Below are 56,410 nucleotides of genomic sequence, written 5' to 3' on the forward strand. Positions count from 1 at the left end.
CAGCGCGCCCTGATCCAGAAGCTGGAAGAGGCGCACAACCAGTTGCTGCAGTCCGAGAAGCTCGCCTCGATCGGCCAGTTGGCGGCCGGCGTGGCCCACGAAATCAACAACCCGATCGGCTTCGTCAATTCCAACCTGGGCACGCTGAAATCCTATGTCGGCCAGTTGCTGGTCGCGATCGACGAGATGACGGCCGGCATCGAGCCGCTGCTCGCCGATCAGCCGCTGGTCCGTAGCCGGTTTGCAGAGATCGCTCGCAAAGCCGATCTCGAATTCCTGCGCGAAGATATCTGCAACCTGATTGCCGAGTCGATCGACGGCACGGCGCGGGTGCGCCGGATCGTCCAGGACCTGCGCGACTTTTCGCGAACCGGTGAAATAGCCATGGAATGGGTCGATCTCCATGCCGGCCTGGAGAGCACGCTCAATGTCGTGGCCAACGAAATCAAGTACAAGGCCGAGGTCGTCCGCGAATATGGCACCCTGCCGTTGGTCGAGTGCCGGCCGTCGCAGATCAACCAGGTTTTCATGAACCTGCTGGTCAATGCCGCTCAGGCCATTACGGGCAATGGCCGGATTACGCTGAAATCCGGCTGTGTCGGCGATCAGGTATGGGTTGCGGTCAGCGATACCGGCGCCGGTATCCCGTCGGAACTGATGGTCCGCATTTTCGATCCCTTTTTTACCACCAAGCCGGTCGGCAAGGGCACCGGGCTCGGTTTGTCGGTTTCCTACGGCATTGCCGAAAAGCACGGCGGGCGGATCGAAGTCGCCAGCCAGCTCGGGCAGGGCAGCACCTTCACCCTCTGGCTGCCGATTCGCCAGGCCACGAGTGTAACGGCGGCCTGACGGGGCGCCGATTGCCGGCAGGCGCTGGCAGGATGACGATCGTTAGCGCTTAGTTTAAAAAGGTCCGCACCAGACCGTAGGCGGTCGCAATGCCGATGGCGACCATGGCCGCCAGCATCCAGCGCAGGCGCACCCGCATGGCCTCCGCCTGTGCAATGAGCAGCGCATTCTGCTCGGCGAGCGCCTTGATCAGCTCGGAGGATGCCAGCAGCTGATTGTGCAGATCGGCCATCGCCGCCTCGATTGCCCCGATCTGCGCATGTAACGACGCAAGCGTTTGGGTTTCGGGCGAGTGGCCCGGGTTTCCAGGCGAAGTTTCGATGTCCTGCGCTGACGACTTGCGGCCGATTGTGTTCCAGAGCTTCTTCGCCCCATCGGCCACTTTGGGGGCATTGCTGATGACATCGGACCAGGGAACACTCTGTAATACCGTAAGCCAGGGGATGGACATGGGGAGCCTTTCTGAATGGTTTTGAAGTCTGCTTCAGCCGTGCCCTTGGTTTACTGGCCGCGCAAGAACAGCTTGTCCAACTGGTCCATCGTCAGCTCGGTCCACGTCGGCCGGCCGTGGTTGCATTGGCCGGCGCGTTCGGTGTCTTCCATCTGGCGCAGCAGGGCGTTCATTTCCGGGACGGTGAGCAGGCGGCGGGCGCGCACCGCACCGTGGCAGGCCATGGTGGCGAGCAGTTCGTTGCGCCGCGCCGTGGCGAGCTGGGTAATGCCGTGTTCGCGCAGCTCGGCGATCAGCGAGCGGGCCAGCGCCGCAGGGTCGCCCGACTGCAGAAGCGCGGGCACGCTGCGCACGCCGAGCTGGTTGGGGCCGAGCGGGGCGATCGAGAAGCCGAGATCGGCCAGGGCGGCGCTGTGCTCCTCGACGGCGGCAATGTCGAGCGCTTCGGCCGAGAAGACGGCCGGGATCAACAGCGCCTGGGTGGCGATCTGGCGGTTGTCGAAGGCGGTCTTCAGCTTTTCGTAGAGGATGCGCTCGTGCGCCGCGTGCATGTCGATCAGTACCAGGCCGCGCGCGTTCTGGGCCAGGATGTAGATGCCGTGCAGCTGGGCCAGGGCGTAGCCGAGCGGCGGGCTATTTTGCTCAGCGGGGGCGGCGGGCTGGAATTGCGGGGCGACTTCGCTGTGCGGGGCGGGCGATTGGCCGATGTCCTGGGCTGCGCGGGCGAAAGCCAGGTAGGCCGCGGCGGCCGGTTCGCCGACGCCGAGTGAGCCCTGATGGCGCAACGGCGGGGCATAACTGGCCGGCGAACGGAAATCGGCAGCCACGGCGCTCGTTTCGCCTGCGGCCGACGTCCCCGGCGCGGGCTGGGCGGCAGCCGGCAGCGGCGCGCCGGCGCTGCTCTCGACCGGCGCCGCCAGCGTGCGCTGGATGGCGTGGAAGACAAACTGATGCATGGCCCGCGAATCACGGAAGCGGACTTCGGTCTTCGCCGGATGGACATTCACATCGACCAGCGCCGGATCGATAGTGACGAACAGGCAGACGGCCGGCTGCCGGCTGCCGTGCAAGACGTCGCGGTAGGCTTCGCGCAGGGCGTGGGCGATCACCTTGTCGCGCACGAAACGGCCGTTGACGAAGACGTACTGGCCGTCCTTGGCGTCGGTGGCGCGGGTCGGGTCGATCGCGAAGCCGGCGATGGCGAGCGGGCCGGCGGCGGCCTCGAGGGTGCGGGCGGCGCCCAGGAAATCGTCGCCGAGGATGTCGGCGATGCGCCGGGCGCTGTCGGCCGGGCGAGCTGGAACAAGTTGCGGCCGTTGTGGGTCAAGCTGAAGGCGACGTCGGGCCGGGTCAGCGCCAGGCGCTTGACGGCATCGGCGCAGTGCGCGAACTCGGTGCCCTCGGCCTTGAGGAACTTGCGGCGGGCCGGGGTGTTGTAATAGAGGTCGCGCATCTCGACCACGGTGCCGGCCATCAGGGCCGCCGGTTCGGGCTCGGCGTTCGCTTCGGCCTTGAGTTTCCAGGCGTGGCTGGCGCCGCGTTCGCGGCTGCTGATCGCCAAGCGGGCGACCGAGGCCACAGAAGCCAGCGCTTCGCCGCGAAAACCGAGCGAGGCGACGCGTTCGAGATCGTCGAGCGAGACGATCTTCGAGGTCGCGTGGCGGGTCAGGGCCAGCGCCAGTTGCTCCTTGGCGATGCCGCAGCCGTCGTCGGTGACGCGGATCAGCTTGACCCCGCCTTCTTCGAGATGGACCTGGATCGCCTTGCTGCCGGCGTCGAGGCTATTTTCGAGCAGTTCCTTGAGAACGGAGGCGGGTCTTTCGACCACTTCACCTGCGGCAATCTGGCTGATCAGCAGGTCGGGAAGGCGGGCAATCGTCGGCATGGCCGGATTATAGCTTGCGGTAGAATCTCGGCTTTCCCAACCCCGGCGCGAGCGCATGGAAATCCTTTCCCAGTTCATCGATATCGTCCTTCACCTCGACAAGCATCTGGCGGTGCTGGTCCAGCAATACGGGCTGTGGATCTACGGCATCCTGTTCGTGATCATCTTTTCCGAAACCGGCTTCGTCGTCACGCCTTTCCTGCCCGGCGACTCGCTGCTTTTCGTGGCCGGGGCGCTGGCCGCGATCGGTGAGGGCGGCATGGACATCTTCGTACTGATCGGTGTGCTGTCGGCGGCGGCCATCCTCGGCAACATGCTTAATTACCAGATCGGCCGCTTCCTCGGCCCCAAGGTCTTCCACTGGGAAAATTCGCGCTTCTTCAACCGCAATGCGCTGATCAAGACGCATGCCTTCTACGAGAAGCATGGCGGCAAGACGCTGGTGATTTCGCGCTTCCTGCCGCTGTTCCGGACCTTTGCCCCGTTCGTGGCGGGGATCGGTGAAATGTCCTACGCCAAATTCACGCTCTTCAACCTGATCGGCGCCGTCGGCTGGGTCGTTTCGCTGTGCCTGGCCGGTTTCTGGCTGGGCAACATCCCTTGGGTCAAGGCCAATCTGTCGTTGATCATCATCGGCATCATCATTTCCTCGCTGATCCCGATCGGAATCGGCTATGTGAAGAGCAAGGCAGCCTGATGCGCTGGCTGGCCGTCCTGCTGGCTTTGACGCTGACGGCCTGCACCACCAAGATGGGCAAGGATGGACGGACCGAATCGGCGGTCGATGCCAAATATCTGTTGAAAACCGAGGTCGACCGCATCGCTGATACCAATCGCGCCGAGGTCATGAGCGGCCTGATGCTGATTGCCGACAAGCTATACCGGCGCAACCCCAAGGAATGGAAGAAGGCCGGGGTGACCAGCCGCGAGGCGGCACTCGAGCGGCTGAAGAACCGCTTCTACCGCAGCCTGCCGGAACTCGGCGGCCTGCGCGAAGGGCAGGCCGCGGCGCTGGCCTTCAGCGAAACCTATACCGGCGATCGCGTCGCGGCCCTGATGCTGGGCCTGCTGACCATGGCCGATGCGGCGTTTGAATACAAGGAAGAGTTCTACATTCTCGATGGCCTCAATGAAAACAAGCTCTACAACTGCGCCCGCAACATGGAGGTCGCGGTCTGGAAACTGGGCAACGACCGTAACGCGGCAGGCGAACTGTTCCTGCTCGCCAACGAGCTCGATCCGGCCAACCGCAACCTCTCCTTCGAACGCGAATTTGGCCGCCTGATGGGCCTGCTCGATTTCATGGCCAAGATCGTCGCCGATCGTAACGGCCGCACTTTTTCCCGGCTGAGCCAGTCCGTGGTCAGCACCATTTTTTTACCGGTGAGTTTTTTGAAATGAAGAATATCGTCATCCTGATTTCCGGCCGCGGCAGCAACATGGAGGCCCTGATCGCCGCCCGCGATGCCGGCGATCTGCCCGTCAACATCGCTGCCGTGATCAGCAACCGGCCGGATGCCGCTGGCCTGGAGACGGCCGCCCGCGCCGGCATCGTCACCCATTTCGTCAACCACAAGGCCTTTGCCGGGCGTGAGTCCTTCGACGCCGCGCTGGCCGAGTGCATCGACCAGTTCGCGCCCGACCTGGTGGTGCTCGCCGGTTTCATGCGCATCCTGAGCGACGGTTTCGTGCGCCATTACGAAGGCCGGCTGGTCAATATCCACCCCTCGCTGCTGCCCTCATTCCCCGGCCTGCACACCCATCAGCGGGCGCTCGACGAGGGGGTGCGCATCCACGGCTGCACCGTGCATTTCGTGACGCCGACCCTGGACCACGGCCCGGTCATCATCCAGGCCGCCGTGCCGGTCCTCGACGGCGACAGCGAAGCGACGCTGGCTGCCCGCGTGCTGTGTGAGGAGCACAAGGTCTATCCGCAGGCCGTGCGCTGGTTCGCCGAGGGGCGCCTGCGCCTCGAGGGCGGCCGGGTTCGCCTCGACGCCGGGATGGCCGAAGGCGCCGTGCTGATTTCGCCCGAGGTGCGCTGAGCCGCGATGCCGATCGTCCTGCTCGTCGCCCTGGTCGGTTCGCTGGCCATCCACGGCGTCGCGCTGTTCGGAACGGATGTCGAATTGTTCGGCGGTGGCCCGGAGCCGCTGCCCCTGCAAGCGGAAATCCAGCCGCCGCCACCGCCGCCGGTGCCCGAGGCGGTGCGCCCGGCCGGAAAGCCGCCGGCCCGGCCGGCCAAGCCCGGCCCGCTGGCCACCGCCAAGCCCTCGCCGGCGACCGTGGCGGAGCCGGTCGAAGTGCCGGTGGCCGACGTGCCGGAAGCCGCCCCGGAAACCGTAGCGCCTCCGACGCTTGCCGTTTCCGAGCCGGCCAAGCCGGTGCTGCCGGCCAGCGGCGTGATCCGCTTCGCGATCTACAAGGAATCGCTGGGCTTGCAGGTCGGGCGCGCCGAGCATCGCTGGGAATTCACCGAGGACGGCCGTTACCGGCTGAGCGGGGTGACCGAGACCAGCGGTCTGGCGGCCCTGCTGCGGCCGGCGCGCCTGGAACAGGAAAGCAGTGGCCGGCTGGTCGCCGGCGGCCTGCAGCCGGAGCGTTTCCGCAGCCTGAAGAACGGCAAGGATGCCAACGAAAACGCCGATTTCGACTGGGCGAGCCGCGAAGTGCGCCTCTCCCGCGACGGCAGCCTGCGGCCGATCGCGCCCGGTGCCCAGGACATCCTGTCGCTGACTTACCAGTTGGCTTATCTCGGCAAGCTGGCCGAGGGCAGCAGCCTGGGCGTCGTTACCGGCAAGAAATACGAGCGTTACGAGCTTGATTCGCTGGGCGAGGAAGAGATCGAAGTGCCGGCCGGCCGTTTTCGTACCCTGCACCTGCGGGCGATGACCGATAACGTCACCGAAATCTGGATCGCGCTCGATCGGGCGCGCTTGCCGGTTAAAATCCGCTTCACCGATAAAAAGGGCGAAAGCTTCGAGCAGGTCGCCACCGAATTAGGAATGCCATGAAAGCCCGCTTCACACCCGCCCTGTTTGCCCATGCCGAGGCCGTTCTCGGCCAGTTGCTGCGTTTCGACCACCCGGCCGACGCCGTCGTCTCGCGCTATTTCCGCGAACACCGCGAACTGGGCCATGCCGACCGCGCCTTCGTTGCCGAAACCGTGTTCGCCGTGTTGCGTCGCGGGCGCAGCCTGGAGGCGCGTTGCGCCGGCAAGCTCAGCGATCGCAGCCGGCTGCTCGCCGCTCTCGCCGTGACCCGTGGCTGGAGCCAGCGCGAACTGGCGCCGGTCTTGAAGGCCAGCGACGAAGAATGGCTGGCCGCGGCCAAGGCGATGCCGGAGAGCGAATTCGCCCCGGCCGTGCGCAACGACCTGCCGGACTGGCTCTACACCCGGCTCGAAGCCCAGTTCGGGGCGGAGGAAACCGAGAAGCTGGCGCACGCCCTGAACCTGCCGGCGCCGCTCGACCTGCGGGTCAATACGCTGAAGACGACGCGCGAGGAAGTGCTCGCCCGCCTCGCCGCCGACGACATCGCCGCCGTGCCCGGCCCGCTGTCGCCGACCGCCATCCGCCTGCGGGACAAGCCGGCCCTGGCCAAGCATCCGCTGTTCCTGGAAGGCGCCTTCGAGGTCCAGGACGAAGGCAGCCAGTTGCTCGGCTACCTGCTCGAGCCGAAACGCGGCGAAATGGTCGTCGATTTCTGCGCCGGAGCCGGGGGCAAGACCTTGTTGCTCGGCGCCCTGATGAAGAACACCGGTCGCCTCTACGCCTACGACGTCTCCGACAAGCGCCTCGCCAAGCTGAAGCCGCGCCTGGCCCGCTCCGGCCTCTCCAACGTGCATCCGGCCCGCATCGAGCACGAGCGCGACACCAAGATCAAGCGCCTGGCCGGCAAGGCCGACCGCGTGCTGGTCGACGCGCCCTGTTCCGGCCTTGGCACGCTGCGCCGCAACCCCGACCTCAAATGGCGGCAGAGCGAAGATTCGGTGGCCGAGCTGACCGTCAAGCAGGCGGCCATCCTCGACGCCGCCGCCAAGATGGTGCGCCCGGGCGGCCGCCTGGTGTACGCCACCTGCAGTCTGCTGACCGCGGAGAACGACGCGATCATCGAGGCCTTCCTGGCCAGCCATCCCGACTTCAAGCTGACCCCGGCGGCTGGTATCCTGGCCAAGCACGGCATACAACTTGAAGGCGATACCCTGCGCCTGCTGCCGCACCAGCACAATACCGACGGCTTCTTCGCTGCCGTCCTGGACCGCCAGGCATGAGCCAGAAGAACCCGGCGCTACAACTGTTCAACGATCTCTGGGCGGACTTCAGCGACCCCGATTTCATCTGGCAGGTGGTGGCGCTGGTGGCCTGCCTCGGCCTGGCTTTCGTGATCGCCGGCTGGTGGCAGAAACGCCACGCCGAGGGCGCCGGCCGCTTGAGCGATGCCGGTTCCCGGCTGGCTTTTCCGCTGACCGGGATGGTACTAGTCGGCATCACCCGGCTGGCGCTGAAACCCTTCTTCCATGTCAATCTGCTCAAGCTGGCTTTGCCGCTGCTCGGTTCGATGGCTCTCGTGCGCGGCGTTGTCTTCGTGCTGCGCCAGGCCTTTCCGCGCGCCACCTGGCTAACCACCTGGGAGCGCATCATCGCGACCCTGGTCTGGGGCTGGCTGGCGCTCTACATCACCGATCTCGCGCCGTATTTCATCGATTCGCTGGAGCAGGTCGAATTCGCCATCGGCAAGCAGCGGGTTGACCTGTGGCAGATCGTCCACGGGCTGCTCACCGTCTTCCTGACCGTCGTCCTCGCCCTGTGGATTGCCGGTCTGTTCGAGTCGCGGCTGATGCGGATCGATACCCTGGACTCCAGCCTGCGCATCGTCGGCATCCGCGTCGCCAAGGCGCTATTGACGGTGGTCGCGATCGTCGCCAGCCTGGCGCTGGTCGGCATCGACATGACGGCACTCTCGGTGTTTACTGGCGCCCTCGGCGTCGGTCTCGGTTTCGGCCTGCAGAAGATCGCCAGCAATTACGTCTCGGGCTTCATCATCCTGCTCGACCGCTCGATCCGCATCGGCAACATCATCCAGGTCGGCGCCGACGCCGGGCAGGTCACCCAGATCACGACGCGCTATACCGTGCTCAAGCACCCGGGTGGCACCGAATTCATCGTCCCCAATGAAACGCTGATCGGCACTACGGTCCAGAACCAGACTTATTCGGACTCCAGCCTGCGCCTGGCGACCACGGTCGGCGTCGCCTACGACTGCGATCTCGAACTGGCCATGCGCCTGATGGCCGAGGCCGCGGCGGCCCAACCGCGGGTCCAGGCCGAGCCGGCGCCGAAAGCCTTCCTGACCCAGTTTGCCGACAGCGCCATCCATCTTGAAGTGGGCTTCTGGATCGCCGATCCGGAAGAGGGCAAGGGCAATGTCGTCTCCGACATCAACCTCGCCATCTGGCGCAGCTTCCGCGAACACGGGGTCGAGATTCCCTACCCGCAGCGCGCCGTGCGCATCGTCCACGAAAAATCGGCGGATTGACCGGGTTTTCCGGGTTTCCGCCGATCGCTCGGGGTTGATTCGTTCAGGTCAGCGGCAGCAGGCTGCGCTCGAAAGCCCGTGCGGCGCGTTCCTTGCGCCGCCGGGAAATGGCGCGGGTGGCGTGGAGAATGCGCTGGCCGAGGCGGTCGAGCTTGAGAAATTTGCTGGCCTTGCTCTTTGTCTTTTCCATGGTTTCTCCTTCTGCGGTTGGGTCGGTGGAATGACTTTAGCGGGCGACCGGCAAGCGGTCTGTTTCACTTCCTGGCATTCTTTGTAACGCTCGCTGACGGTGCTACCTGCACCGCTCAGCAACCGATGACCTTGAATTCGACCCGCCGCTCCAGCGTTGGGCGGGGACGCAGAAGCCGGGGCCACCGATTTCGATGTCTGGCCAGTTACCGGCGCCGGTGTTGCCGTAGCAGCAGGTGCCGCCTTTGCTCGTGGCATCGCGTCTGCTGACAGGGCCGCCTGCATGCGACAATCTCCATGACATGATTCGAGCAGGCGCTGGACGATGGTTACTAATCACCCTTCAAGGAACAGACCATGCTGATACTGTTGATTGGCCTGCTGCTCTTTCTCGCCACCCATTCCATTCGAATCGTCGCCGAAGGCTGGCGCGGCAGGCAGATCGCCCGGCTTGGCGAGAAACCCTGGAAAGGCTTGTACGCGCTGCTTTCCGCACTGGGGCTGGGGCTGACTGTCTGGGGTTTCGGGCTGGCCGGCGCTGAGGCCCAGTTTCTCTGGCATCCGCCGCGGTGGACCGGCCACCTGGCGGCTTTGCTGACGCTTCCCGCCTTCGTGCTGCTGGTCGCCGCCTATGTGCCCGGCAGCCGAATCAAGGCGGTGGTGGGCCATCCGATGATCCTGGGCGTGGCGATCTGGGCCTTCGCGCATCTCATCGCCAACGGTCGCACTCATGCCATGGTGCTGTTCGGCGCCTTCTTCATCTGGGCCGTCCTCGATTTTGCCGCCGCCCGGCGGCGCGAACCGACCGCTGAAGCGAAGGCTCGTTCTGGCACCGCGGCGCGCGATGCATTGGTGGTCATCATCGGTGCAGCCGCCTGGGCATTGTTCGCTGCCTACCTGCATGGCTGGCTGATCGGCGTGAGACCGTTTGGCTGATCTGTCGCGCCAGAAAATCTCAAAACCTGACCGGAGGCCCTTTCCAGTTGCCGTCAACGGGGGCGGCACGAGCGATCGCCTCGCTCGCCGTACGCCAGCCCTCGCAGGCATTGCGGCCCGGGCGGCGGCGCCAGTGGTTGAGTAATGCCTTGCAGCGCGCGTAGAAGCGGAAGAAGCGGAGCACCTTTTCGCGCTCCGCCGCGGTCAGCGGGGCGGTGCTGCAGACCAGTTTGTCGTCGCTCATGCCGCGGTCGGTCAAGGTCACCGCGCCCCAGGCCCTGATCCGAAGTCGCGTACCGAGGGGCAAACGCGGCCCGAGCACCAGCGCATCGAGCAGATCGCCTTCAAGCCCCAGATAATTCGGCACCGAGCCGTAGTTGAACGGACACGGCAGGGGCGAGATGAAATCGATGTGCCCGGTGGAGCCGCGTTTCAGGAAACAACCGCGTGGCACCTCGATTACCACCTCGACCACGGGTGACTCGTCCGCGGCCTCGTTGGTGGGGGCGGGGTGGCAGTTCTCGTCTTTCATGGTGCAAGCCTCCCGGGCCCAACCGCGAGACCCTTGCAGTTAATCGGCGCTAAAGCGTCTTCAAATACTCCACTAGCGCGTCCTTCTCCGCCGTCGACAACCCCGTGCCAAACTCGTGCCCCTGATTGCCGCCGCCCATGGTCGACGTGTCGAGTCGGGTGCCGACGCGTTTGGCTTCCGGCGAATCGCTGACGAAGCCGACTTTCGTCTGGTCATAAACGTCGTAGCCGCGCCAGAATAGTTTGGGGCGCTTGGCGGCTGGTTCGAGCAGGTCGCGCAGGGTGGGCACCGAGCCGTTGTGCAGGTAGGGCGCCTTGAGCCAGATGCCATCGAGGAAGGGGGCGACGTAGCCGATGAGGTCTTCTTCGACCAGGCCCTTGCGTTCCAGGCCCATCTCCTTGACGACCTGATTGGCCTTGATGGCGGCGCCCTTGTTCCAGGAGTCGAGCCGGCCACGGTCGGTGCCGACATCGGCCAGGGGGAGCGGTGTGCCGGTCTTTTCGCTGGCATGGCAGGCAGCGCAGTTGGCGTCAAATACCGTCATGCCGGCGGCGGCACGGGCTGCGTTGATCGGGAAGGGGTATTTGGGCGGCGGCAATGCGGAAAGGTAGTCCTGCAGCCATTTAACCTGGTCGAGAAAGTCGGCCTTGTTGGCGGGCGGGGCGCCGAGCACGCCGAGGGCGGAATCCATGATCACCGAGTAGGGGTCGTTGCTGTCGCCGGCGTAGTTCATCCGGTGGCCCTTTTCCCAGACGTATTTCTTGAGGTTCCATACCGAGGGCATGTCGGTCGGGCCGAAGGTGTCGTCCATCGGCGCCTTGATCATGAAGTACTTGGTCAGGTTCATCGCATCGTCGCGGCCGCGGCCCCATTCCGGGAAGTCCTTGCGGTAGATCCAGGCGAACTGCGCTTCGCGTTCGAGCAGGCGCTTCTTGGTGATCGGGATGATCAGGAAACGGTAGAGCAGCTGGTCGATCCAGTCCAGATGGGTTACCCGGTTGATCTCGGCCATCAGGATGTCGGCATTGAAACGGGGGTCCTTGGCGCAGTCGATGAGGTAGCGGAAGAAGCCTTCGACATTGGTCGTGTGGGCCGAGCCGCCGACGACGAAGACCGGGTTCGAGTCGATTTTCTCGCGATAGCTGGTGGTGTGGCAGACGGCGCAGTTGTTGGCGACGCGGGCGAAGCCGATGGTTTTCTTGGTGAAGCCGATCGGCAGTTCCTGGCCCTGTTCCCACGAAACGCCGAGTGAGGCGTAGCCGCCGGGGATGACCAGGCCGTCCTGGGTCAGCTTTTCCGGAAAGATCCGGGGCAGTACATAGAAAATCCAGTAGGGCACGCCGGCGTCGGTCTCGGCGCCGATCGAGCCGTACTTGAAGCGCATTTCCGGCGTCGCGGTCACCCAGTCGGGCTGCGGATACTGGCGGAAGCCGCGGTCGTAGCCGATCATGCCGCCGATGACGGCGACGGTGGCGAGGCCGAGTGCGGCGTATTTGAGCCAGGTCTTGCAGGAGCTGGAGCAGGTCATGATGGCGTGCCTCTCAGAATGTCTTGAGGAACTCGACGAGCGCGGCCTTTTCGCCGGCGCTCAGTTCGGTGCCGTAGGCCTTGCCCTCGTGGCCGCCGTTGCCGTTGCCGGGCAGGGCGGTGTCGAGGCGGAAGAATTTCTTGCCGCCGGCTTCGCTGATGTTCGAGACGAAACCGACTTTCACCGGGTCATAGACGTCGTTGCCGCGATAGAAGGCTTTCGGGCGCCGGGCGGCCGGTTCGAGTAGGTCGCGCAGGCTGGGCACCGAGCCGTTGTGCAGGTAGGGGGCGCGCAGCCAGAGGCCGTCGAGCGGCATGTTGGCGTAGCCGTGGGTCTTCTGGAAATGCGTGAAGCGCCACGGGTAGCCGGCGTAGAGCGTGGCCTGGTTCACGGCCAGGGTGTAGGTGTAGGAATCGAGGCGGCGGCGGTCGGTGCCGATTTTGGCCAGCGGCTCGACGGTGCCGACGTATTCGCCGCTGAAATCGCTGCCCGAGGCGCCGTGGCAGGCGGTGCAGTAGGTCTTGTAGAGCGGGGCACCCTGGGCCGCGAGGCCGCGGTCGATGGTGAAGTAGTCGGTGAAGGGCGGCGGGGCGGCATCCATGATCCACGCCTCGACGCGCTTGATGCGGGCGGTGTCGAGGGTCGGTGGCGTCGTCCCGGTACCAAAGGCGGCGCTCTTGTTGCGTTCCTCGACCGTGGTGTTGTTGCCGTCCCAGTGCAGCTGCATTTCCTTCGGCTCCTTGCGCTGCCGCTGTCGCCAGATCGAGGGGAAGTCGGCAGGGGCGTCGAATTCCCTGGGGTCGAGATGGGCCATCGGGAAATTGAAGATGACCTTGGCCGAATTGAAGGTGTCGACCCGGCCCGGCCCCCATTCCTGCTGCTTGAACACCCAGTCGAAACGCCCGGCCAGGGCCAGGACCCGGTCGCGCATGATGGCGATGGCGGCGGGATAGACCAGGTAGCGGTCGAGCAGGTCGAGGTCGCCGCCTTGGCGGGCGATCTCGGGCAGGATGTATTCCTTGGAAAATTTTGGGTCGGCGGCGCAGCGGAAGAAGAATTCCTCGAAACCCTTCATGTTGAAGGTCGCCGCCGGCATGCCGAGGACAATGTTCGGTGGCTGGTCGGCCGCGGTGCGCACGGTGCTGACGTGGCAGACGGCGCAATTGACGAAGACGCGGTCGATGCCCTGGTAGCGGCGCTTCGAGGTGCCGACCGGGAGGTCGCGCGGGCTGCCGTCGCGGTTCTTCTCGTAGACCATGCCGAGCGACTGGTAGCCCTTGCCCGGCAGGTATTGCGGGCAGACTTCGGGCAGGGCGCGCCAGATCCAGTAGGGGAAACCCATCTCGTGCTCGCCGCCAGTCGACCCGTACTTGAAGTGCTCGGTCGGGCTGGCGTAATCGACCGCTTCGTCGACGCTGAAACGACGGAGCAGGGCGAGACCGATCAGCCCGGGCAGGGCGACGGCGAGCAGGAAGAGCACGATGAAACGGCGTTTCCAGGGGCTGGGGCCGGGTGCGAGTTCCTTCTCCATGATGCTTCCCCTTCGTGGTCTGGGTTACGGTGCCGGCAGGCAGGGGCGCAAAGCCTCGTAGCCGCCGGCCAGCAGTTGGGACAATTGCACGGGCTGGCCGCTTTCGGCGCGCAGCCAGTCGCCGACCTGGGCCAGCAATGCTCGGCGGGCCGGGCTGGCCCGCCAGTGGGTTGAGTCGCTGGCGAAGGCCGGCAGCATGCTTTCCGGAGGCATCGGGGTCTTGGCGCGCTGTTCCGGCGCCAGATCGGCCATCGCCAGGCGGACGTAGAGGCGCGGCGCGCAGTGGCGCAGGCGGCCCGCCACCTGATCCGGACTGCCGCTCAGGAAGTTGGGCGGAAAGCTTTCGGCCGACTGGTGGCAGACGGCGCAATAGGGGTAGAAGGCCTGCAGGCCGGGTGCGGTCGGTGCGGGTGCCGGGCTGCCGGGCACGGCGGCCGGCACTTCCAGGCGGGGCGCCGGCAAGTCCGCGGCGGCGCGGCAACAGGGGGCCGGCAGCGGCTGGCCGAGTTGGCGGAAGAGGGCAGCGAGCAGGGCTTGCCGGGGAATCGGCGTGGCCGCGAACAGGCGGGCGCCTTCCGGATCTTCGACCAGGGCTGCCATCGCCTGTTCGATGGCGGCAAATTCCTCGCGGATTTCCACGACCAGGGTGCCGCCAGTGGCGTCACCGGCCGTCCGGCGCCAGCTCAGGCGGCTGATCGCATGGCCGGCGGCGGTCCGTGGCAGGCGACCGTCGAGACGGGGCAGGAATATCGTCTCGCCGCCAGCCGCTGGGCCGGCTGTTTCCAGTTCGAGCTGGCTCAGGGCGGTGCCATCGGGCAAGGCGAGGCGGGCCAGCCGGCCACCAATCGGCCGGCTGGTGCGGGTGGCCAGTTCGCCGGCCAGGGTCGGACCGCTGTCTCCCGGTGCCGGCGAACATTGGATGGACCAGCGCGAGGCCGGTGGATGGGCGGCGATCCGACAGGGGGCGCTGAGCCGCGTGGTCGGCATCGCGGCTTGCCGGGCGAGGGCCGCGGCGAGGCGTCGGCGATCGGGGGCGGCGATGAATTCGGCCAGACCGCCGACCAGGATGGCCATCGCCTCCGGTGCCGCGGCCTGCCAGATGGAACGGGGCGGGCGCGGCAGCAAGGGGTCGAAGCGGGCGGCGATGTCGCCAGATGCGACACCGGCGGGCGCGTCGTCGGGCCACTGGACAAGGTCCTGCAATGGATTGCGGTTGGGCAGGTCGGGATTGCCGAGCGCCAGGCCGTCCGGCCAGCGGCGACTGGCCTCGGCTCGCAGCCGCGCCGCGACGATCGGCTCGAAACGGGCATCGGGTGTCCACGCCTGGCCGTCGGACAGGGCGAGCTGCAGCGCGGCGGTGAACAGGCCGGCGCGGCAGCGGCGGGCCGGAGGGTCATCGCCGCCGCAGCCGTCGCGCCACAGCGTCTGGGTCAGCGCGAAGCCGTTGGCGCGTTCGCTGGCATTGTCGATGGCGTTGGGAATATCGATGCCGCGCTCGACCGGGATGCCGTAAAAGTGCCGGCTGTTGGCGGCGAGCCGGGCGGCGGTTTGGGCATTGGCATTGGTTTCGTCCCACAGGGCGCGCGAGAAGATCGGGGCGCCGTTCTGGTGGCAGGCGAAACACAGGCTGCGGTTGGCATAGACCACCTGCGCCCGGCCGCCGGCCCGGTAGTCCTTGACCAGCTGGAACTCGAAGCGGCCGGCCGCCTCGTTGTAGCTGATGATCTCGAGCACGGCGGATTTTTCCTGGTAGCCGATGTAGAGGCGGTCCTTGAGGAAGAGGGCGGCGGGCGAGGCCGGTTCGCCATCGACCGCGACCACGACGCGCGGGTAGGCAAAATAATCCGGGGCGGCGGCGCTGCGCTGCAGCGAGCGACCGAGCGGGATCAGGACGCGCTTGGCAGGCGGCAGGGGGCTTCCCGGATCGCGCGCCAGCTCGCCATCGAGGCGGGCGAGCAGGGCGGCGAAGGGGAAAGGCAGTTCGATCGTCGCCCGACCGTTGCGACTGACGGCAAATAGCTGATCGAACAGCGAGCGGCCAGCCGGCGGCAGGTTTTCGCCGGGGGCGGCCGGATCGACGACCCAGGCCGGGGGCCGGGCGAGGGTTTCAGCCGCTGCCGGCATGGCAGTGCCCAGCCCGCCGGCGAGGGTCAGCAGGTAGGCGAGGAGAGGCAAGCGCATGGCGGGCTCCCATTGCCGGCCTCTAGGGTTTGACCATGGCGACGGTGTGGGTCTGCGTGCCAGGCCAGCAGTCTTCCTGGACTTTGCCGGTCTTGACGAACTCTTGGCGCAGGCGCTCGTCGGTGGCCTTGTCATAGAGCGTGAAATTAAGTGCGAAACCACGATCCAGGTAGGCCCGGCCGAGATAGAGGCCGGGGCGGATCATGCGGATTTCGTCACGCACCTTGAGGCCGCGTCGACCGGCGAGATAGTCCGGGCTCTCCTGATAACCGGGGATTTCGTCGGTGAAAAAGTAGTCGATGATGATCGACTCGCGGCGGGCATCGAGCAGGCTCTGGCCGCAGTAGAGCTTGGCCGGGAACAGTAGCCAGGTTTCCTTGCCGTCGTAGTTCATCTTCTTCGGCTCGCCTTCGACCAGCCCGATCTTTTTGAGCACCGAGAGGTCTTCGATGCGGTTGCGCAGCACCCGTTCGTCGCGGAAGAAAACCTTGCCCCGCCATAGCGCTTCGCCGACATCCTCGATAACCAGGCCCTTGATGTGGAGCAGCGTGCCGGTAAAGCCGCCGACCAGTTCGGTCAGCCGGAATTTGCCGCTTTCGCCTCGCGGCAGCAGGATGCGGCCGTCGAAGGCGCCGTCCGGGATGGGGCCGGCAGCGAGGCGGCCGTAGAGCTGGTCGAGCTGTTCCTGATCCAATTTGGCCAGATAGTCTGGGGTGATCTTGGCTAGTTCGGCCGGCGGAATCGGGTATTTGTAATCGACCTGGGCGAGGTCCATCTTCGACTGGTAGCCCTTGTCGTAGGGTGCGTAGGCGATATTGGGCGGCTCCGGCTTGGAGCAGGCGACGAGGGTGGCGATGCTAGCGAGCGCAGCCAGGGCGCCCAGGGTGCGGATGTTTGCCATGATCTCCCCCTTGCTCACAGCGTGGCCAGGAAGGCGGTCAGCGCCTTCTTGTCGGCTTCGGAAAGGTCCTCGCCGAAGCGGTGGCCCTCGTTTTCGATTTCCTGCGTGCAGGTCTGGTAATTGGCACTGAGGAAATCGCGTTTCTCACGGAGGATGTCGACGAAGCGGGCCGGGCTCTTGAGGATGTCATCGGCCATCGCCTGCAGGGTTGCCAATTGATCCTTCTTGCCGGCGGCTTCCAGCTTGTCCGGGTGGCGCTTGGCGAGAAAGAGGTCGCCGACCAGTTGCTTGTGTTGCAGGCCGTTGAGGAACCCGGCGCTGGCCCCGGCCGGAATCCTGACCTGGCCGAAGCCGCCGAGCGGCTTCTCTGTCTTGCCGTCGAGCGGGCGGATGCCGACGTCGATAATCAGGTCGGCATTGGTCAGGGTGCGCTTGCTGCCCCGTTCCTTGGGGTTGAGCAGTTCGTGCATCGAGCGCTTGTAGAGCTCGAAGCGGCCTTCCACGGTCGGGTCGTAGCGCAGGCAGTCGGGTTGGGCGGCAAGCAGCTTGCCGTCGCGGTCGACGTAGCGGGCACGATGGAAATCGTTTTCCGGATTAGCCGGCTTGCCGCAGATTTCGGGACCGATGGCGTTGTTGTGCATGAAGGGCGCCGTCGCCCATACATTGACCAGCGAAATGTTGCGCAGGTAGCCGCGGCCGCCGTCCTTGAGCTCGGGCCGTTCGGGAATGTCGGCCACCGTTTGCTGCTTGCGTAGCGTGTCGGAGGCGTATTCCATGTAGAGGTGGCCGGCCTTGTGGTTGGAGTGCAGTGATCGGCAGCGGAAAGTGCCGACTTCGGTGACCGGCGTCGATTGCTCGTTACTCAGGAAGTCGGCGCGCACCTTGCGCGGGTGGGCGTCGTTGGGGCGGCGAAATCGCGGTTCTTGAAGGCGCCGCCGGTGCTTTCCGGGATGCTCGAATGGCAGCGCGCACAGTTGTCGGCAAAGACGGCCTGGCCGCGGCTGACGGCGCCGGCACCAAATTCCTTGTCGAGGTCGGCGGCGAGGTCGGCCAGCGCATAGCTGCCGGTCTTGCTCTTGGCGCGGGCAGCCTGCAGATTGGTTTCATCCGATTCGGCCGAAGCGAAGAAATCGAGCACGTTTTGCAGTCTGTCCTCGACGGCCCGGAAATTCGGGCAATCGCGCCGGCACTGACCCACATTGAACGAGGTCTGGCCGAAACCGCGCTGCTCGGGGTCCACCTGGCGCATGTCGGAGAAGTGATTGACCCAGCACTGCTCGGCGCATGAGCCAATATTGAAATAGACGCGCTGGATCGCCTCATGGGCGCCGGTCGAATCCTCGCCACCTTTCAGGATGTGATGGACGCCGGGCAGGGCGACCTTCTGGCCGCCGAGGAAAACGGTGGTCGTGTCGTCGTCGCGCGTGCTCTTCTGCCAGCACTTGCCGCTGCGGCCGGGTTCGCACCAGCATTTGTCCTCGTCCTTCTCGGCGTCGCAGGTGGTGGTCTTGCGCCATTTGTTGATCCTCTCGCCCTTGAATACCGGGCGCTGGGCGACGTTGATCAGGGCGTTGATGGTGCCGGGGTTGTTGATCTGGTCGTGCGAAATCGCCGAGGTGTCGGTGACGCCCGGCCGGGCGTGGGCGAACATCTGGTATTCGAGGGCGCTCTTCGGCATGCCGGAGCCGAGCAGTTCGGACATCCGGGTGTACTGGTTGCCGATCAGGCCCTTGATGTTTTCCCATTTGGGGTGCGCCGGGTCGGCCGGCGGATTGAGCGGGTCGAAGGCGATGTGGCAGGAGCCGCAGGTGGTGCCGATCAGGAAGGGGGGCTCGACCGAAGCGTCGGCCAGTTTGGAGACGCGCGTGTCGGATTCGATGCCGGTGGCAGCGGCCTTGGTTGCGTTGAATCCGGACCAGTTGGCATTGCCGCCATTGAGTGCCTGCCATTTGGCGGCGTCGAAGCGCGGGTTGGGGAACTTGCGCAGGCCCAGCGCCCCGGTCGAGGTGCCGAACTTGAGGTCGCAGGCCGAATGGCGCTGGTCGGCCTTGCCGCCCTGGCTGTGCGGGTCGTCCGGGTCGAGCGCGGCATCCTTGAGGCCGCAGGCCGGATCGACATAGCCCGGCTTGCCGACGTATTTGAGTAGCACGTCGTCGCCCGGGCACCAGTCGAAGCCATAGGTTTCATCGGCCGACTTGGCCGGGCAGTCGGGGTCGCCCGGCTTGCAGCAGGCCGGGTCGTTGATGATGCCCCAGGCCCAGAACCGGTCATCGCGCTGGTCAGCACGCAGGACGCGGAACCAGTCGACGAGCACGCCGATGCGTTGCTGGAAGGTGTAGGTGTGGAAGCGTTCGTTGCCGGCCGTGGCCTTGAACCAGATCAGGCGGCCGACGCACTCGGATTCGTTGAGTCCTTCACGGGCACAGGCCTCGTGGTAGGGGACGTCCTGATCGACCGCAGAAACTTCGGGGAGGGCTTGCCCGGCGGTGGAGTGGCGCTGGCTGGGGCATTTTCGGCGAAGGCGTCGCCGAAGTTGTGGTCTTGGTTCTGAAATATCCCGATGCCAGCGGCAAGGGTGACGAATGCCGCGATAGCGGCCAGCAGAGTACGTTTCATACGTTTTCTCCCGCATCAGCACCGATCATTCTCTGACTGCCTGGACTGCTCTTACAGGCTAAATGACATTGGCGATGTCGGGAAGTTCAAAAGCTGTCGCACCTGCCCCATATTTGGGCAGTGTCTTCTGCTTCGCGGATGGCGCTGCACGCCCCCGGTACGGGGGGCGGAAAGTCAGGCGTGGTTTGCCCAGGCTATACGGCAAGCCCGTTGTTTACGGTAATTGCGGTGCCTCAGGCTTGGCGGTTTTGGGCCAGAAAGTCTTCCAGTTGCGCGGCGGGTAGCGGGCGGCTGAATAGGAATCCCTGCATTTCGTCACAGCCCAGGCTGAGCAATGCTTGTTTCTGGGCCTCGGTCTCGACCCCTTCGGCCAGCACGTGCAGGCCAAAACTGCGGGCGATGCCGAGAATGGCGTGGATGATCGAATTCGAGCCGTGACCGTTGCCGATGTCGCGCACGAACGACTGGTCGATCTTGAGACTGCTGATCGAGAAGCGACGAAGATAGTTGAGCGACGAATAGCGGGTGCCGAAATCGTCGATCGAGATCCGCATGCCGGTCCGCCGCAATTGGCGCACCTTGGCAATGATGGTTTCGGCGTCCTTCATTAGCAGGCTCTCGGTGATTTCGATCTCGATCGCTTCGGGCGGAATGCCATGGCTGTTGAGCGGCGTCGTGACGCGCTCGAACAGGTCGCCCCGTTCGAATTCGCGGGGCGAGAGGTTGATGCCCAGTTTCAGATCGACGAATCCCTGGCGCCGCAGTTCGGCCAGCCGGGCACAACCGGCATCGAGAACCCAGTTGCTGACTGCGACGATCATGCCGGATTCCTCGGCCAGCGGAATGAAGGCATCCGGGCCGATCAGGCCTTGGGTCGGGTGATTCCAGCGAATCAGGGCTTCGAAGCCGATCACCCGGTGTTGCGACAGGCTGATCTGGGGCTGGAAATGCAGCTCGAACTGGTCCCCCTGCTTGATGGCCTGGCGCAGGTCGTTTTCCAGCGAGATGCGCTCGATATGACAGGTGTTCATCGCCGGTTGAAACTCGACATAGCCGTTTTTTCCAGTCGACTTGGTCTGATACATCGCGATATCGGCATTGCGGATCAGCTCTTCCGGCGTCTTGCCATCATCCGGATAGACGGCGATTCCGATGCTGACGGTGGCGATGAAGTCGCGCTCGGCAACGGTGAATGGGCGCTTCAGTTCGCCCAGCATCTTCTTGGCGATGGTGACGACGTCCTCGGCGCAACTGATGTCGGGCAGCAGCACGGTGAATTCGTCGCCGCCCTGACGCGCCAGCGTATCGCCGGAGCGCAGGCACTGGCGGACGCGCAGGGCAAATTCCTTGAGCAGCTGGTCGCCTTCGGCGTGGCCATAGGTGTCGTTGATCAGCTTGAAGCGGTCGATGTCGAGGAACATCACGCCGAGGCGCTGGTGGCGTCGGGTGGCCTGGGTGATCGAGAGTTCGAGGCGGTCGAGGAATAGCGTGCGGTTGGGCAGGCCGGTGAGCAGGTCGTGGAAAGCCTGGAAGGCGATCATTTCCTCGGCCCGCTTGCGTTCGGTGATGTCGCGGGCGACGCCGGAGGTGCCGATGAAGTGTTGTTGCGGCGCCTCGCCGTCCAGCGCGTATATGCCCTGCGAACTGAGTATGGCGACGATCATCCGGTTTTCGAAATGGCGGACGCTGGTCTGCTTGTTCTTGAGCCGGACTTCGAAATTGGTCGTCGCCCGTTCGCCGATGCGGCGTTCGTTGAAGGCGTAATGCGCCTGCTCGATATCGTCTTCATGGACGATGACCGAATAGTGCTGGCCGATCAGCTCTTCGCGCGTGTAGCCGAGCAGCGACTCGACCCGGCCGTTGACGAAAATGAAGCGGCCATTGCAGTCGAGGGTGTAGATCAGGTCGGGCGATTGCTCGACCAGGAAACGGTGCAGGCGCTCGGATTGTTCGAGGCGGGCCGTCATCAGGGCGTGTTCCTGTTCGATCCGGCGCCGGCGCAAGGCGCGGTCCACGCTTTCGATCAGTTCGCTGGGATCGCCATGTTTGCGGATGAACTCGAAGGCCCCCCGGCGCAGGGCCTGGATCGCCGAGTCGATGGATTCGTCGGCGCTGAAGACGATGACCGAGGTCGCGATATGGTTGCGGGTCAGCCAGCCCATGATCTCGATGCCGCCGACATCGGGCAGCTTGAGGTCGAGGACGACGACGTCGATGTCGCGGCGATCAAGGCGGGTCAGCGCTTCCTTGCCGGAGCTGCAGTCCTCGATGCTGCGCCCGGAGCCGGCCAGCAGTTCGCGGTAGGCCGTCCGAAACCGGGGTTCGTCGTCGACGATCAGGATGCGCTGGGTCTGCACGATGTCCGGAATGGGCTTGACGGGGCTGATGCCTGAAGCTGAATTCATGTTGCGACGACTCCGTTGACTGACACGGGCAAGGCGCTGCTGGCTTCCGGATGCGGTGTGATTCCGGATGAAGGAGATTCAAGTTTGGGCAGGAGCAAGGCAATGCTGGTGCCCTTGCCGGCCCGGCTACGACAGGTGATCGGAATGCGCTGATGCCTGGCCAGGCTGCCGACGATCGCCAGGCCCATGCCGCGCGGCCCGGAGCCGCTGTCTTCCGGCGGCTGGTGGATCGAGCGCATGGCCGCATCGGACATCCCCGGGCCGTTGTCATCCATCCGAACCTGGACGTAGGGCGTGCCATCGTGGACGACGTGGTCGGTCAGGGAAATCTTGAATTGCTGACCAGCGACCAGGGCTTCCGAGGCATTTTTCCAGAGATTGAGCAGGATCTGCTTCAGGCTGTCCCGTTCGCAATTGACCCGCAGCGATTCGGCCGGCAGGGGCGCTTCGATGCGGATTCCACGAGCCTGAAACAGGGCGTCGCCGTAGAGCAGCAGCAGTTCATTGACCAGTTCGCCGGCATCCAGGCCGCTGGCCGGGGGCGGCTGCTGGGGAATTTCGCTCATCCGCCCGACGATGCTGGCGACGCGGTCGATTTCTTCGTTCAAGACTTCGAGTTCCTGCCGCAGGCCGGCTTCGGCAGGCAGTTTGCGATCGAGAATCCGCAGATAGCTCTTGATGATGCCCAGCGGATTGCCGGCTTCGTGAATCACCCGCCGCGCCTGTCGGTTGAAGCGGCTGGAGGCTTCCTTTTCGGCTTGCTGGCGATAGTCCTTGGCTTCCTGCAGGGCATCAAGGCTGATCGCCGCAATGCGGCCGAAATTGAGCAACCAAGGTAAACGTTTGGCAAGGCGGGAATACTGGGCCTGACTCAGGCCGCAAATCATGACGCCGGAAATCCGCTGGCGGCCGATCATCGGGATGCAGAGCAGGCCGCTGTTCCCCAGGGCGCGGGCGAACTGGATATCGATCAACGACCCTTGCGGGGTAGCCGCGGGATCGAAGGAGGTGAGTATCTTGTTCTGGATGGCCGCTGCCGCAACCAGCGAGCGATGGGCTTCGAGCGGGATATCGACCTGTCGGAAAAGCGCCGGCTGGTCGCCGATGGCCGCCCCGGAAAGCTTGCCTTCGGACGGGTTGTAAAGCAGAAAGGCCAGGCGGTTCAGATCGAACAGGATCCGGGCCGATTCCTTCAGCGAAAGCAGCACTTCGGCGTCGCTTTCAAGCGCGAACAAGTCCTGCTGCAAGGGCTGGAGCAGGGCCATGCCACTGATCATGGCGGACAGTTCGCTTTCGGCGGCGCTTGCCGGGGTTGCCGGCGGGGTGGCCGGCAGATTCTCCCAGGCATGGAGAGGGAAAAATTTTTCAGGCGGATGAAAACCGAGTGCCTCAGCAATCTGTCGGGTCTGCTGCTCGGCCTGCTGGCGCAGGCTGTCAAGGTCGGCAGCGGTGGCCGAGGCGGTCAACTGCTGGTGGAAGGCGACGAGTTCCGGTGCGATCTCTTCGTGTGACGCGATGGCGTGGGCTAGCCAGACGATCTGGGGAAGCGCAGCGGCGGTGACGATATCCTGCGGCAGGGCATGGTGGAAAAGGATGCCGTCCGCGAACGAGGAATCGAGCTGCCATTGTTCGGTCAGCCAGGTCCCGATTTCTCCGTGATGAACGCTAAAACGTGCCGATTCCGCCGCTTGTATTGCGTCCTCGTCGGCGGTGCTGGCCAGGAGCTGGGCGTAGGGCTCACCGAGGGCGGTGAGCAGAATGAGTTGTCCGACATCGTGGAGCAGGCCGGCCAGGTAGGCCTCGTCGGGGTGCGGGTGAGCGGCCGAGACAGCCAGGCTGCGCGAGAGCTCGGCGACGAGTAGTGAGTGCACCCAGAAACCGGAGATGTCGGCTTCGGAAACGCCGGAGTGGCGCTCGAACAGGCTTTGAATCGACAGGCAGGTGGCAATCGAACGGACCAGACGGGTGCCGAGCGCGATCAGGCAGCTGTCCAGACTTCTCAGTTCGGAGCCCCGCCGCAATGCCGGCGAGTTCGCAATGCTCAGGACCTTGGCGGACAGTCCCGGATCCTGTCTGACCAGGGTGGCCAGATCGCCCATCGTTGTCTGATCGTCATCGACCAGTTGCAGCAGGCGAAGCAGCAATTGCGGCGGCGATGGAATCCGTCCCGACTCGATCGCCTGGAGAATGGGCTCGGGCAGGTTATGCATGCTTTCCCCGGCACCGGCTGCCGGTGAGGGAATGAACAGGATTTTGCAATCCGCAAGCGAGATGCCGATGGCCCTGCACAGTCAGCTTCGTGTGAAACATAACTCCCTTCCCTTGGCGCGGAACGTCTTGGTTTTCAAGGCGTTGCCAGTCAGCAGCTCAATGCAAATTCATACTACTATGCTCAGGTAATCCTATCAATAACTAAAGTAATAGGTCTGAACTGCCGGGAGGGTGGTGTGGCCGGTCCGGCCAAGGGGGCGCTTTTCCCGATGGCAGTGCTGGCGGTTGACAAAAAAAGACCCCGCCACGAGGGCGGGGTAACAGGGAGGTCTCGAAAGGGGGGATTTCGAGAGGGAGGTAAATCGGTGATTCAGTCCTTGCGGCGACGTTTCAGCCAGTGGCGAGCGGCGAGAATCACGGCGCCGGCAGCCACTGCCACAACTGCCGCCTTGAGTGGCTCGGCCTGGCCGTCGGCTAGCCAATCAAAGCCCGCGACGCCGACAAAAACGCCAAGGCTTTCGCTGATCGGCAGATTGTCGGCAAAGGCCATTAGCGGCGCACCTGGCGGACCGGAATGGTGGCGAGTACGGGCTGCCGAACGACAATCATGCCGAACAGGTAGTGGCGCGCCAATTCCAAAAATTTCTCGATGCTCATTTCATTCATCCTCGTGTGCTCCTCTTGGTGGGATTGTCGTTGTTGTTCCATGGCTCGGATTCTAGAGAGCCGCCGCGACGCCGTCTGTTGGGCAAGCGTGGTGGAGCCGTAACGAGGATTGATGCTTGATGACGCTTTGTAACCGCGTCGCCCGCCGACTTACTGCTGGGCTTTCCAGGCGAGGGTGAAGCGCGCGCCGCCAAGTGGAGCGGCATTGGCAGTGGCCGTGCCGCCATGCAGTTCAAGGACGCGCCGGGCAATCGCCAGCCCCAGCCCGTAGCCCCCGGTGGCGCGGTCGCGCGAGCGGTCGAGGCGGGTGAAGGCCGAAAAGATGTGTTCCCGTTCCTCGGCAGGTATACCGATACCGTCGTCGTCGACGTGGATCATAATCCGGTTGTCGACCAATTCGGCGCTGACCAGAATCTGCTTGCTGGCGTATTTGAAGGCATTGCGCAGCAAGTTGCGCAGGGCGTAGGGCATGGCCTTGCGATCAAGATCAACCTTGAGGCCTTCCGGTAAGTGCGCGGTATCAACCGTAACGTTCAGCCGGCGACCAAGCAGGCGTACCGAATCGACCTCGTCGACCAGCCATTCGGAAAAGTGGACGCTGGACAGATGCGGCTCCGGTGCTTCGCGCTCGAAGCGGGCGTAGGTCAGGCTGGTATCGATCAGGTGATCGAGCTCGTCGAGATCGTCTTCCATCATCGCCCACAGACGCTGGCGTTCCTCACGCTCGTCGGTTTCGGTCAGCATTTCGAGGGCAAACCGCATGCGGGCGATTGGGGTGCGTAGCTCGTGCGAGATACCGCAGGCCAGTTCGCGGTGCGTGGCGAGGAGCTGCTGAATGCGCTCGGCCATGCTGTTCATGGTGTCGGAAAGCGAGGCGAAGAGTTGGCTGCGGGCTGGTGGCGAGCGTGCCTCGAAATCGCCGTCGCCGAGGTCGCGGGCGGTCTGGCGCAGGGTTTCGAGGTCACGCCAGACTGGGCGGACCCAGAACCAGAGCGCGATGCCGAAGATCAGGCCGGTCAGGCTCCAGGTCAGCAGGCGCAGACGCAGTTCAAGGGGAAGGCGGTCCTTTAACTCGGGGTTGCGGCTGGAGGTGAGAGGGCCGACAACGAGGACCTGGCTGCTGGTGCCCAGGCGGTGGTACATGATGTCGCCGTCGTGATCAATGGCGATGTCCCCGCCGTCGAGCTTGTCGACTTGCTTTGGGGTCAAGGTACGATCCAGCGTCATGCGCTCGACGATACCGAGGCGATAAGAAAATTTTTCGTCGAGTTCCTTGATTTTGCGTTGCCAGGTGCTGCGCGGCTGGCGGAATAGTTCGTCTTCGATCAATGTGATTGTGCCGCGCATGAAGCGACGGGCGTAATCATCGGTAATGCCGCGCTGCGCGGTGGATATGACGAAATCGGCGGTGAAGGCGATGGCGACGAAGGAGCCCATCGCCAACAGGTAAAAATTGAAAAACAGTTTGGAGAGGCTGTAACGCCCGCCCCGCCAGCGCGGCAGGGAGACCCGGAACAGCGAGCGGGCGAGGCCCTGGCTGCGCTCCTTGGCTTCAGTATTCCCGGGTGGGGAATCAGTTCCAGTCATGTTTACTGAACAGGTAACCTTTGCCGCGCACGGTTTTGATGCGGGTCGGATTGTCCGGGTCGTCGTTCAGTTTTTTGCGCAAACGGGAGATCCGGGCATCAATCGATCGATCCAGTCCATCAAAGCCGATGCCGCGCAATTCCTGGAGCAGGTCGTCGCGCGACAGTACATTGCCGGCATGCGAAGCGAGCAGCCATAACAGGTCGAATTCGGCGGTGGTCAGGTCGATGCTGTCACCACTTAGTGAGGCGGTGCGGGTGCCCTGACTGATCCGGAACTGCCCGAAGACCATGCCTTCCGAATCGTTGCCCAGGGCCTCGCCGGCGACCGGCAGGCGACGGAGCAGGGCTTTGATCCGGGCGAGCAGCACGCGCGGCTGGACCGGCTTGGCAATATAATCGTCGGCGCCCATTTCGAGACCGAGGATCTGGTCGAAGTCTTCGTCGCGGGCCGTCAGCATCAGGATCACGCCACGATATTGCGGTCGGACGCTGCGGCAGACTTCGAAGCCATCCTTGCCCGGCAACATGACGTCGAGAATGACCAGATCCGGCTGTTCGGCCAGAATGCGTGCCTCGGCGGTATCGCCGCGGGGTTCGATGCTGACGCTCAGGTCATTTTTGGTGAGGTATTCGGCGGTCAGTTCGGCCAGCCGTTCGTCGTCTTCGACAAGCAGGATGCGTGTGTTCATCCGGCAATCTTAACGGCAGGGTGAGCGATGGTCCACCGTGTTGCATCGGCGTGGCGGTATGGGCTGTTCTCGTTCGGCCGGCTTGGCCATGCCTTAGAATTCATCCCTGTCTGCAACGAACTCTTGAAAGTGTCGATATGTTTTTCTCGAAAGTGCCCCTACGGGTGTGGTTTGCTACCTTATCACTGGGCTGTTTTGGCTTGGTCGGCGTTGGCATGGAATTACAGAATCTGCTGCGACTGGCCCCTTGCCCGATGTGCATTTTTCAGCGCGTGCTTTACTTGGGGATCGGCGGACTGGCCTTGTTCGGCTTCCTGTTGCCGGTAGCCCGGCTGGTCTGGGCCGGCTTGATCGGCTTGCTAGCCCTGATCGGTGTTGGGGTCGCGGCTTACCAGACATGGATGCAGGCCTTTCCGGCCTTGGCGACGGAGTGTGGATATGCCGAACCGAATCTGATGGAACGCCTAGTCGACTGGCTCGGCATGCAATGGCCGTCGATGTTTCTGGCCACTGGGTTCTGCACGAGCCGGGACTGGGTTTTCCTTGGTTTGTCGATGGCCAACTGGTCCTTGCTGATATTCATCGGCATCGTCGGATATGCGGCACTGCTGTTTCTTCGGAAAAATTGAGAAACGGACACCGGAAAAAACAAAACCCGCCGAAAGGCGGGTTTGTCGAAAGCTGGAGGAGGCTGAATTACTTCAGCTTCACTTCCTTGTAAGCAACGTGCTTACGAGCCTTCGGGTCGTACTTGTTGAACTCCAGTTTTTCAGGCGTCGTACGCTTGTTCTTGGAGGTGGTATAGAAGTGTCCGGTACCAGCTGTAGATTCCAGCTTGATTTTTTCGCGACCGCCTTTAGCCATTTTACTTATCCTTCCTTAATCAGACTTCGCCGCGGGCGCGCAGATCGGCCAGCACGGTGTCGATGCCGTTCTTGTCGATAACACGCAGACCGGCGTTGGAAACGCGCAGACGGATGAAGCGGTTTTCGCTTTCAACCCAAAAGCGGCGGTACTGCAGGTTCGGCAGGAAGCGACGCTTCGTTCTATTGTTGGCATGGGAAACCTTGTTCCCAACCATCGGGGCTTTGCCCGTTACTTGGCAGACTCGCGCCATGATTGCTGCTCCAGAATTCGCTAGAAGAAAGCCCGTGAGTATAACCAAAACCGGCTGATGATTTCAAGTGGTTTGTTGTTTTTATAGCAGGCCTCGTTCTGCCAGGGAGAGCGGGGTGGCGTTGCCGGCCACGATGAAATGGTCGAGCAATTTGACATCGACCATAGCCAGAGCCTCTTTCAGGCTGCGCGTGAGCATTTCGTCGGCGCGCGACGGCTCGGCCAGGCCGGATGGATGATTATGGGCGAGGATGACCGCAGCGGCATTGTGTTCGAGGGCGGTTTTGACTACTTCTCGAGGGTAGACCGAGGTTTGGGTCAGTGTGCCGGTAAACAATTCATCAGCTTTCAGCAAGCGGTTCTGGGCGTCGAGCCAGAGTGCCATGAAGACTTCGTTCTTGCGCGTTGCCAGTTTGAGGCGCAACCAGTCGCGGACCTGACCTGGCGAGGTCAGCATGTCGCGGGCGGACATTTGCTGGGTCAGTGCCCTGCGTGCCAGTTCAAAACTGGCCTTAAGCTGGGCGGCCTTGGCTCGACCGATGCCGGAAACACTGGCCAGCTCGTCCAGCGACGCGTCGACTAGGGTACTCAGTCGGCCATCGAAGCGCAGCAACAGGTCGCGTGCCAGATCGACTGCGCTTTTGCCCCGGACACCGACTCTTAAATAGATGGCCAGCAATTCGGCGTCCGAGAGGGCGGTCGGTCCAAGTGCCAGCAATCGTTCCCGTGGTCGTTCGCTCTCTGGCCAGTCGCTGATCGCCATACTATTTCCGTTAGAATGGGGAAACACATATTCTAGCGTTAAGACAATGGAATTACAGGGAAAGCGTATCGTCCTCGGCGTCACCGGCGGGATTGCCGCCTACAAGGCCGCCGAACTGCTTCGTTTGCTGGCCAAGCAGGGGGCGGACGTTCAGGTGGCGATGACCGACGGGGCAACCCACTTCGTCACGACCACGACCTTTCAGGCGCTCTCCGGCAGGCCGGTATTTACCGACCAGTGGGATGGCCGGATGCCGAATGCCATGGCACATATCGACCTGTCGCGCCAGGCAGACCTGATTCTGGTTGCCCCTGCCTCGGCTGATTTCATGGCACGCGTGGTGCACGGGATGGCCGACGATCTGCTGGCGACCATGGTCCTGGCGCGCGATTGCCCCTTGCTGATTGCTCCGGCAATGAATCGCCAGATGTGGGAAAACCCCGCTACACAGCGCAATGTGCTCCAACTGCTGGCGGATGGCATAAAGATGCTTGGCCCGGCGAGTGGCGAGCAAGCCTGCGGTGAAGTTGGCGTCGGCCGGATGCTGGAACCGGAAGAGATTCTTGAGGAGGTGATCGCGTTCTTCTCGCCGAAGGTACTGGCCGGCAAACGGGTTTTGATTACGGCGGGGCCCACCTTCGAGGCCATCGACCCGGTGCGCGGAATTACCAATCGGTCTTCCGGACGCATGGGGTACGCCGTGGCCCGGGCGGCGCGACAGGCTGGGGCCGAGGTGACGCTGGTTTCCGGTCCGGTTGGGCTTGATGCGCCGCAAGGGGTCGAGCGCATCAATGTGCTGAGTGCGCTGGATATGCACGCGGCAGTAATGGCACGCGTCGCCGCGACGGACATTTTCATCGGCGTGGCAGCGGTGGCCGATTACCGGGTAGCCAATGCCGCCGAGCACAAATTGAAGAAGGATACCGGCGGTATTCCGCCGATCGAGCTGATCGAAAATCCGGATATCCTCGCCGAGGTGGCTGCCCTGGAAGGTGCCCCGTATTGCGTCGGCTTTGCGGCGGAGAGTCGTAATCTGGAGGCTTATGCCCAAGCCAAGCGGCGCAAGAAAAACATTCCGCTGATTGCCGGCAATCTGATTCAGGATGGCTTTGGTGGCGACGACAACCGGCTGGTCTTGTTTGATGATGCCGGTGTGCACCCGCTGCCCCCCGGACCCAAATCGGTGTTGTCGCGCCAGTTGATCGAGCATATCTCTGCGGCTGTTGGATAGCGCCCTAAAGTGGCCGCTCAGGCGTCGAACACCCTGACTCGATTGCGCTCGGCACGCTTGGCTGTTTACCACCACTCCGCATCGTCGCCTGAAGCAGCTGCAGCGGTTACGTGGGTTCGAGCCTGCAATGAAGTCCGAGTGTTATGTGTGCTGCGACGGTAAAAATTCGCAAACATCGTTGGACTGGCCAGGCGGTTTTCTTCGCAGTGGCCGACTTGGTTTCGGTATCAGTGCCGGGGCGGGGTGTTGCTAGACATGGCGCTCTGTTCTCTCCGTTCGACAAAGTATCCGTCAAGTGGGCAGACCCGGCTTGGTGGGCATTCATGTTCACGAGCGCACTCGGCCTGCGTTTCGTCGGTGAGAACCATTTCGCGGACCGTTTCACAACGGGCGATAGGGGAGTCGAAGATGGACATGGCAACCTCCGCTTGTTTGAGTACTAAATTCAACTGACTAATTCAGTCTAGTTGCGCGGGGTGGCAAAAGCCAAGAATACGCGGCGCAGATACTCTGATTTGATCTTTTTGTAGCATGCCCCTTTTTCTGACCTTGGGTCAGCGGGTACTATGTGCCTTTTTCCATACGGTACCGTCTGGAGAGCGCTGCCGAAATGTCTTGCGTTGCGCTTTTACAAGGAGAGTGGTTATGCAAATAAATGAAAAAGTATTTCTTGTGACCGGAGCAGGTTCTGGTCTGGGGGCCGCGACAGCGCGCGCTTTGGTTGAGGGCGGTGGGAGCGTTGTCCTGGCTGACCTCAATCGCGAGGCCGGTGAAAAGCTGGCCGCGGAACTTGGTTCGGCTGCCTGTTTTGTTGAAACTGATGTGGCCAGCGAGGCTTCTGCTGTCGATGCCATCCAGGCGGCGATTACAAGGTTCGGCGGGCTGCACGGACTGGTCAACTGCGCTGGTGTCGCGCCGGCTGAGAAAGTTGTCGGCAAGGATGGGCCGCATCGACTGGAAAGCTTCACCAAAGTCATCACTATTAATCTGGTCGGTACCTTTAATATGATCCGTCTGGCGGCTGAGGCGATGCTGAAAGGCGAGCCTGATGCTGGCGGCGAGCGGGGGGTAATTATCAATACGGCGTCGATCGCAGCTTATGAGGGGCAGCTCGGGCAGGCCGCCTATGCGGCGTCGAAGGGCGGGATTGTTGCGTTGACTCTGCCGGTGGCCCGGGAGCTGGCGCGTAGCGGAATTCGTTGTATGACCATTGCACCGGGCATCATGGAGACGCCGATGCTGCTTGGCATGCCACCCGAAGTCCAAGACTCGCTCAATAAAATGGTGCCGTTCCCTACCCGAATGGGCAAGCCGGCCGAATTCGCCGCGCTGGTCAAGCATATTGTCGAAAATGCCTATCTCAATGGTGAAGTAATCCGTCTCGACGGTGCCATCCGGATGGGCACCAAATAATCTATACTTCGGCTCCGCCATTGACCAAAAAGGCACTTCGGTGCCTTTTTTATTGCATGTCCGAAACTTCCTGTTATCACTGCGGCCAGCCGATTCCCGACGATGTCGATCTGTCGGTGAAAATTGCCGGGGATTCGCGTGCCATGTGCTGTTTTGGTTGCCAGGCTGTCGCGCAGTCAATCGTTGATAACGGCTTGCAGGATTATTACCGGAGTCGTGATGCCTTGCCGGAGTCCCCGCGCGAGGCAAAGCCGGCGATCCTGGATCAACTGGCAATGTTTGATCATGCTGACTTCCAGAAAAGTTTCGTCAAGAAACTCGGCGAGAACGAGCGAGAGGCTTCCCTGTTGTTGGAAGGAATCACCTGTTCTGCCTGTATCTGGTTGAATGAGCAGCATGTGGGCAAGCTCCCAGGGGTGACGGCGGTCGATATCAACTACGCGACCCGACGGGCGCGCGTACGCTGGGATGAGTCCCGAATCAGTCTCTCCGATATTCTCGGGGCGATTGCGGCCATTGGTTATCGCGCCTATCCCTATGACGCCTCCAAGAACGAGGAGCTTTCGCGCAAGGAACGGCGCGGCGCGCTGTGGCGGGTCTGGGTGGCGGGCTTCGGCATGATGCAGGTAATGATGTACGCCTTTCCGGTGTACATCGCCGACGGCGAAATGTCTGCCGATATCGAGAGTTTGATGCGCTGGGCCAGTCTCCTGCTGACCCTGCCGGTGGTCTTTTACTCGTCGGCACCATTTTTCCGTAGCGCCTGGCGCGATCTGAAATTACGTCGTGTCGGCATGGATGTGCCGGTCGCCCTCGGGATCGGTGCCGCCTTTGCGGCCAGTTGCTGGGCGACGCTGGTCCAGTCGGGAGAGGTCTATTTCGACTCGGTAACGATGTTCGTTTTTTTCCTGCTCGGTGGCCGCTTCCTGGAAATGACTGCGCGTCAGAAAGCATTGAGTGTGACCGAAGAGTTGGCCAAGTTGCTGCCCGCCTTTGCCCAGAAATTGCCCGGCTTTCCCTCTGACCGCAGCACCGAGCAGCGGGTCGTCGCGGACCTGCACCCGGGGGACTATGTCCTCGTGCGGGCCGGCGATATCGTGCCGGCGGATGGCCGGGTTATCGAGGGGATCAGTTGTGCCAACGAATCCTTGCTGACTGGTGAAAGTCGGCCAGTGGCAAAGTCGCCGGGTGATGCGGTGACTGGTGGTTCCGTCAATGCTGAAAGTCCACTGGTTGTCCAGGTTGAGCAGGTTGGTGAGGGAACGCGATTGTCGGCCATCATTAATCTGATGGAGCGGGCGGCAACAGAAAAGCCACGTATCGTCGAAGTGGCCGACCGTGTGGCGACCTACTTTGTTGCCGTGCTACTGGTCCTGGCTGTGCTAGTCGCTGTCGGCTGGTATTTTGTTGATCCCGGCAAGGCTTTGTGGATCACCGTGTCGGTCTTGGTCGTGACCTGCCCCTGCGCCCTTTCCTTGGCGACACCGATTGCGCTGACCGTTGCTGCTGGAGCGCTGGCCAAGGATGGCTTGCTGGTGACGCGGGGGCACGCGATTGAAACCCTGGCCCGGGCAACGCATTTTGTTTTCGATAAGACCGGCACTCTGACCACGGGGAGGATGCATCTGGTCGATATCGGTGTCGTCGGAGCCCTGGATCGAGAAGCTTGCCTGGCAATTGCCGCCGCCCTTGAGCAAAGTTCCGAGCATCCGGTGGCGAGTGCGCTGCGGCGGGCAGCCGGAGATACGTCTCCGGCGGCGATGGATGTCCTTGCCGAGCCCGGCCAGGGTATTGAGGGGGTGATCAACGATCAGCGTTATCGTATCGGTCAAGCCCCTTATGTGATGGGCTTGAGCCAGGTACCCCTGCCGGAGGCGGCAACTGACTGGCTGGAAAGTGGGGATACTGTCGTGCTCTTGGGTGATGCTGGCGGGGCTCTGGCGTTTTTCCGGATCGGCGATGAAATTCGCCCAGAGTCGAAGGCGCTCATTGCTGAGCTCAAGCATTGTGGGAAAAAGGTGCTCTTGTTGACCGGTGATGCGCCGGCTGTGGCTCACCGCGTGGCCCAGAAGCTGGGTATTGAAGAAATCCGGGCCGGCGTTACCCCGCAAGGCAAGCACGATTGCGTGACGGCGCTCCAGGCTGGCGGCGCGATCGTGGCGATGGTGGGTGACGGAGTTAACGACGCGCCAGTGTTAGCGCAGGCCCAAGTTTCGGTCGCCATGGGCGGCGGGGCGCAACTGGCCAGGACGCAGTCCGATTTTGTGTTGCTTTCGGAAAATCTTGACCATCTGCGTCACGGATTACGGCGTGCGGTCAGATCGCTACGGGTTATTCGTCAGAACCTCTGGTGGTCATTCGCCTATAATTTTGTTGCCTTGCCCCTCGCCATCACCGGCTATGTCACGCCATGGATGGCCGGAATAGGGATGTCGGCCAGTTCCTTGCTGGTCGTGCTCAACTCACTGCGTATCCAGCGCGTGGAGACTGATTAATGGAAAGCGTCTATCTTCTGATTCCGATTTCGGTTCTTCTGGTTTTCGGAATTGCCCTTGCTTTCTGGTGGTCGGTACGCAACGGTCAATTCGACGATTTGGAGGGACCGGCTTTCCGCCTCCTGATGGATGATGATCGGCCAAAAGTGCAGGCTGAAACCCCGGAAAACGATAAAACAGAGAAAGTTTGACCTGCGTCAACATATCGAAGCGATTCGGGCGGCAATATGCATGGCATGTGAAGCGTCGGCTTCACGAATATTCTCTGTTGGGGTTGGGGTGCGTTACGACGCACCCTTTTTTTGTCCACGCTCCGGCCGCTAGGCGGGAACTACGTCCTTCTGACTAATTCGACCTAGATATTCCGTGGGTTGATCTATGTCAAAACGCCCCGCCTGATCTAGAATACCATCCGCTTTCATGTGCCGCCTTGGGTTTAAGGGGGGTGGTCATTCAGTCTTTTCATTAACGAGAGGTGGGTTCATGTCTGGAACGCAAACCACATACAACGATAAGGTCGTACGGCAATTTGCCGTCATGACTGTCATCTGGGGCATCGTCGGTATGCTTGTCGGTGTCATCATCGCAGCCCAGCTGGTTTGGCCGGAATTAAATATCGGCCCCTGGCTGCACTTCGGACGTCTGCGTCCGTTGCACACCAACGCAGTTATTTTTGCGTTTGGTGGCTGTGCGTTGTTCGCAACATCTTATTGGTGCGTTCAGCGCACTTGCAGCACCCGTCTTTGGGGTGGTCCGCTAATTCCCTTCACGTTCTGGGGTTGGCAAATCGTCATTCTGTTGGCTGCAATCACGCTGCCGCTGGGTATTACCACTGGCAAGGAATACGCCGAACTGGAGTGGCCGATCGATATCCTGATCACGCTGGTCTGGGTTTCTTATGCGGTGGTTTTCTTTGGCACCATCGCCACCCGCAAGGTTGCCCACATTTATGTGGCAAACTGGTTCTTTGGCGCGATGATCATTGCTGTTGCCCTGCTGCACCTGGTTAACAGCTGTGAAATTCCGGTTGGCTTCCTGCGTTCCTACTCCTGCTACGCCGGTGTTCAGGATGCAATGATTCAGTGGTGGTACGGCCATAACGCAGTAGGCTTCTTCTTGACTGCGGGCTTTTTGGGCATGATGTACTACTTTGTGCCGAAGCAAGCGGGGCGTCCGGTCTACTCCTATCGTTTGTCCGTTGTCCACTTCTGGGCGCTGATCTTTACGTACATGTGGGCGGGGCCTCACCATCTGCACTACACCGCTCTGCCGGACTGGACCCAGTCTGTCGGTATGATTTTCTCCCTGATTCTGCTGGCTCCGTCCTGGGGGGGCATGATCAACGGCATCATGACCTTGTCCGGTGCCTGGCATAAGCTGCGCGATGATCCGATCCTGAAATTCCTGATCACCTCCCTGTCCTTCTACGGTATGTCTACCTTCGAAGGTCCGATGATGTCCATCAAGACCGTCAATGCTCTGTCGCATTACACGGACTGGACGGTCGGTCACGTGCACTCCGGTGCTCTGGGCTGGGTTGCCATGGTCTCGATCGGTTCCATGTATTACCTGTTGCCGCGCCTGTTTGGTAAGACCGAGATGTTCAGCGTCAAGTTGATGACGGTTCACTTCTGGGTTGCCACCATCGGTACCGTGCTGTACATCGCTTCCACCTGGATTTCCGGTGTGATGCAGGGCCTGATGTGGCGTGCAATCAATGCCGACGGCACCCTGGCTTACAGCTTCGTTGAAAGCGTCAAGGGCTCCTACCCGTTCTGGGCAATCCGCTGGCTGGGTGGCGTACTGTTCCTGTCCGGTATGCTGATCATGGCCTACAACATGTTCAAGACCATGGCTGGTGGCAACACCAAGGATGCGACGATCGTTGTTCCGGTCGCTCATCACGCCTGATTAGGGGGGAATAATAATGATCAAACACGAGCAAATTGAGAAGAACGTAGGCCTGCTCATCGTTCTCACGTTGTTTGTTGTCCTGTGGGGCGGTCTGCTGGAAATTGTTCCGCTCTTCTTCCAAAAATCAACGACAACGCCGGTTGAAGGTCTGAAAGCATATTCGGCTGAAGCGGTAGCCGGACGCGAAATCTATCTGCGTGAAGGTTGCTATAACTGCCATTCACAGATGATCCGTCCGTTCCGTGCTGAAACCGAGCGTTATGGCCATTACTCCGTCGCTGGCGAGTTTGTTTATGACCATCCGTTCCAATGGGGTTCCAAGCGAACGGGGCCGGATCTGCAGCGTGTCGGCGGCCGCTACTCTGACGAGTGGCAACGCGCTCACCTGATCAATCCGCGCGACGTGGTGCCGGAGTCCAACATGCCGGCTTTCGCTTTCCTGGCGAACACCAAGGCCAAGGACTCGGTTGCCGCCGACATCGAAGGCAAGATGGGGGCTTTGCGTACGTTGGCTAATCTACGTGGTCTGCCGACCTATTCCGATGCAGATATCAAGGGCGCCAAGGCTGCCATTGGTGACAAGACCGAACTTGATGTTCTGATTGTCTACCTGCAAGGCCTGGGTACGGCTCTGAAGACGACCAAGTAATAGCCATGGACATCAACGATCTGCGTTCGATGACGACGGTTCTCGGGTTGCTCTGTTTCCTGGGTATTGTCGGTTGGGCTTATGCCAAGGGCAGCAAGAAGGGGTTTGACGAGGCTGCCAACCTGCCGTTCGCAGAGCATGAAGATGAGGGTGCGACGCCCCGTGCATCGCACCCGCGCTGAAAAAAGGAAAGCAAATGAGCGATTTCGTTAGCGATTTTTGGAACCTGTACGTAGTGGTCATCGTAGTGGCAAGTATTCTTGCCTGCGTTGTGCTGCTGATTGTCCAGGGAAAAGCGACTTTCACGCCAGGCAAGACCATGGGTCACGTCTGGGATGAAACTCTGGAGGAGTACAACAATCCGATGCCACGTTGGTGGACTTGGATGTTCGTCATTACGGTGGTTTTTGCGTTTGTTTACCTCGCGCTTTACCCCGGTCTAGGCAATTTCAAGGGTGTGCTTGGCTGGACCTCCGGTGGGCAGCACAAGGCGGAAGTCGACAAGATGAATGCCACGGTCAAACCGCTGTTCGACAAGTATATGGCGATGGATCTCAAGGCTGTGGCTGGCGACAAGCAGGCCATGGAAATGGGCAAGCGCATGTACTTGACGTACTGCATGCAGTGCCATGGTGCGGATGCCCGCGGTGCCAAGGGCTTCCCGAACCTGACCGATTCCGACTGGTTGTACGGTGGCGAACCGGAGCAGATCAAACAGACCATCTCTGACGGCCGTATGGGGGTCATGCCGCCGCATGCCCAACTCGGCGCCGATACCATTAAGGATCTGGCAAACTTCGTCCGTTCGCTGTCTGGCCTGCCGAACGATTCCGTTCGTGCGGCCAAGGGCAAAGAGGCCTTTGCTTCTGCCGGATGTCTTGGCTGTCATGGGCCGGAAGGAACGGGTATGCATGCCGTTGGTGCTCCCAATCTGACTGATAAGGTTTGGCTGTATGGCTCGTCGGAAGCGACTATCACCGAGACGATCACCAATGGTCGTCAGAACAAGATGCCGGCCTGGAAGGAATTCCTTGGCGATGCCAAGGTTCATTTGTTGTCTGCCTATGTGCTCAGCCTGAGCCAAGGCGCCAAGTAATTGAAAAGGACGGGGCGGCTAGCCGCCCCGTTTTTCATTTCTAATCAGTGTTCACTGATCTGTATCAAAATTGCCTTGGCGTTCATCGTCTGGGATGTTGGCTAGTGCAATTTTGATACGGATACAGCTTTCATGAAACCCAACGAAAACATTCTTCAAGGCCAGTCGTCAGAAGAGGCCGCTGTTGTTTCTTTTTACGAGAAACACAAGAAGGTCTATATGCGTGACGTCAAAGGTTGGTGGAATACCTGGCGTTGGGTATTGGTCTGGGTAACCCAAATTCTTTTTTATGGCCTTCCCTGGCTTGAGTGGAATGGCCGCCAAGCGGTATTGCTCCACCTCGTTGAGAGAAAGTTTTACCTCTTTGGTCTGGTGTTGTGGCCGCAGGATGTTTTCTATCTTGCCTTGCTGCTGATCATCTCGGCTTACGCATTGTTCCTGTTTACCGCAGTTGCTGGCCGACTGTTCTGTGGTTATGCCTGTCCGCAGACGGTCTATACCGAAATTTTTATGTGGGTTGAGAGCCGACTCGAAGGGGATCGGGCTGCTCGCTTGAAGCTGGACGGCGGGCCGTTGACGGCTCGCAAAGCCACCATCAAGGGATTGAAGCATGCGATCTGGCTGATCTTGTCGCTGTGGACTGGATTTACGCTGGTAGCCTATTTCACACCGGTCGACGAACTATTGGCGGCGCTGCCCTTTGGCTTTTCCGGGTGGGAATTGTTCTGGACCTTCTTCTATGCAGGCTTCTGCTATATGCAGGCGGGGTTTTTGCGAGAGCAAGTCTGCAAGTATATGTGTCCGTACGCCAGGTTCCAGGGGGTAATGTTTGACCCAGATACTCTGATTATCACTTACGATCCAGAGCGCGGTGAGCCGCGCGGGGCCCGCAAAAAGGCGATAGATGCCAAGGCTGCCGGTCAGGGGGATTGCGTTGACTGTGGCTTGTGTGTTGTGGTCTGCCCAACCGGGATCGATATTCGCAAGGGGCAGCAATACGAGTGCATCGGCTGTGGTGCCTGCATCGATGCATGTGACCCGGTGATGGACAAAGTTGGCTTGTCCCGCGGGTTGATTCGGTACACCACTGAAAATGCACTGGCTAAGCATTTTTCGTCTGCCGATGTGCTTGGCCACATCCTGCGTCCGCGCATCATTTTGTATACGGTGATCCTGACCGCGATTACCATCGCCACAATCTGGTCGCTAGCGATTAGGGTTCCGCTCAAGGTCGATGTGATTCGCGACCGTTCAACGTTGGCGCGGGAGGTCGATGACGGTCGTATCGAAAATATCTACAACCTCAAGATCATGAATACAACCGAAGAGCCAAAGCGCTATGCGTTGTCGGTCGAGGGGATGGAAGGGATTGAAATTGTTGGTGAGCGTATTGTCGAAGTTGGCAGCGCTGAAAATTATGAAGTGACTGTCGTGGTTCGTGTCCCGCCGGATTCCGGCAAGAAGGGGGCGAACACGATATATTTTGATATCAAGGCCCAGAATCACGACAAGATCGCGGTTCTCGAGAAGGCCACTTTCCTGATGCCATGACATGAGTAATACGATGACCTTACGTAGTGAGAATCAACCTTGGTACAAGGAGCGCTGGCCGTGGTTTTTGATGGCTGGCCCAGCAATCGTTATCGTAGCGGGCTTTATTACGCTGTGGCTGGCAGTGGAAAGTAATGACGGCCTGGTGACAGACGATTATTACAAGCAGGGCTTGGCCGTCAATCAGCGTATGCATCGTGACCAGCAGGCGGCGAGCTTGGGTCTGCACGGCGACCTGATGCGTGCCGACCTCAATGTGCGGCTGATGCTCAGTGCTGACAGTGCGTCGAAGGTGCCGGAAGCTATTGTCCTGAAACTGGCACATCCGACGCGCTCCGGCCAAGATCAGGCGGTCCAGATGCATGCTGAGGGGCCTGGCTTCTATAGCGGGAAATTGTCCGCTGACATTTCCGGGCGTTGGCTTGTCTCGATTGAGGACCCAGAAGGACAGTGGCGGCTCCAGGGAGAGTGGCAGGCTGATTCAGTGGAACCGCTTCGTCTGTCGGCGAAAGTGGGAAAGTAGTTTTTATTCTGTTACTGGGAGGTAACATATGGCTTGGGAACTGTTGTTTAATAGCGATATTGGCCTGATGAGTCTTGCTGTTATCGTCGGTGTCTTGGTAATTGGTGCCGCCATGGGCAAGATGTATTCAGCCAAGATGGACGAAGAAAGCCGTAAGCTCGGCAAGTAGCCCGCTTCAGTCCGCTCTGCCCGTCTGGGTGGAAAACCCCCGTCCGGCAATGCCCTCGGGGGTTTTTTTAAGACCTGATGCGCGAACGCACTGCTTCGTGATGTGCTGTGGTCGCTCTTGGCTACATCGGTCGGCTATCGATATTGTGCTGCCGGTGGCAGAAGTGCTGCTTCGTGAAAAGAGTAATGACCACTTTTTCGATCGTTCAGATAGCGTTCCAGGCAGAGGGTGACGCTACGGAAAGATAGAGCTTGCCAGGGAATGTCTTTCTCACGGAAGAGTTCGACTTCCAGGCTTTCCTCGCCAGCTGAATAGGCTGGTGTGGCCAGCCGGCCACGATAAAAGAGATGGACTTGATTGATGTGGGCAATACTGATCATTGCAAAAGGAGCGTCAACGATGATCTGCGCCCCGGCCTCCTCTAGCGTTTCGCGGCAGGCTGCCTGGGTCGTGGTTTCGCCGTTTTCCATGAAGCCGGCGGGCAGCGTCCAGAAGCCGAGTTGGGGCTCGATGGCACGGCGGCAGAGCAGAATCTGTTCTTCATGTTCGACGACGCAGCCGACCACCAGCCGTGGATTCTCATAATGTATATGGCCGCAGGCTGTACATACGTGCCGAGGAAGGCTGTCGCCGGCCGGAACGGTCAAGGAAACGCCAGAGCCGCAGTGTATGCAGTAACGGATCACGGAATTTGCTGATTGGTTGAGATTTCTGCCCAGTTTAGCACTGCCAAGACTGTCTGAACTCTGGTAGGCATAAGTAATGGCACTTCTTTCTTTGCGCTCGGGTGATGCCTGTGGCTACAATAGCGAAGACCAATAAATACGCGCATCTGCGCCAGTCGAAGGCTGGCGCCCCAGGGGGCTTTGCATGTTTCTAATCGTCGGTTACGTAATCATTCTGGCTTCATCGCTGGGAACGTACGCTCTTCACGGCAACCTCCTCGCGCTCTGGGTGCCGACCGAGTACGTTGCGATTGTCGGCCTGACGATAGGCTACTTTGTCGGCGGCAACGACATCAAGATTATCAAGGCTACAGTCGCGGCCATCCCGGGTGTCCTCAAAGGCACGAAATACGACAAGGCCTACTATGTTGATACCTTGGCAATGCTCTTTGAGATTCTTGCCAAAGTGCGCAAGGAGGGGCTAATGTCAATCGAGGGCGACATCGAGAATCCGGAAGCCAGTCCAATTTTTAGCAAATATCCGAATCTGCTCCATGACCATCATGTCATCGAGTTCACTACGGACTATTTGCGCATGATGGTGGGGGGGAACCTCAATACCGTCGAAATTGAAAGCCTGATGGATGTCGAGCTGGAAACTCATCATCATGAAGCGGCGGAGCCTGGGCACGTGATCGCCAAGCTAGCCGGCGCGGTGCCGGCCTTTGGTATCGTGGTTGCGGTAATGGGCGTGGTCAACGTGATGGGCTCGGTCGGTTCTCCGCCGGCCGTGCTCGGCAAGATGATCGGCGGGGCGTTGGTCGGGACTTTTCTCGGTATCCTGATTTCCTATGGTTTTGTCGAGCCGATGGGCAATTTGCTTGAGCAGAAGGCGAAAGAGGGCGGAAAAGTCTATCAAATGATCAAGATGGTTTTGCTGGCTTCGATGTCGGGTTACGCTCCCCAGGTGGCTATCGAATTCGGCCGCAAGACACTTGATTCGCACGTTCGGCCGGGCTTTATCGAACTTGAGGACGAACTCAAGGCACGTCGAGGCAAGTAAGCCTTTGCCTTTTCCTGATTCGATACGATGAGCGACGACTCCACACGCCCCATAGTTATCAAGCGCAAGAAGGTAGTTGCCGGCGGCGCGCACGGCGGCGCCTGGAAAATCGCCTACGCCGACTTCGTGACGGCGATGATGGCCTTCTTCCTGCTGATGTGGCTGCTTGGCTCAACTGCCAAGGGAGATTTGCAGGGGATTGCCGAACATTTTCAGAACCCGCTCAAAGTCGCGATGAGCGGCGGCGCCGGATCCGGTGATGCGACCAGCGTCTTGCAGGGCGGGGGCAAGGATCTGACGCGGCAGTCCGGTCAGGTCAAGCAGGGTGATGTCGAAAAGAAGAAAACGACCTCTTTTTCCAAGGAGGCGCAGGCCGAGTTCCGCCGCAAGGAGCAAGAGCGACTGGAGGCCCTGAAAGCCGATATCGAGAAAATGATCGAACAGAGCCCGCAACTGGCCCAGTTCAAGAAACAGATGCTGCTCGACATTACCTCGGAGGGGCTGCGCATCCAGATCGTTGATGAACAAAACCGGCCGATGTTCGATTCTGGTGGTGCTGAGCTCAAGCCCTATACGCGGGAGATCCTGCGTCAGGTCGGCAAGGCGCTGAACGGCGTCAGCAATCGTATCAGTCTGGCTGGACACACCGATGCCGCGTCATTCAGCGGTGGCACCCAAGGATTCTCCAACTGGGAACTCTCGGCGAACCGGGCCAATGCCTCGCGGCGCGAACTGGTGGTGGGCGGAATGGACGACAGCAAGGTCTTGCGGGTGGTCGGATTGGCATCCACTGTCTTGTTCGACAAGAATGATCCCCTGAACTCGGTCAATCGCCGGATCAGTATCGTCGTCCTGAATAAGAAGACCGAGTCGGCGATTCTTCAGGAAGAGGGGCCTGAATCCGAGTTGTCGAGCGACGAGGCCGTGCCGGAGGGTTTGAAATTGCCCGGCAGCGGCAAAGGAACATCTGGGTAAGACCCGCCAGGGTCGCTTAATGAAGTGCTCGTGGCTGCTGTCGGGTATGCACCGTTGATTCCATCCCCTATGGTTTAGGAGGTGCGTTTGGCGCCGAGGCAACGTCTGTCGGGATACTGGTGGAAAATTGAGTGCCCCGGTCCCGGGGGTAACGGGTGATTCGTCGTACCGGCCACACCCGCGGTGATGTTGCGCTGCGCTGATTCAATAAATGAGGAAACCATGGTGAAAACCATTCTTGCTGTTGATGATTCTGCATCCATTCGTCAGATGGTGTCATTCACCCTGAAGAGTGCCGGCTATGAAGTCGTTGAGGCGGTTGATGGCATGGATGGCCTGGACAAAGCCAAGGCCCGTAGCATCAATCTCGTGCTGACCGATCAGAACATGCCGCGCATGGATGGCCTGACCCTGATCAAGAGCCTGCGCGCCATGGCGCAATATGCGTCGACCCCCATCCTGATGCTGACGACAGAGTCCTCCGACACCATGAAGTCCCAAGGGCGCGCTGCCGGGGCGACCGGCTGGCTGGTCAAACCCTTCGATCCGCAGAAACTGATTGAAGTCGTCCGCAAGGTCATCGGCTGAGCCGGGGCGACGGGCTGGCCTGCGTGCCGGCTGCATTCATTGCCCGCGGCATGCGGGTGGCGTGGCGCGCTGAGGGAATAGCATGGCTATCGATATGAGTCAGTTTTATCAGGTGTTCTTCGAGGAGTCGGCAGAACACCTGGCGGCAATGGAGGCGCTCCTGCTCGATCTGGATGTCGAGAATCCGGATGCCGAGCAGCTCAATGCCATTTTTCGCGCAGCTCACTCGATCAAGGGTAGCGCCGGCACTTTCGGCTTCAACGATCTGTCTGAAACGACACATATTCTGGAGAGCCTGCTCGATCGCATTCGCAAGCGGGAACTCGCTCTGCGCCCGGAGATGGTGGATGCCTTCCTCAAAGCTGGCGACGTGCTGCGTGAAATGCTGGAGGCCCACCAAGGACGGGGACAGGTTGATGCATGCGCCGTCGAGGCGGTTTGCTCCCGCTTGCGGCAGCTATCGGCCGAGGCTTCTACAGTTGAGGTTCCCGTGCCGCCCCCAGTACCGGGGCTGGAGGCAGTCCCGGCCAGTCTCGCATCGCACGTCATATCCGCGCTCGAGCCGGCCGGTCGGCTCGCCTACAGTATCGAATTCGTGCCGACCGAGGTTTCCGCCAGTGGTGATGGTGTCGTCAATCTGCTTGACGAACTCCGCGCTTGCGGTGAACTCGAGATCCTCGCCCAACCCGAGGGGGCGCCCACGAGGTGGGATTCTGGCAATTGCGCCTGACTACCGCGCTGGCGCAAGAGTCCTTCTCCGAGCAGATCGATTTTGTCGCCGAAAATGGCGCCTGGCGGGTTGCCGAAGACAAGTCGATCGAACTCAACGGCGGCCCTGTCTTCAGCTTTTCCGAAGATACTTCTGGCGGGCCGGGGGAGGATCGTGCTTACGGATTCTTTGCGCCGCTCGATGCGTTATCGGCGCCACAGGAAACATCGGCAGAGGATGAAGGTTTTGGATTTTTCGCGCCCTTGCCGGCCGCGAACCTGGCTGAGGAAAACAACGCCTACGGCTTTTTTGCGCCGCTCACGCCTCCTGCCGCAGTGGGTGCGGAACCCGCCGGCAACGTTGAGGGCGAGGCGCTGGCCACGGAGTCGGCCGAAAAACCGGCACCGGTGATATCGAGCGCGGGCCGTCAAGCAAAAACTGCGGGGCCAGCGGAATCCTCGATCCGGGTAGGAGTCGAGAAGGTCGATCAACTGATCAATCTGGTGGGGGAACTGGTCATCACCCAGGCCATGTTGTTGCAGACCGCAATGCAGATGCAGGAAAGCGCGCCCGAGCGGTTGATCAACGGATTAGTCCAGTTGGAACGGAACACCCGCGATTTGCAGGAATCGGTGATGTCGATCCGGATGATGCCGATTTCCTCTGTCTTTTCGCGTTTTCCGCGCGTGGTGCGAGATCTGTCTGGCAAACTGGGCAAGCAGGTCGAACTGAAAACCTCCGGCGAGACGACTGAGCTCGACAGGGGATTGATCGAGCGCATTGCCGATCCATTGACCCACTTGATCCGCAACAGTCTCGACCACGGGATCGAGTTGCCAGAAAAACGTGTGCAGGCTGGCAAGAGTCCGGCGGGTACGATCACGCTGAAGGCCTACCACCAAGGAGGCAATATCGTCATCGAGGTTGGTGATGACGGAGCTGGCTTGCCGCGCGACAAGATTCTGGCCAAGGCACGCGAACGCGGACTGGCCGTAGCGGAGCAGATGACTGACGCGGAGGTGTTCAACCTCATTTTCGAGGCTGGGTTCTCGACAGCGGACCAAGTTACCGACGTCTCCGGGCGTGGCGTCGGGATGGATGTGGTCCGCCGGAACATCCAGTCGATGGGCGGTCGCGTCGAGATCGAGTCGATGCTCGGCATCGGGACCCGGATGACCGTCCGCTTGCCGCTGACACTGGCTATCCTCGACGGCATGTCGGTCGCCGTGGGCGATCAGACCTACATTCTGCCCTTGGCTCACATTCTAGAATCGCTGCAGCCCCAGGCTGGCGAGATCAAGACGTTGGCCAATCAGGCGCAGGTCATCCAGGTTCGTGGCGAATACCTGCCGGTCGTTGTGCTGCATGAGATATTCAATCTCAAGTCGGCGGCGAACGATTTCGCTCAGGGCATCCTGGTCGTGATCGAAGCCGATGGTGCCAAGATCGCTCTCTTTGTCGATGCCCTGGTCGGGCAGCATCAGGTGGTGATCAAAAGCCTGGAGGCCAATTATCGACGGGTGCCGGGAGTATCCGGGGCGACCATCATGGGAGACGGCCAAGTGGCCCTGATACTCGACGTCTCCGCCCTGGCCGGGATGGCCCGATCGAACATGCAGAGAGCCGACTGACGGCCCAATGAGGAGCAAAAAATGGAAATGACGACACAGGGTAAGGCATTGGCCAGTGAGGGCGATCAGGTCGCCAGCGAATACTTGACGTTCACGCTGGGTGGCGAAGAGTATGCGATCGATATTCTCAAGGTGCAGGAGATTCGTGGCTACGAGCCACCGACCCTGATTGCCAACGCTCCGGCTTTCATCAAGGGAGTGATCAATCTGCGCGGGATCATCGTTCCGGTGGTCGACCTGCGCATCAAGTTCAATCTGGGCAAGATCGAATACACCCCCTTTACCGTGGTCGTCATTCTCAATGTCGCCGGGCGAGTGGTCGGGGCTGTTGTCGACGCCGTCACCGACGTTATTTCACTGACCCCGGCGCAGATTAGGCCGGCTCCGGATTTCTCCGGAAGCTTCGATACCAAGTACATCCTTGGCCTGGCCGCCCAGGACTCGCGCATGATGATCGTGACCGACATCGAACGCCTGATGACCAGCGCGGAGATGGAACTGATTGATTCAGCCAGCGAATAGTCGCTAGCAGCCTTAACCGGAAGACCTGAAATGTTAGATTTTCGGAACTACAAAATTGGTACCCGCCTGATTCTGACCACGGCCGGGGCGCTGGTCCTGGTGCTCCTTGTGGTCGCTATTGCCTTGTTCAGCCTGAACCAGATCGGTGACAAGGTCGAGCGGATCGTCAATGAAAACGCCGTGAATGCCGAGTTGGCGGTCGATATGCGCATGCGCAACCTGCTCATCGGCCAGCATGTGCGTACGGCGTTGGTGCAGGAAGAGATTGAACAGCAACTCGCAGAAAAGGCCCGAGTTGACGCCGATATGGCCAACTACCTCGCCGCTGAAAGACGGGTCGTCGAGAGCACCATTTCGCCGCGCGGCAAGGAAATCGTCGGTCGTATCCTGCCGGCCCGGCAGGCCGCGGAAGCGACGATCAAACAGCTTTTCGAGTTGATCAAGGCGGGCAATCATCCCGAGACCGAAAGGCTTTTTTTCGAGGATTTTCAGCCAAAACTCCAGGCCTGGTTTGATGCCGTCGGTGACTACGTCGAGCTTCAGCATGAGAACAGCAGTGCAGATCTCGCCGAAATAAGTGCCATCGAATCGAGCGTGCGAACCACCCTGCTGCTGCTGATGCTGGTCGCCGTGGCGGTGATGATTCCCTCCGGAGTCTGGGTGACCCGCCAGATAACCCGGCCATTGCAGGATGCCGTGAAGGTCGCCGAAGCAGTGGCGGCGGGCAACCTGGACAACCGGATCGATCGTTCCGGGGCGGACGAGTCGGCCCAACTGATGCTGGCCCTGGAGAAAATGCAGTCCGATCTCAAGCAGCGCACCGAGGCCGAGCACAAGGTCGCCGATGAGACGCTGCGCATCAAGGTGGCACTTGATTTCACCTCGACCAACGTCATGGTGGCGGACCCCGATGGCACCATTATCTACTGCAATGCCTCCATTCTCGGCATGATGCGCCGGGCTGAAGAGGACATCCGCACGGCGTTGCCCGGCTTCCGTGCCGATGCCATTCTCGATTCCGGTTTCGATCACTGCTACCAGACCCCGCTTCACCAGACCAGCCTGCTGGGGGAACTCCAACGCGCACAGCGGACCGAACTGAGCATCGGTGGCCGTCACTTCACCCTGGTTGCCAGCCCGATCGTCAATCAGGGCGGGGATCTTCTCGGTACGGTGGTCGAATGGCGTGACCGGACGTCAGAAGTCGAAATCGAGAGCGAAGTATCCGCAATCATCGATGCCGCGGTGGCTGGCGATTTCAATCGGCGCCTCGATGTCGCCAAGATGAGCGGATTTTTCAGACAAATTTCCACTGGCATCAACGAGTTGCTCGATGCCAATTCCCATGCCCTCAACGATGTTGGCGAGATGCTGGCGCGTCTCTCCCAAGGCAACCTGACGCAGAAGATCGACGCCAATTACCGCGGCATGCTCGGCAAGCTGCGCGACGATGCGAATGCGACGGTCGACCACCTAAAGGAAATTGTCTTCTCCATCAAAAGCGCCACCGAAGCGATCAGTACTGCGGCCAAGGAGATCGCGGCCGGCAACCAGGACCTCTCCGGACGGACGGAGGAGCAGGCCAGCAGCCTCGAAGAGACCGCTTCCAGCATGGAGCAGTTAACTGGCACCGTGAAGCAGAATGCCGACAGCTCGCGTCAGGCTTGCGACCTGGCAGGCAATGCCCAGCAGGTAGCGATCAAGGGCGGCGAAGTCGTCGGTCAGGTGGTGCAGACGATGAGCGCCATCCACCAGTCGAGTAGCCGGATTGCCGACATCATCGGCGTCATCGACGGCATCGCCTTCCAGACCAACATCCTGGCCTTGAATGCGGCGGTCGAAGCGGCGCGAGCCGGCGAACAGGGCCGTGGTTTTGCCGTGGTCGCCAGCGAGGTGCGCAATCTGGCGCAGCGCAGCGCGGCAGCCGCCAAGGAAATCAAGGGCTTGATCGAGGATTCGGTCAACAAGGTCGAGGTCGGCAACCGACTGGTCGACCAAGCAGGGCGGACCATGGCCGAGGTGGTATCGAGCATCCGGCGGGTGGCGACGATCATGACTGACATTTCTGATGCCAGCCGCGAACAGAGTGCCGGTATCGAGCAGGTGAGCCGGGCCGTCACCCAGATGGACGAGATGACCCAGCAGAATGCGGCGCTGGTCGAAGAGGCTGCTGCCGCAGCGGAAAGCCTGGAGGCGCAGGCGCGCGGCCTGGCCCGGAGCGTTGCGGTTTTTCGACTGCCGGGTGGCGTGCTGGTCGATCACCAGGAGAATCTGTCAGGTCTCGATATCGACGGCGCGATCCTGGCGCATGGCCGGTGGAAGCAGCGCCTGCTCGACTATGTGGCCGGTGGCGGTGAGTCGCTCGACCCAGCCGTCGTCGGCCGTGACGACCAATGTGCGCTCGGTTGCTGGATTCATGGCGATGGTCGCCAGTTGAGCGGAAGTATCCGCTATACCGAGCTCAAGGCCGAGCATGCAGGCTTCCATCGTAGTGCGGCGGAGGTCATTCGGGCGTATCTTGCGGGCGACGCCAGGGCAGCCCGGCAGCGGATTGCCGGTGAGTTTTCCGGGCGCTCGCAGCGCGTCATCGGCCTCCTCGAGGCCATCCGGCCTGGTGGAAAATCAGTGCTGGCGGCCAAGTTGGGGGTGCGCCCAGCGAAAAGACTGACGTCCGGCAACGTGCCTGCGCTCTCGGCGCCGCGCGATGACGAATGGTCCGAATTCTAATAATCAGGACACACTGACGGATTGCACACGATGCGAAATAACCAGCCGGCCAACCCTGTCGAAGTTGCTCTCGACGACCATGTCCTGGTCGTCTCGAAGACCGATCTCCTGGGGAACATTACGTATGTCAACCGGGACTTCGTCGAGATCAGCGGCTTTTCCGAGGCTGAGCTCCTGGGGCAGCCACACAGTGTCCTGCGCCATCCGGACATGCCGCTCGAGGTGTTCGAGGATATGTGGCGAGACCTGAAGGCGGGGCGGCCATGGGCGGGCATGATCAAGAACCGTTGCAAGAATGGCGATTACTATTGGGTGTGGAGCAACGCCACGCCGATCCGTGAAAGCGGGCAGGCCAGCGGCTATATATGGGTCCGCCGCAAAGCCTCCCCGCAGCAGATTCAGTGGGCAGAAGCCACCTATACTGCCTTCCGTGAAAAGCGTAGCGGCCGCAGCAAAATTCTGCATGGCGGGGTTGTCGCCGGCGGCTTGGCCGGGGCGATCAGGCAATGGCTCCTTAACGCCTCATCCTCACAGAAAATCGTGCTGGGAATGTTGGTGGGCTTGCTGCTGATCCTGGGGGGGCGGCCCGACTGCTCGGTGGCCATGTCGCGAATGCCCTGGATGTACAGGGTAGGCTGACGCTGAAACACGATATCGCCTTGATCCAGTCGATGGTGCAGACCAATCTTCATGGTCTGGCGCGGGAAGCGGTGCAGGTCAACCGCGGTTTCGAGATGAATTTTCCCGAAGGAATCACGCGCGAAGGCGATGATGAAGCACCAGTTCTGCGCCATGGCCACGGCGAAATCCTGAATGGGCAGTTCGACATTGTCGATCGATTTACAGCCAAGACCGGTGCGGTGGCCACGCTCTTCGTGCGCAAAGGGGCTGACTTGGTCCGGGTGGCGACCTCGCTCAAGAAAGAGAACGGCGAACGGGCGGTGGGCACCAGTTTGACCCGGGATCAACCAGCCTACGGCGCTCTGCTTTCCGGCAAGCCGTATATCGGTCAGGCTACTTTGTTCGGTCGTGCCTTCTATACCAGTTATACGCCGCTGCTCGCCCAGGATGGCCAAGTGCTTGGTGCCACCTTCATCGGGCTGGATATCTCGGCCGAGTTGGAGGCACTGAAGAAGGAAATCCGCTCCTTGAAGGTCGGCGATACCGGCTACTACTACGTGCTTGACGCGGCACCCGGCAAAAATTACGGGAATCTGATCGTTCATCCGGCCAAGGAGGGCAGCAACATTCTCGGGGCGAGAGATGTCGCAGGGCGCGAATTCATTCGCGAAATGCTGGAGCGCAAGGCGGGCGAGATGGTCTACCCATGGATGAATTCCGAACTGGGTGAGACCGTGCCACGCGAGAAAATCGTCGTCTTCGACACCCTGCCGGAAACACAATGGCTGATCGCCGGCGGCGCCTATCAGGATGAGTTTCATGGTTTGTCAGGCCAGATCGCACGTTATGTCCTGATTGGCGGCTTGTTCTTGGCCGCGATCTTGGTGGCGTTCGTGTACTGGCTGATTCGCAAGCTCTTCGTGCGGCCTTTGCAAGACAAGGTGATTCCGGTATTCCGCAGTCTTTCCGAGGGCCATTACGATAATTCGATCGATGTCATGGCCAACGACGAGGTCGGCCAGGTGCTGCAAGGGTTGCAGTCGATGCAGATCCAGCAGGGCTTCAATGTCGCCGAGAGCCAGCGAATTGCCAATGACAACCTGCGGATACGCAGCGCGCTCGACTGTGTTTCGGCCAATCTGCGGATTGCCGACGACGATGGCAAGGTGCTCTATGCCAACAAGGGCTTGCTCAACACGCTACGCCAGATCGAGCCGGAATTGCGCCAGCAACATCCGAACTTCTCGATCGACACCTTCATCGGTAGCAACATCGGCGCCTTCTATCCGGATCCGGAAGCCGCCCTTAAGGTCTTCCGCGAGATGCAGGGCACCCGCCAGTCCGAAATGAATATCGGCGGCCGGATCTACAACGTACTCACCAACCCTATCGTTAACGAGCGTGGGCAGCGTCTGGGTACCGTGGGGAATGGGTGGACCGGACGGCGGATCTGAATGCCCAGCGTTCCGTTGCCGAGTTGATCCGCCGCGCCTCGGCAGGCGATCTCGAGGCCCGGCTCGATACCACCGTACTCGAAGGTTTTTATCAGGAACTGGGCGTCGGCATCAATAGCCTTCTCGAAACCAGTGGCGCGGCGATCGGCGAGATCGCGGCCTTGCTTGAGCGCATCGCCGCCGGTGATCTGACGCAAACCATCAGCACGGAATATCAGGGTACCTTCGGCAAGCTCGGGAACGACGCCAATACTACGGTCGGCAAGTTACGCGATCTGGTCAGTGAAATTCAGCAGTCCGCTGAAACCATCAACACGGCGGCGCACGAAATCGCATCCGGCAATCAGGAACTGTCCAGCCGGACCGAGGAGCAGGCGGGCAGCCTCGAGGAAACGGCTTCCAGCATGGAGCAATTGACTGCAACGGTACGCCACAACGCCGACAATGCGCGCCAAGCCAATGCGTTGGCCGGCGAAGCCCGGCGGGTGGCCGAGCAGGGCGGCGAGGTCGTGGGGCAGGTGGTGCATACGATGAGTTCCATTCATCTGGCCAGCCGCAAGATCGCCGACATCATCGGGGTGATCGACGGCATCGCCTTTCAGACCAATATCCTGGCCCTCAATGCTGCCGTCGAGGCCGCCCGCGCCGGCGAGCAGGGGCGCGGCTTTGCCGTGGTCGCGACTGAAGTCCGTAATCTTGCCCAACGTAGCGCGCTGGCAGCCAAGGAAATCAAGGGGCTGATTGCCGATTCCGTCGACCGCGTCGAGGTCGGCAACCGCCTGGTCGATCAGGCGGGTAGAACGATGGAAGATGTCGTGGCAAGCATCACGCGGGTCGCCCATATCGTCACCGACATTTCTGAAGCCAGTCGCGAACAGAGTGCAGGGATCGAGCAGGTCAGCCTGGCGGTGACGCAGATGGATCAGGTGACGCAGCAGAATTCAGCGCTGGTTGAAGAGGCGGCTGCAGCTGCCGAGAGCCTTGAAGAGCAGGCCCGAAATCTGGCTGAGTTGATGACGGTATTCAAAGTTTCGGATGGACATGCGGATCGGCCGTGGCTTTCTGCCCCGGCGCAGGAGTCCGAGGCAGCAACGGCCAAGCGCCAACTTTCTGGTAAGGGGCCGACCACCTTGTCGACCTCGCTGGATGATGAATGGGAAGAGTTCTGAGTATGGTCAATTATTCCAAACCGGATTTTCCGGCCACCTTGTTGTCCCGGGAGTCCGGGGGGGCAAGGGAGTTCGTTTTTTCCACGGCTGATTTCGAGCGCGTGCGCAAACTGATCTATCAGCATGCTGGGATTTCCCTGTCGCCGGTCAAGCAGGACATGGTCTATTCCCGGCTGGCGCGTCGTCTGCGGGCGACCGGCAAGCACAGCTTTACCGAGTATCTCGATGCGCTGGAAAAGAACGGCGGCGATGAATGGGAGCGTTTCGTCAATTCGCTGACCACCAACCTGACGTCGTTCTTTCGCGAGCCCCACCACTTTCCCATATTCGCCGAGCACCTGCGCAAGATCGGTACCCGGCGTCCGATCCGGGTCTGGTGTTCCGCCGCGTCGACCGGCGAAGAACCCTATTCAATCGCGATTACGGTAGCCGAGACCTTCGGTACGCAAACCTCGCACGTCTCGATTATCGCTTCAGATCTCGATACCAATGTTCTGGAAACGGCGCGGCACGGGGTCTACCCGCTTGAGCGGGTCGAAAAGCTGTCGCCGGAACGCTTGCACCGATTCTTTCTGCGTGGGACCGGCAACCAGGAAGGCTATGTTTCGGTACGGCCCGAGTTGAAGTCAATGATCGAGTTCAAGCGGATTAATCTGCTCGACACCAGTTACACCGTCAAAGCGCCGCTCGACATCATCTTCTGTCGCAATGTGATGATCTATTTCGACAAGCCGACCCAGTACAAGATACTTTCCCGCTTCGCGCCGATGCTGCAGCCCGATGGCCTGATGCTGGCCGGTCATTCCGAAAGCTTTTTGCATGCAGCCGATCTTTTCAAGTCGCTGGGCAAGACAGTGTACGCGCTGGCCAAGGCCGGCTAAGGGAGCAGTGTGCGGCACGCCTACGACGAACATCTGGCCAGCAACCGGTATTACGACCGCAACTTCCTGTTGGATGCCGCGAAAATTCTGCCGGGCGAGTATTTTGTCTCGGACCAGGGCATGTTGTTGGTGACAGTTCTCGGCTCGTGCGTTGCCGCCTGCATCCGGGATACCGAGGCTGGCGTCGGCGGCATGAACCACTTCATGCTGCCCGACGATGGCGGTCGCGGGGCGGTCAGTGCGTCGGCCCGCTACGGCACCTACGCCATGGAGGTGCTGATCAACCATCTGCTCAAGCTGGGGGCGCGGCGCAACCGGCTGGAAGCCAAGGTGTTCGGCGGCGGAGCGGTGATGGCCACACTGTCGAGCAGCAATGTCGGGGTGCGCAATGCCGAGTTCGTCCTCGAGTATCTGAAGACCGAGAAAATTCCTGTGGTGGCCAAGGACTTGCTGGATTCATATCCGCGAAAAGTCTACTATTTCCCGGCCAACGGGCGGGTTTTGGTCAAGAAGCTGCACCGTGTACATAACGAGACTCTGTTCAGCCGCGAGCGCGACTACAAGGACCGTCTGGCGGGCAGCAAGGTGGAGGGCGATGTCGAACTGTTTGTTTGATGTGGGCGAACAACTAGAGTCGCGAGCTTGGCGAGATTATGACAAATAAAACACGAGTAATGGTCGTCGATGATTCGGCGCTGATGCGGGGTTGCTCTCCGAAATGATCAATAGCGCCACGGATCTCGAAGTGGTGGGAACTGCTCCGGATGCGGCGACGGCAAGGGAGATGATCAAGGCGTTGAACCCGGACGTGCTGACTCTCGATGTCCATATGCCGAAAATGGATGGCCTGGAGTTTCTCGACCGACTGATGCGTCTGCGACCGATGCCGGTGGTGATGGTTTCGTCATTTACTGAAGCCGGTTCGGATACCACACTGAAGGCGCTGGAGCTGGGTGCCGTTGATTTCATAGGGAAACCGCGCGCCGATGGTGCCAAGCGTATGGATGAATATACTGACGAACTGATCGACAAAATTCGCGCGGCCAAAGTGGCCCGCTTGCGGCGCCAGGCGATCAGTCGCTCCCCTCCGGGGCCAGCAGCAGTGCAGCCCGCTTTATCACCGCTGCCTGCGATGCGGAGTGCCAGCGGGAAAATCATCTTCGTCGGTGCGTCGACCGGCGGCACCGAAGCGATCAAGGATTTTCTGCTCGGCATTCCGGCCGATTGTCCGCCGATCCTCATCGTTCAGCATATGCCGGAGTCCTTCACCGCCTCGTTTGCGCGTCGCCTGGACGGCCTGTGTGCACCGCAGGTGCTCGAGGCCCAGGGCAATGAGAAGATCGAGCCGGGCAAAGTCTATCTCGCACCCGGCCACTCGCATTTGCAGATTCGTCGTGCGGCCGCGGGGTACGTGACCGAGTTGTTGGCGACCGAGCCGGTTAACCGCCATCGGCCATCGGTCGATGTTCTCTTCGATTCGGCGGCCAGTGTGGTGGGGCGACAGGCGATCGGCGTCATCCTGACCGGCATGGGCAAGGATGGCGCTCAAGGCATGTTGCGCATGCGGCAGGCAGGGGCCAAAACATTCGGGCAAGATGAGGCAAGCTGCGTGGTCTATGGCATGCCACGCGAGGCTTTTCTGGTGGGGGCGGTCGATGAGCAGGCGGCGCTGGACGATCTGGCGCGGCGAGTCCTGTTGGCGGCAACCAGATAGTGGCGAGGTTGGGTAGGTTCCCTATGGCTAAAGTATTAAACTAGGTCAAAGATCGAAATTCAGAGATTGGAAAATCGCATGCAAGCTAATGTCCTCAAGGAAGCCAACAAAACCGTGATCAAACTGAACGGCCGATTCGACTTCAATACGCATCGCGAGTTTCGGGCGGCTTACGAGCCATTGGTCAGCGATGCGGACACCCATGCGGTCATCGTTGATTTTTCCGGCGTTGACTATCTCGACAGTTCGGCGTTGGGCATGTTGTTGATGTTGCGCGATAAATTGGGCGGGGCCGGCAAGGAAGTGGCATTGACCGGGGTGCGCGGTAATGTCAAACAGGTACTTGATATTGCCAATTTTGGCAAGCTTTTCCCGATTTCCTGAGTTATTGGCTGACTTTGCGGTTGCCACGAATTGCCGCAGGCGCGCCATTCAGCGGCGTTGTGCGGTTTGTGGGCTGTTGAAAAACGTGTATTCTTGGCTTCGCTCGGTGCTATAACGAGAACAACAGGCCGAATGCGAATGCGAGGGGAATGAGATGTCTGAGTTGCTGAAGAATATTGATGCGCGTACCAAGCTTGCTGGAACCAACAAGCTGGAAATCCTGTTGTTTTTTCTTGGCGTGGATCAGCGAACCGGCCGTCGGGAAACATACGGCATCAATGTCTTCAAGGTCCGCGAGGTGATGCGGACGCCGGTGATTACCGCTGCGCCCGACATGCCGGCATCGGTCGAGGGGATGGTCAGCCTGCGCGGAGCGCTGGTGCCAGTGATTGATCTGGCCAAGTATTCGGGAATTTCCGCTGGAACGCCCCGGGAGATCATGATCGTCACCGAGTACAACGGCCATACCCAGGGCTTCCTTGTCGAGGGAGTCGACACCATCCTGCGTCTCGACTGGAGCAAGATGCGGGTTCCTCCTGAGATGTTGACGGCACAGACCGGCGGCTTGGTGACGGCGGTGACCGAGCTGGAAGATGGTCGCCTGGTGATGATGATGGACGTCGAGAAAGTGCTTTCCGAAACGACCAGCATCGACAACGAAATCATGTTTCGTGGCGTGGTTCCGCTGGATCGCCCGGACGCAACTGTTTTTTATTGTGACGATTCAAGTGTGGCGCGCAAACAGATCGAACGCACCCTGACTGTCATGGGGGTCAAGGGTGTCAGTGCTGTCAATGGTCGCAAGATGTGGGAAGAGATGGAAAAAGTCGCGACCTATGCCCAGTCCATCGGCAAGCTGCCGTCCGATATTATCAATCTGGTGCTGACGGATATCGAAATGCCGGAAATGGATGGCTACATCCTGACCAAACAAATCAAATCGGATCCACGGTTCAACGGGATTCCGGTCATCATGCATTCATCGCTTTCCGGGATGTCGAACCAGAAGCTAGGCCTTTCCGTCGGGGTCGATGAATATGTTCCCAAGTTCGAGCCGCAAAGACTGTCGGAAACCCTGGCACGTCGTCTTGGCGTGGAAAATGTGCCGGTCAAGGCTGCATAAGCAATAAGGGGGGGTCATGGATCTCGTCGAAAACAAGAATCTGCTCGATAGCGTCGATGCGCGTACCCGCCTGGCAGGCTCCAACAAAATGGAAATCCTGCTTTTTTCGCTGGGCACTCGCGAGATCTTCGGTATCAATGTGTTCAAGGTGCGTGAGGTTGGCCGGACGCCGCATATCACCAAGACGCCCAATATGCCGCGCGGCGTCGAGGGCTTGATTTCCCTGCGCGGAAACGTCATTCCAGTGCTTTCGCTTGCCCCTTTCATGCAGCTCGACGGCGTGCCGCCCGGCTTGGGCAAAACCATGATGGTGGCCGAGTATTCAAAGCGGACACTGGGGTTCCTGGTGCACGAGGTTGATCGCATCATTCGGGTGGACTGGGAGCGGGTCAAGGCGCCGGAAAGTGTCCTGTCCACGAATCAGGGGTTGATCACGGCCGTCATTGAGTTGGAAGGTGGCGGCCTGGTGTCCATTCTCGATGTCGAGCAGATTCTGGCCAACGCCTTTGGCGAAGCGATGATTGTCGACATCACGCCGGCGCGAGTCAGTCCGGATACCACCGTATT

The 56,410-nt window shown here is 60.9% G+C and carries 53 protein-coding genes and 2 pseudogenes (2 of these 55 running past the window's edge); 36 read left to right on the top strand and 19 right to left on the bottom strand.

What is annotated here, in order from left to right; genetic code table 11:
* On the top strand, positions 1-849 hold the 3' portion of the coding sequence (locus tag NQE15_RS07345) for an ATP-binding protein (protein ID WP_265948000.1). The gene continues 255 nt to the left of window position 1, outside the view; the window shows 849 of its 1,104 coding nt (coding positions 256-1,104); the start codon falls outside the window, past its left edge; the stop codon is at positions 847-849.
* 49 nt (positions 850-898) lie between these two features.
* Here NQE15_RS07345 and NQE15_RS07350 read toward each other — a convergent pair whose 3' ends face one another.
* Positions 899-1,300 (bottom strand): hypothetical protein, encoded by a 402-nt coding sequence (locus NQE15_RS07350; RefSeq protein WP_265948002.1) that lies wholly within the window; start codon positions 1,298-1,300, stop codon positions 899-901.
* A 50-nt stretch (positions 1,301-1,350) separates the two neighbouring features.
* Positions 1,351-3,185: pseudogene (mutL, locus tag NQE15_RS07355) on the bottom strand (DNA mismatch repair endonuclease MutL).
* 55 nt (positions 3,186-3,240) lie between these two features.
* Between mutL and NQE15_RS07360 the strand changes: the two are divergent.
* From NQE15_RS07360 to NQE15_RS07385, 6 genes are read left to right on the top strand one after another with little or no spacing between them, the layout of a single operon-like run.
* Positions 3,241-3,882: a DedA family protein gene (locus tag NQE15_RS07360; RefSeq protein ID WP_265948004.1), complete on the top strand. Its 642-nt coding sequence runs from the start codon at positions 3,241-3,243 to the stop codon at positions 3,880-3,882.
* Positions 3,882-4,586, top strand: coding sequence for a hypothetical protein (locus tag NQE15_RS07365; RefSeq protein WP_265948006.1), 705 nt, complete (start codon positions 3,882-3,884; stop codon positions 4,584-4,586). The genes NQE15_RS07360 and NQE15_RS07365 overlap by 1 nt, the downstream gene beginning before the upstream one ends.
* Positions 4,583-5,230 carry a phosphoribosylglycinamide formyltransferase gene (gene purN, locus NQE15_RS07370; RefSeq protein WP_265948008.1) on the top strand — a complete coding sequence of 216 codons (648 nt, stop codon included), beginning with the start codon at positions 4,583-4,585 and terminating at the stop codon, positions 5,228-5,230. The genes NQE15_RS07365 and purN overlap by 4 nt, the downstream gene beginning before the upstream one ends.
* A gap of 6 nt (positions 5,231-5,236) precedes the next feature.
* Positions 5,237-6,199: a DUF3108 domain-containing protein gene (locus NQE15_RS07375; RefSeq protein ID WP_265948010.1), complete on the top strand. Its 963-nt coding sequence runs from the start codon at positions 5,237-5,239 to the stop codon at positions 6,197-6,199.
* Positions 6,196-7,458 (top strand): RsmB/NOP family class I SAM-dependent RNA methyltransferase, encoded by a 1,263-nt coding sequence (locus NQE15_RS07380; RefSeq protein ID WP_265948012.1) that lies wholly within the window; start codon positions 6,196-6,198, stop codon positions 7,456-7,458. The genes NQE15_RS07375 and NQE15_RS07380 overlap by 4 nt, the downstream gene beginning before the upstream one ends.
* A complete protein-coding gene (locus NQE15_RS07385) occupies positions 7,455-8,723 on the top strand; it encodes a mechanosensitive ion channel family protein (RefSeq protein WP_265948016.1) in 1,269 nt (422 codons plus the stop codon). The genes NQE15_RS07380 and NQE15_RS07385 overlap by 4 nt, the downstream gene beginning before the upstream one ends.
* Before the next feature lie 43 nt (positions 8,724-8,766).
* Here NQE15_RS07385 and NQE15_RS07390 read toward each other — a convergent pair whose 3' ends face one another.
* Complete coding sequence (locus NQE15_RS07390) at positions 8,767-8,913, bottom strand: hypothetical protein (protein ID WP_265948018.1); 147 nt, start codon at positions 8,911-8,913, stop codon at positions 8,767-8,769.
* A 356-nt stretch (positions 8,914-9,269) separates the two neighbouring features.
* Between NQE15_RS07390 and NQE15_RS07395 the strand changes: the two genes are divergently transcribed.
* Positions 9,270-9,848, top strand: a complete 579-nt coding sequence (locus NQE15_RS07395) for an NnrU family protein (protein WP_265948021.1) — start codon at positions 9,270-9,272, stop codon at positions 9,846-9,848.
* A gap of 19 nt (positions 9,849-9,867) precedes the next feature.
* Here NQE15_RS07395 and NQE15_RS07400 read toward each other — a convergent pair whose 3' ends face one another.
* The 12 genes from NQE15_RS07400 to NQE15_RS07455 all read right to left on the bottom strand — a co-directional run bounded on the left by NQE15_RS07400 (position 9,868) and on the right by NQE15_RS07455 (position 26,697).
* Positions 9,868-10,380 carry an inorganic diphosphatase gene (locus NQE15_RS07400; protein ID WP_265948023.1) on the bottom strand — a complete coding sequence of 171 codons (513 nt, stop codon included), beginning with the start codon at positions 10,378-10,380 and terminating at the stop codon, positions 9,868-9,870.
* 49 nt (positions 10,381-10,429) lie between these two features.
* Positions 10,430-11,908 (bottom strand): c-type cytochrome, encoded by a 1,479-nt coding sequence (locus tag NQE15_RS07405; protein ID WP_265948025.1) that lies wholly within the window; start codon positions 11,906-11,908, stop codon positions 10,430-10,432.
* A 13-nt stretch (positions 11,909-11,921) separates the two neighbouring features.
* The gene (locus NQE15_RS07410; protein ID WP_265948027.1) at positions 11,922-13,439 is read right to left on the bottom strand and encodes a cytochrome c; all 1,518 of its coding nucleotides are present in this window, start codon (positions 13,437-13,439) and stop codon (positions 11,922-11,924) included.
* A 24-nt stretch (positions 13,440-13,463) separates the two neighbouring features.
* Positions 13,464-15,620 (bottom strand): hypothetical protein, encoded by a 2,157-nt coding sequence (locus NQE15_RS07415; RefSeq protein ID WP_265948029.1) that lies wholly within the window; start codon positions 15,618-15,620, stop codon positions 13,464-13,466.
* A gap of 22 nt (positions 15,621-15,642) precedes the next feature.
* The gene (locus tag NQE15_RS07420) at positions 15,643-16,521 is read right to left on the bottom strand and encodes a hypothetical protein (RefSeq protein ID WP_265948031.1); all 879 of its coding nucleotides are present in this window, start codon (positions 16,519-16,521) and stop codon (positions 15,643-15,645) included.
* Positions 16,522-16,535: 14 nt separating this feature from the next.
* Positions 16,536-17,402, bottom strand: coding sequence for a hypothetical protein (locus NQE15_RS07425; protein WP_265948033.1), 867 nt, complete (start codon positions 17,400-17,402; stop codon positions 16,536-16,538).
* Positions 17,384-19,153 (bottom strand): hypothetical protein, encoded by a 1,770-nt coding sequence (locus NQE15_RS07430; RefSeq protein WP_265948037.1) that lies wholly within the window; start codon positions 19,151-19,153, stop codon positions 17,384-17,386. The genes NQE15_RS07425 and NQE15_RS07430 overlap by 19 nt, the downstream gene beginning before the upstream one ends.
* 217 nt (positions 19,154-19,370) lie before the next feature.
* Positions 19,371-21,542 (bottom strand): EAL domain-containing protein, encoded by a 2,172-nt coding sequence (locus NQE15_RS07435; RefSeq protein ID WP_265948039.1) that lies wholly within the window; start codon positions 21,540-21,542, stop codon positions 19,371-19,373.
* Positions 21,539-23,752 (bottom strand): HDOD domain-containing protein, encoded by a 2,214-nt coding sequence (locus NQE15_RS07440; RefSeq protein ID WP_265948041.1) that lies wholly within the window; start codon positions 23,750-23,752, stop codon positions 21,539-21,541. The genes NQE15_RS07435 and NQE15_RS07440 overlap by 4 nt, the downstream gene beginning before the upstream one ends.
* Before the next feature lie 371 nt (positions 23,753-24,123).
* The gene (locus NQE15_RS07445) at positions 24,124-24,303 is read right to left on the bottom strand and encodes a hypothetical protein (protein ID WP_265948043.1); all 180 of its coding nucleotides are present in this window, start codon (positions 24,301-24,303) and stop codon (positions 24,124-24,126) included.
* A gap of 266 nt (positions 24,304-24,569) precedes the next feature.
* Positions 24,570-26,006 carry an ATP-binding protein gene (locus tag NQE15_RS07450; RefSeq protein ID WP_265948045.1) on the bottom strand — a complete coding sequence of 479 codons (1,437 nt, stop codon included), beginning with the start codon at positions 26,004-26,006 and terminating at the stop codon, positions 24,570-24,572.
* On the bottom strand, positions 25,993-26,697 hold the full coding sequence (locus tag NQE15_RS07455; protein ID WP_265948047.1) for a winged helix-turn-helix domain-containing protein: 705 nt from the start codon (positions 26,695-26,697) through the stop codon (positions 25,993-25,995). The genes NQE15_RS07450 and NQE15_RS07455 overlap by 14 nt, the downstream gene beginning before the upstream one ends.
* A 215-nt stretch (positions 26,698-26,912) precedes the next feature.
* Between NQE15_RS07455 and NQE15_RS07460 the strand changes: the two genes are divergently transcribed.
* A complete protein-coding gene (locus NQE15_RS07460) occupies positions 26,913-27,326 on the top strand; it encodes a disulfide bond formation protein B (RefSeq protein WP_416336507.1) in 414 nt (137 codons plus the stop codon).
* Positions 27,327-27,393: 67 nt separating this feature from the next.
* Here the strand turns inward: NQE15_RS07460 and rpmG are convergent, their stop codons facing one another.
* The 3 genes from rpmG to radC form a co-directional block, all read right to left on the bottom strand.
* Positions 27,394-27,561 carry a 50S ribosomal protein L33 gene (rpmG, locus tag NQE15_RS07465; protein WP_265948049.1) on the bottom strand — a complete coding sequence of 56 codons (168 nt, stop codon included), beginning with the start codon at positions 27,559-27,561 and terminating at the stop codon, positions 27,394-27,396.
* A gap of 19 nt (positions 27,562-27,580) precedes the next feature.
* A complete protein-coding gene (rpmB, locus tag NQE15_RS07470; protein ID WP_265948051.1) occupies positions 27,581-27,814 on the bottom strand; it encodes a 50S ribosomal protein L28 in 234 nt (77 codons plus the stop codon).
* Positions 27,815-27,895: 81 nt separating this feature from the next.
* Positions 27,896-28,576, bottom strand: coding sequence for a RadC family protein (radC, locus tag NQE15_RS07475; RefSeq protein ID WP_265948053.1), 681 nt, complete (start codon positions 28,574-28,576; stop codon positions 27,896-27,898).
* 46 nt (positions 28,577-28,622) lie between these two features.
* Here radC and coaBC point away from each other — a divergent pair, with 46 nt between their 5' ends.
* The 11 genes from coaBC to NQE15_RS07530 all read left to right on the top strand — a co-directional run bounded on the left by coaBC (position 28,623) and on the right by NQE15_RS07530 (position 39,617).
* Positions 28,623-29,807, top strand: a complete 1,185-nt coding sequence (gene coaBC, locus NQE15_RS07480) for a bifunctional phosphopantothenoylcysteine decarboxylase/phosphopantothenate--cysteine ligase CoaBC (protein ID WP_265948055.1) — start codon at positions 28,623-28,625, stop codon at positions 29,805-29,807.
* A 645-nt stretch (positions 29,808-30,452) separates the two neighbouring features.
* Positions 30,453-31,220 carry a 3-hydroxyacyl-CoA dehydrogenase gene (locus tag NQE15_RS07485; RefSeq protein WP_265948058.1) on the top strand — a complete coding sequence of 256 codons (768 nt, stop codon included), beginning with the start codon at positions 30,453-30,455 and terminating at the stop codon, positions 31,218-31,220.
* Between the two features lie 56 nt (positions 31,221-31,276).
* Positions 31,277-33,715 (top strand): heavy metal translocating P-type ATPase, encoded by a 2,439-nt coding sequence (locus NQE15_RS07490; RefSeq protein WP_265948060.1) that lies wholly within the window; start codon positions 31,277-31,279, stop codon positions 33,713-33,715.
* Complete coding sequence (gene ccoS / locus NQE15_RS07495; RefSeq protein WP_265948064.1) at positions 33,715-33,906, top strand: cbb3-type cytochrome oxidase assembly protein CcoS; 192 nt, start codon at positions 33,715-33,717, stop codon at positions 33,904-33,906. The genes NQE15_RS07490 and ccoS overlap by 1 nt, the downstream gene beginning before the upstream one ends.
* A 292-nt stretch (positions 33,907-34,198) precedes the next feature.
* A complete protein-coding gene (gene ccoN, locus NQE15_RS07500; RefSeq protein ID WP_265948066.1) occupies positions 34,199-35,626 on the top strand; it encodes a cytochrome-c oxidase, cbb3-type subunit I in 1,428 nt (475 codons plus the stop codon).
* Positions 35,627-35,645: 19 nt separating this feature from the next.
* Complete coding sequence (gene ccoO, locus NQE15_RS07505; RefSeq protein ID WP_416336533.1) at positions 35,646-36,278, top strand: cytochrome-c oxidase, cbb3-type subunit II; 633 nt, start codon at positions 35,646-35,648, stop codon at positions 36,276-36,278.
* A gap of 5 nt (positions 36,279-36,283) precedes the next feature.
* Positions 36,284-36,460, top strand: a complete 177-nt coding sequence (locus tag NQE15_RS07510; RefSeq protein ID WP_265948068.1) for a cbb3-type cytochrome oxidase subunit 3 — start codon at positions 36,284-36,286, stop codon at positions 36,458-36,460.
* Between the two features lie 14 nt (positions 36,461-36,474).
* A complete protein-coding gene (gene ccoP / locus NQE15_RS07515) occupies positions 36,475-37,374 on the top strand; it encodes a cytochrome-c oxidase, cbb3-type subunit III (protein WP_265948070.1) in 900 nt (299 codons plus the stop codon).
* Between the two features lie 132 nt (positions 37,375-37,506).
* Positions 37,507-38,925 carry a cytochrome c oxidase accessory protein CcoG gene (gene ccoG, locus NQE15_RS07520; protein WP_265948072.1) on the top strand — a complete coding sequence of 473 codons (1,419 nt, stop codon included), beginning with the start codon at positions 37,507-37,509 and terminating at the stop codon, positions 38,923-38,925.
* A gap of 1 nt (position 38,926) precedes the next feature.
* On the top strand, positions 38,927-39,448 hold the full coding sequence (locus tag NQE15_RS07525) for a FixH family protein (protein ID WP_265948075.1): 522 nt from the start codon (positions 38,927-38,929) through the stop codon (positions 39,446-39,448).
* 28 nt (positions 39,449-39,476) lie between these two features.
* The gene (locus NQE15_RS07530; RefSeq protein ID WP_265948079.1) at positions 39,477-39,617 is read left to right on the top strand and encodes a DUF3149 domain-containing protein; all 141 of its coding nucleotides are present in this window, start codon (positions 39,477-39,479) and stop codon (positions 39,615-39,617) included.
* 134 nt (positions 39,618-39,751) lie between these two features.
* On the opposite strand, the gene NQE15_RS07535 is transcribed toward NQE15_RS07530, so the two are convergent.
* A complete protein-coding gene (locus NQE15_RS07535) occupies positions 39,752-40,300 on the bottom strand; it encodes an NUDIX hydrolase (protein ID WP_265950167.1) in 549 nt (182 codons plus the stop codon).
* Positions 40,301-40,487: 187 nt separating this feature from the next.
* Here NQE15_RS07535 and motA point away from each other — a divergent pair, with 187 nt between their 5' ends.
* The 16 genes and pseudogenes from motA to NQE15_RS07625 all read left to right on the top strand — a co-directional run.
* Positions 40,488-41,345, top strand: coding sequence for a flagellar motor stator protein MotA (gene motA / locus NQE15_RS07540; RefSeq protein WP_265948082.1), 858 nt, complete (start codon positions 40,488-40,490; stop codon positions 41,343-41,345).
* Between the two features lie 27 nt (positions 41,346-41,372).
* Entirely contained in the window at positions 41,373-42,320 is a 948-nt protein-coding gene (motB, locus tag NQE15_RS07545; protein WP_265948084.1) for a flagellar motor protein MotB, read from the top strand.
* Positions 42,321-42,542: 222 nt separating this feature from the next.
* Entirely contained in the window at positions 42,543-42,908 is a 366-nt protein-coding gene (locus tag NQE15_RS07550; RefSeq protein WP_265948086.1) for a response regulator, read from the top strand.
* 82 nt (positions 42,909-42,990) lie between these two features.
* The gene (locus NQE15_RS24030; RefSeq protein WP_265948089.1) at positions 42,991-43,638 is read left to right on the top strand and encodes an Hpt domain-containing protein; all 648 of its coding nucleotides are present in this window, start codon (positions 42,991-42,993) and stop codon (positions 43,636-43,638) included.
* Positions 43,629-45,248, top strand: coding sequence for a chemotaxis protein CheW (locus NQE15_RS07560; RefSeq protein WP_265948093.1), 1,620 nt, complete (start codon positions 43,629-43,631; stop codon positions 45,246-45,248). Before NQE15_RS24030 ends, NQE15_RS07560 begins: the two co-directional genes overlap by 10 nt.
* A gap of 21 nt (positions 45,249-45,269) precedes the next feature.
* Positions 45,270-45,770, top strand: a complete 501-nt coding sequence (locus NQE15_RS07565; RefSeq protein ID WP_265948097.1) for a chemotaxis protein CheW — start codon at positions 45,270-45,272, stop codon at positions 45,768-45,770.
* Between the two features lie 30 nt (positions 45,771-45,800).
* A complete protein-coding gene (locus NQE15_RS23820) occupies positions 45,801-48,497 on the top strand; it encodes a methyl-accepting chemotaxis protein (RefSeq protein ID WP_323054956.1) in 2,697 nt (898 codons plus the stop codon).
* 30 nt (positions 48,498-48,527) lie between these two features.
* On the top strand, positions 48,528-49,136 hold the full coding sequence (locus tag NQE15_RS07585; protein WP_265948099.1) for a PAS domain-containing protein: 609 nt from the start codon (positions 48,528-48,530) through the stop codon (positions 49,134-49,136).
* Between the two features lie 20 nt (positions 49,137-49,156).
* Positions 49,157-50,572: a Cache 3/Cache 2 fusion domain-containing protein gene (locus NQE15_RS07590; RefSeq protein ID WP_265948101.1), complete on the top strand. Its 1,416-nt coding sequence runs from the start codon at positions 49,157-49,159 to the stop codon at positions 50,570-50,572.
* Positions 50,551-51,741 (top strand): methyl-accepting chemotaxis protein, encoded by a 1,191-nt coding sequence (locus tag NQE15_RS07595; RefSeq protein ID WP_265948103.1) that lies wholly within the window; start codon positions 50,551-50,553, stop codon positions 51,739-51,741. Before NQE15_RS07590 ends, NQE15_RS07595 begins: the two co-directional genes overlap by 22 nt.
* Positions 51,726-52,622, top strand: coding sequence for a CheR family methyltransferase (locus NQE15_RS07600; RefSeq protein WP_265948105.1), 897 nt, complete (start codon positions 51,726-51,728; stop codon positions 52,620-52,622). The genes NQE15_RS07595 and NQE15_RS07600 overlap by 16 nt, the downstream gene beginning before the upstream one ends.
* 9 nt (positions 52,623-52,631) lie before the next feature.
* A complete protein-coding gene (gene cheD, locus NQE15_RS07605) occupies positions 52,632-53,237 on the top strand; it encodes a chemoreceptor glutamine deamidase CheD (RefSeq protein WP_265948107.1) in 606 nt (201 codons plus the stop codon).
* A 38-nt stretch (positions 53,238-53,275) separates the two neighbouring features.
* Positions 53,276-54,336, top strand: a pseudogene (locus NQE15_RS07610) (protein-glutamate methylesterase/protein-glutamine glutaminase).
* A gap of 66 nt (positions 54,337-54,402) precedes the next feature.
* The gene (locus NQE15_RS07615; protein WP_265948109.1) at positions 54,403-54,720 is read left to right on the top strand and encodes an STAS domain-containing protein; all 318 of its coding nucleotides are present in this window, start codon (positions 54,403-54,405) and stop codon (positions 54,718-54,720) included.
* A gap of 154 nt (positions 54,721-54,874) precedes the next feature.
* Positions 54,875-55,843 (top strand): chemotaxis protein, encoded by a 969-nt coding sequence (locus tag NQE15_RS07620; RefSeq protein WP_265948111.1) that lies wholly within the window; start codon positions 54,875-54,877, stop codon positions 55,841-55,843.
* A gap of 16 nt (positions 55,844-55,859) precedes the next feature.
* Positions 55,860-56,410, top strand: partial view of a chemotaxis protein gene (locus NQE15_RS07625; RefSeq protein WP_265948113.1) — the 5' portion only. 388 nt of this gene lie beyond the right edge of the window; the window shows 551 of its 939 coding nt (coding positions 1-551); the start codon lies at positions 55,860-55,862; its stop codon lies off the right edge, out of view.

The organism is Dechloromonas sp. A34 (assembly GCF_026261605.1).
Classification (GTDB): domain Bacteria; phylum Pseudomonadota; class Gammaproteobacteria; order Burkholderiales; family Rhodocyclaceae; genus Azonexus.

What these genes read in the sequence shown, in the direction of transcription:
- NQE15_RS07530 (WP_265948079.1), top strand. Translation starts at nt 39,477, where the DNA reads ATGGCTTGGGAACTGTTGTTTAATAGCGATATTGGCCTGATGAGTCTT.
- NQE15_RS07395 (WP_265948021.1), top strand. Translation starts at nt 9,270, where the DNA reads ATGCTGATACTGTTGATTGGCCTGCTGCTCTTTCTCGCCACCCATTCC.
- NQE15_RS07440 (WP_265948041.1), bottom strand. Translation starts at nt 23,752, where the DNA reads ATGCATAACCTGCCCGAGCCCATTCTCCAGGCGATCGAGTCGGGACGG.
- NQE15_RS07420 (WP_265948031.1), bottom strand. Translation starts at nt 16,521, where the DNA reads ATGGCAAACATCCGCACCCTGGGCGCCCTGGCTGCGCTCGCTAGCATC.
- NQE15_RS07620 (WP_265948111.1), top strand. Translation starts at nt 54,875, where the DNA reads ATGTCTGAGTTGCTGAAGAATATTGATGCGCGTACCAAGCTTGCTGGA.
- NQE15_RS07525 (WP_265948075.1), top strand. Translation starts at nt 38,927, where the DNA reads ATGAGTAATACGATGACCTTACGTAGTGAGAATCAACCTTGGTACAAG.
- NQE15_RS07385 (WP_265948016.1), top strand. Translation starts at nt 7,455, where the DNA reads ATGAGCCAGAAGAACCCGGCGCTACAACTGTTCAACGATCTCTGGGCG.
- NQE15_RS07455 (WP_265948047.1), bottom strand. Translation starts at nt 26,697, where the DNA reads ATGAACACACGCATCCTGCTTGTCGAAGACGACGAACGGCTGGCCGAA.
- motA (WP_265948082.1), top strand. Translation starts at nt 40,488, where the DNA reads ATGTTTCTAATCGTCGGTTACGTAATCATTCTGGCTTCATCGCTGGGA.
- NQE15_RS07365 (WP_265948006.1), top strand. Translation starts at nt 3,882, where the DNA reads ATGCGCTGGCTGGCCGTCCTGCTGGCTTTGACGCTGACGGCCTGCACC.
- rpmB (WP_265948051.1), bottom strand. Translation starts at nt 27,814, where the DNA reads ATGGCGCGAGTCTGCCAAGTAACGGGCAAAGCCCCGATGGTTGGGAAC.
- NQE15_RS07380 (WP_265948012.1), top strand. Translation starts at nt 6,196, where the DNA reads ATGAAAGCCCGCTTCACACCCGCCCTGTTTGCCCATGCCGAGGCCGTT.
- ccoN (WP_265948066.1), top strand. Translation starts at nt 34,199, where the DNA reads ATGTCTGGAACGCAAACCACATACAACGATAAGGTCGTACGGCAATTT.
- motB (WP_265948084.1), top strand. Translation starts at nt 41,373, where the DNA reads ATGAGCGACGACTCCACACGCCCCATAGTTATCAAGCGCAAGAAGGTA.
- NQE15_RS07350 (WP_265948002.1), bottom strand. Translation starts at nt 1,300, where the DNA reads ATGTCCATCCCCTGGCTTACGGTATTACAGAGTGTTCCCTGGTCCGAT.
- ccoS (WP_265948064.1), top strand. Translation starts at nt 33,715, where the DNA reads ATGGAAAGCGTCTATCTTCTGATTCCGATTTCGGTTCTTCTGGTTTTC.
- NQE15_RS07430 (WP_265948037.1), bottom strand. Translation starts at nt 19,153, where the DNA reads ATGCGGGAGAAAACGTATGAAACGTACTCTGCTGGCCGCTATCGCGGC.
- NQE15_RS07360 (WP_265948004.1), top strand. Translation starts at nt 3,241, where the DNA reads ATGGAAATCCTTTCCCAGTTCATCGATATCGTCCTTCACCTCGACAAG.
- NQE15_RS07485 (WP_265948058.1), top strand. Translation starts at nt 30,453, where the DNA reads ATGCAAATAAATGAAAAAGTATTTCTTGTGACCGGAGCAGGTTCTGGT.
- NQE15_RS07435 (WP_265948039.1), bottom strand. Translation starts at nt 21,542, where the DNA reads ATGAATTCAGCTTCAGGCATCAGCCCCGTCAAGCCCATTCCGGACATC.
- NQE15_RS23820 (WP_323054956.1), top strand. Translation starts at nt 45,801, where the DNA reads ATGTTAGATTTTCGGAACTACAAAATTGGTACCCGCCTGATTCTGACC.
- NQE15_RS07400 (WP_265948023.1), bottom strand. Translation starts at nt 10,380, where the DNA reads ATGAAAGACGAGAACTGCCACCCCGCCCCCACCAACGAGGCCGCGGAC.
- NQE15_RS07460 (WP_416336507.1), top strand. Translation starts at nt 26,913, where the DNA reads ATGGAATTACAGAATCTGCTGCGACTGGCCCCTTGCCCGATGTGCATT.
- radC (WP_265948053.1), bottom strand. Translation starts at nt 28,576, where the DNA reads ATGGCGATCAGCGACTGGCCAGAGAGCGAACGACCACGGGAACGATTG.
- NQE15_RS07585 (WP_265948099.1), top strand. Translation starts at nt 48,528, where the DNA reads ATGCGAAATAACCAGCCGGCCAACCCTGTCGAAGTTGCTCTCGACGAC.
- NQE15_RS07410 (WP_265948027.1), bottom strand. Translation starts at nt 13,439, where the DNA reads ATGGAGAAGGAACTCGCACCCGGCCCCAGCCCCTGGAAACGCCGTTTC.
- NQE15_RS07565 (WP_265948097.1), top strand. Translation starts at nt 45,270, where the DNA reads ATGGAAATGACGACACAGGGTAAGGCATTGGCCAGTGAGGGCGATCAG.
- NQE15_RS07490 (WP_265948060.1), top strand. Translation starts at nt 31,277, where the DNA reads ATGTCCGAAACTTCCTGTTATCACTGCGGCCAGCCGATTCCCGACGAT.
- NQE15_RS07450 (WP_265948045.1), bottom strand. Translation starts at nt 26,006, where the DNA reads ATGACTGGAACTGATTCCCCACCCGGGAATACTGAAGCCAAGGAGCGC.
- NQE15_RS07390 (WP_265948018.1), bottom strand. Translation starts at nt 8,913, where the DNA reads ATGGAAAAGACAAAGAGCAAGGCCAGCAAATTTCTCAAGCTCGACCGC.
- NQE15_RS07550 (WP_265948086.1), top strand. Translation starts at nt 42,543, where the DNA reads ATGGTGAAAACCATTCTTGCTGTTGATGATTCTGCATCCATTCGTCAG.
- rpmG (WP_265948049.1), bottom strand. Translation starts at nt 27,561, where the DNA reads ATGGCTAAAGGCGGTCGCGAAAAAATCAAGCTGGAATCTACAGCTGGT.
- NQE15_RS07375 (WP_265948010.1), top strand. Translation starts at nt 5,237, where the DNA reads ATGCCGATCGTCCTGCTCGTCGCCCTGGTCGGTTCGCTGGCCATCCAC.
- NQE15_RS24030 (WP_265948089.1), top strand. Translation starts at nt 42,991, where the DNA reads ATGGCTATCGATATGAGTCAGTTTTATCAGGTGTTCTTCGAGGAGTCG.
- coaBC (WP_265948055.1), top strand. Translation starts at nt 28,623, where the DNA reads ATGGAATTACAGGGAAAGCGTATCGTCCTCGGCGTCACCGGCGGGATT.
- NQE15_RS07600 (WP_265948105.1), top strand. Translation starts at nt 51,726, where the DNA reads ATGGGAAGAGTTCTGAGTATGGTCAATTATTCCAAACCGGATTTTCCG.
- purN (WP_265948008.1), top strand. Translation starts at nt 4,583, where the DNA reads ATGAAGAATATCGTCATCCTGATTTCCGGCCGCGGCAGCAACATGGAG.
- NQE15_RS07510 (WP_265948068.1), top strand. Translation starts at nt 36,284, where the DNA reads ATGGACATCAACGATCTGCGTTCGATGACGACGGTTCTCGGGTTGCTC.
- ccoG (WP_265948072.1), top strand. Translation starts at nt 37,507, where the DNA reads ATGAAACCCAACGAAAACATTCTTCAAGGCCAGTCGTCAGAAGAGGCC.
- ccoP (WP_265948070.1), top strand. Translation starts at nt 36,475, where the DNA reads ATGAGCGATTTCGTTAGCGATTTTTGGAACCTGTACGTAGTGGTCATC.
- NQE15_RS07415 (WP_265948029.1), bottom strand. Translation starts at nt 15,620, where the DNA reads ATGCGCTTGCCTCTCCTCGCCTACCTGCTGACCCTCGCCGGCGGGCTG.
- NQE15_RS07445 (WP_265948043.1), bottom strand. Translation starts at nt 24,303, where the DNA reads ATGGCCTTTGCCGACAATCTGCCGATCAGCGAAAGCCTTGGCGTTTTT.
- NQE15_RS07405 (WP_265948025.1), bottom strand. Translation starts at nt 11,908, where the DNA reads ATGACCTGCTCCAGCTCCTGCAAGACCTGGCTCAAATACGCCGCACTC.